The sequence below is a fragment of the Paenibacillus paridis genome, assembly GCF_006345825.1.
GTDB lineage: Bacteria > Bacillota > Bacilli > Paenibacillales > Paenibacillaceae > Pristimantibacillus > Pristimantibacillus paridis.
Genome location: NZ_VCIX01000083.1, coordinates 57,672 through 115,342 on the forward strand (window position 1 = coordinate 57,672; position 57,671 = coordinate 115,342).

Below are 57,671 nucleotides of genomic sequence, written 5' to 3' on the forward strand. Positions count from 1 at the left end.
CGGTACCCTGACATAATCTCATAGCCGCCATCCGAGCCGGGAAAGGAAACAATTGGAATGCCTGCTTGATTAATCGATTCCATATCCCGGTATATTGTACGCAAAGAGACCTCGAAGCGCTCGGCAAGCGATGTCGCGCTGACCCGGGTTTGATTAAGCAAAGTCATCGTTATTGCGAGCAGTCGGTCCAGCTTCATTCGAGGTTTCTCCTTCGTCAATCCGATTTATGGCTTTTTCAGCTAATCATTCATTCTGCATCTGGCTGCCGATCCCCTTCTTCATTCTTTTATTTCAAATAAGACAATACATGCTCTTTCATCTGTTTCTTTTCTTCCTCTGACAATGAAATCGAATGAGCGCCTTCATCATGCCCATCGGGAATCAGTATGGTCGAAGGAGATTTGAGCTCTTTTTTGCGGCTACCACCATCATCGTGCATCGTGACACTGGACTTGCTACCGCTAGAATGCTTAAATTCGGACTTTATAAAATTCCCTTGCAAATCATAGGAATCTTCAATCGTTTTCACATCGGACTTGATATAGCCTTTTCCTTGTACGATATTAGAAATAGCATTTACCTTCATATAGCCTGTTATCACAAATATGCCCTCTTCATTTTCCTCATCCGTCACAGTCGTAAAAGCTTCAATGTGTTCCACTTTCTTAGACGCGCTGCACCCACTTATCAATATAAAAGCAAGTCCTAGCACAATGAATGGCAATATTGCCGCTAATCGAAACAGACTTCTTTTCATATTTATAGCTTCGCTCCTTTACAGAGGTTTGGTTGCAAAAGGCAGATCAACTTGGCTTGTGCCCGCTTCTCCTCATAATTAGGGAATAAGCAAACTAAAGGTAGGGTTTTCGAGCTCACTGCCCACGCAACCGGTTAATCGATACTCTTTGCCTTTATTCGTTTTTTTCTTTGTTATTGCACTGCAAGCAGATGTCGGCTTGATTGGGCTGCCATACGCATCATGCGTATTATCAAACGTATATTCAATTTGGTTTCCGTCAAACAGCAAGTCATAAAATATGGGCCCTCCTTCAAAAGTATAGGAAGTAATATGAAGGGTATCCGCTATTCCTTCTTTTACGTTGTCGACGAAAGAATGCCACTTGTTCAGATTGCTCCATTTCCCCATCAATTGCACAACATTCCCGTTTTGATTGGCCAATTCCTCGTCGTAATAAAGGCCCCAAATCATTTTTTTGAGCGTTTCTGTCGCGGCAGCAGTTAGCCGGTATCCGGTACCCGTATCGTCTACCTCGGTATACATGCCTGTCTCCATTCTCGGTTGAAGCCACAAATGAACAGAACGCTCCACTCCATTGCGATTTACGACAATGTCATAATCTGGTCTTCTGACATCAAGAATGCCCATGATTCGGCTTGCGTTGCGAAACGCATCTTCAAAAACGCGGACATCTTCCGCCTGCTCAAAAATGCCATAAACATCGGTATTCACATGGCCAAATTGCATCGACCTGCTTACCGTCACCTGCGCCGCCGCAGCCTTCTCCCCAGCCTCAATAGCATGCACCAGCTTCTCACTGCTATTAGTTGGAACAATCGTCTGCTCAGAAATGGACATACAGCCCGTAATAGCTGCCGTGCTTGCGAGCATGACGATAGCAAACTTCATTTTCGCCCAAAACATGCTATCACCCCAATTATACAAACGTTTACAAAATTGTAAAAGTTGCATCTTCGACTTAGGTGGTAATCTAGCTCGTGTGCAGCTTTTAGCTTGGAGTGTTAGATCCGTGAGCAGCTTTTAGCCTGGAGTGCTAGATCCGTGAGCAGCTTTTAGCCTGGAGTGCTAGATCCGTGAGCAGCTTTTAGCTAGGCAACGCTCTCGCTTCTTAAGATAACTCTTTGCGATATTAGAGCCACTCGACTTGGCATCCTTGCTTTACTTACATCGTGCAATAAAAAAAAGCTATTTCAACTTCACCTCGCTTGGTGAGTTAGAAATAGCTTTTTGGAAAGTTAGAATCGCCTTCGCTGGCTCTTCACTTGCTTGGACTTATTTCCTTTGCGCGAGTGAGGCACATCTACCCACATGCAATGGTCGATCCTCGTTTCGCATCAGAAGCTTGAATACATTTCTCTAATCCAAAGCCACTTGCCGCTCATTTGGAGCAACTCAGCCAGAATAGGTCTATTTTTTAGACCTATTCCTTCCATTTCAGCTGTTTCCGCTAATATAGATCTATAAATTAGATCTATTTCTCAAAACCGCCGCCATACACTGCCCATTTGGGGCAACTCAGCCAAAATAGGTCTATTTTTTAGACCTATTCCTTCCATTTCGGCTGTTTCCGCTAAAATAGATCTATAAATTAGATCTATTTCTCAAAAACGCAGCCATACACTGCCCATTTGGGGCAACTCAGCCGGATTAGATCAACAATTCGTTCAAGTTCCCCCGCTTTACTGCCAACGCCCCGCCACTAATAAATCACCCTACCGCCTTCATCGGGTATGCCGGATTTTCGGTAGAAATACGTATTGATGATATCGCGCCACTGCTTCGCATGCTGCGACTGCTCGGCCAAGCGGGACGCAACGTCCGCAAACCTGCCAGCGTCGATTCTACCTTCCAAGCCCGCCCACTCCCGCTCCAGCCACTCCGCATCTTCAGCACCGCTAAAGTGGGTATCGTAAATATGCTGAATGACGGTTTTTCCACTGTGAAGCTTATGGGTATAAGGCACATGATGGAAAAAAAGCAGCAGTTCGTCAGGACAGGTGTCTACCTTCTCGTAAAGCGAAGCATTCGGCTCGGCGTATTGCGCCGTATATCCCGTTCCGGTCGCCAAAGTCCGATCAACGCCAATGCCGTCCCGATCTGCAAAATGATAGGTCCCCCACCTCGAATATTCGTAACCATCGACATCCGGCCCGTAATGATGATTGGGGGCCACCATCCAGCCGACGCCAAGCGGCGCGGTGTAACTCTCGTAAATCGACCAAGATTGCATCAGCATTCCACTAATCGCTGTCGTCACCATCTGATCGCACCCAAAGGTTGCCCTCACCCAATCGCGGGTAATTTCATCAGCAGTTATAGCTGGATTCCATGCCAGCCTACCATAACCAAACAAATTAGCCTGAGCAAGAATATGTCCCGTCCAGCTGTCGTCATCTCCGATATTGGATACAGCAGCCACCCCGCTATGTCTCATGCCAAATAAGGAGCCGTTCACGATTTTTTCCACCTCGGACCCTGCACCATTCACATGCGTATCGAAATCCAGAGCCTGCTTCCATTGCGGCACCAGATAACACAAATGCCGTTGCTGTCCGGTATACTCCTGCGTGATCTGGAATTCCATCACCTGATTCGTCTGCTTCATTGCGCCAAGCAAAGGCGAAACGGGCTCCCGAACCTGAAAGTCCATCGGGCCATTCTTGATTTGCAGCAAAACATTATCGCGAAAGCGGCCGTCCAGCGGCGTAAAATGATCAAAAGCCGCGCGAGCTCGATCCGTCTTCCGATCACGCCAATCCTGCATGCAGTCATAAACGAAGCAGCGCCAAATCGCCAGCCCGCCATGAGCTGCTAGCGCATCAGCCAGCATATTCGCTCCGTCCGCATGGTCGCGTCCGTAGGCGAAAGGCCCTGGCCGATGCTCCGAGTCCGCTTTGACGATAAACCCTCCAAAATCAGGAATATACGAGTATACCTTATCCACGGCCTGCTTCCACCAGCCTTGAACAGCGGCATCCAGCGGATCGGCCGTCTTCAGCTCACCCAGTTGCAATGGGGCAGCAAAATTCACGCTCAGAAACAGCGTCACCCCATAGCCGCGGAAAATATCAGCAACACCCGCAACGGATGGCAGCAGTTCTTCGGTAATAAACTTCGTTTCCAGCTCATGGACATTCACATTATTAATGGAAATCGCATTAAGGCCGACCGAAGCTAGCAGCCGGGCATAATCCTTTATTCTTTGCGTGTCTTCGCCAATCTTCCCGTTTCTGTAAAAAATCGAACGACCGGCATAGCCTCGTTCTATTGATCCATCTGCATTATCCCAATGGTTTATCATCCGCAGCTCATTCGTAGGGGATTCCTTCACAGCTAGCTCTTCCACCGGATTCCCTTGTCCAATGATTCGCAACAGGTGGAACACACCATACAAAACACCGATTTCCGATCCCGCAGCTAGGTTAATAAACGATTGCTCCTGCTGCTCGATGTACTGAATCGTATACCCTTCCTTGCCCAGGTTCCATTCTTCTGAGCCTTCCATCTCCGTTTGGAACCCGATGCGCAGATAACCACCCGTTTCCGGTTTTGTAACGAGGCTTGGGGTCATGTCCAGCATTGCTAAAATGCCTTTGCGAAGCTCCTCGACCGCTGTCGCTAATATCCCGGAGGGTGTCCCCGCAAAACTGATCTGGCCTAGTATACGTCTATATTTTTCACGCAACTGCTCATCCGGGACTTGGCTGTAATTCAGCCAAGCCTTGTAAGCTGTACTGCCCGTCATTCGTTCTGCCTCCTTGCTAACTCTGGCTGCATCTGATTAAACCTGCGATGCTTGCTTGATTACGCGCCAGAATGAATCCTTCGGCTCGTGTCGCTCATTAAACAGCATCGGCCAGTTTTTTCTGCCTCGTACGGGAAAATCGTTCAGCCAGGTATAATCATCGGCGGCGCCCCAGAAGGTTACGGCGTCGATATGGCTGCGATACTCCAGCAGCAGTTGAAACAAAGCTTCATAACGAGCTGCCTGAAGCTCCAGCATTTCCTCGCTTGGAGCAGTCAAATCGGTACGCTTATCCTCATGCCGGAACATCGACACATCAAGCTCTGTCAGCTGCAACCGCAGCCCGAGCGAAGCATATTTCTCAATGGCTGCACGGATTTCATCTAACGCAGGAGCATAGAGGCTCCAATGCGCCTGAAGGCCAATGCCGTGGATCGGTACGCCCTGCTCAAGCAGCGATTTAACCAAGGCATAGATCTTGTCGCGCTTAAGCGGATCGGATTCATTATAATCGTTGTAAAAAAGCTGGGCATTCGGATCGGCCTCATGGGCGAATTGGAATGCCTTAGCGATAAACTCCGGCCCTCCGATGTCCAGCCACTTCGATGGCCGCAGCAGTTCGGAGCCTTCATCCGCAATGACTTCATTGACAACGTCCCATGCGTAAATATCATCTTTGTACCGCGAAACAACCGTATCAATATGGGACTTCAAGCGGTCAAACAGCTTCTCGCGGCTAACCGTGCTGCCGTCGGCCTCCTGAAACAGCCAATCCGAGGTCTGGTTATGCCAGACCAGCGTATGGCCTCTCATTTTCTTGCCATGCTCTCTAGCGAACGCAACGATGCGGTCTGCCGCCTCGAACGTATACCGCTCCTCTGCCGGATGAAGGCTGACAAACTTCATTTCATTTTCGGCAGTCAGACTATTGTAATGGTGAGCGATCAGCCCGCCAGCCCGTTCAATGGTGCGCGGATTAACCGCAGCGCCGATATCGAATGCTGCTCCGAAAGCATCGGATAGCTTTGGAATACGCTTATTCTCCAAGTGATTCATCTCCTATCCTCCTCATTCACTAGCCCTTAACGCCGCCAACAGTCATCCCTTTGACGAAGTATTTCTGCAAGAACGGATAGACCATAATGATCGGCAAGGATGCCACAATCGTCATCGTTGCGCGAACTGCAAATGGCGTAACCGTATTCGCACCCGAATTTCCGGCATTCGCAAAGGCGTCACCCGCTGACTTCGTCGTCAGCGATGCATTTGAATTCTGAAGAATCTTTTGCAGCTCATATTGAAGCGTGCTGAGATCGATATTCGATGAATTGTACAGAAAGACGTCAAACCATTGATTCCATTGGTATACCGCTGAGAACAGCGCGACCGTCGCCAGCACCGGAACACAAAGCGGCAGGACGATACTGTAAAACATTTTAAAATCGCCTGCGCCATCAATTCTTGCTGACTCCAAAATGCTCTCCGGCAGCCCTTCGATAAAAGAGCGAATGATAATCAGATTGAACACACCTATCAAGCCCGGAAAAATATAAACCCAGAAGTTATTGATCAGTCCCAAGTCGCGGATAAGCAAGAAGTTTGGAATTAATCCACCGTTAAAATACATGGTCAAAATAAAGGCAATCGTCACAAATTTCCGCAGCACATATTCCTGCCTCGTAATCGTATAAGCAACCATCGCCGAGCAAAATACCGTGGCAATCGTTCCTATAACGGTTCTAAGGATCGATATGAGCGTAGCATGGAAGATTGTTGACTCCTTCAGTACATAAGCGTAGTTGTCCAGCGTCCATATCCTTGGCAGCAAATAAATACCGCCCTTGATGGAATCTGTCGCGTTGTTGAGCGAGACCGCGGCCGTATTCAGGAAAGGATACAAGGTTACAACCATTAGTAAGGTAAGAAAAATATAATTGCAAATATCAAAAATTCGGTCGCCGTTCGACGAGCGTATGCGGCTTTTTTTCGACGACACAGCTTTTGCTGCTGATTGACTCATGCTGTACCCCTCCTTCTAGAACAGTCTGGACTCACCCATCCGTTTCGCTAGATTGTTCGCTGCAAATAGTAAAATGAAGCTAATGATCGTTTTGAACATGCCCGCCGCAATCGAAAGCGAGTAGTTGCCTTGCGCAATTCCGTATTTTAGAACAAATATGTCAAGGTTTTCGGAAAAGTCGACGTTCATGCCGTTGCCCAGCAAATATTGCGGCTCGAAGCCCGATTCCAGCAAATACCCGATATTCATAATCAGCAGTACGATAATGACCGGTTTAATACCCGGAAGCGTGACGTACCACATCCGTTTGATGCGTCCTGCCCCGTCCATCTCTGCCGCTTCATATTGAGCAGGATCAATCATCGTCATGGCAGCTAAATAAACGATCGTATTCCAGCCTACATCCTTCCACACGGAGCTTGCTCCGAAGATGCCCCAGAAATATTCAGGAATGCCTAGAAATAAAATTTCCTCGCCCTTCTCAACAAAACCAGTCCAAAGCAAAATCTGATTAATAATGCCATCCGGCGATAACGTCGTTTGGACAATGCTTGCCGCAACGACCCATGAAATAAAATGCGGCAAATAACTAACCGTTTGCACGATCCGTTTAAAAGCAACCTTGCGAACCTCATTAAGCAGCAATGCCAGCGTAATCGCCGTTACAAAGCCGAGAACCAGATTGATTCCGCTCATCGCCAGTGTATTGCGCAAGACACGGATAAAGCGTTCATCCTGAAACAAAAATTGAAAATGATCGAACCCGATCCATTTCTGCTCACCGAAGCTTTTGGCCGGCTTATAGTCTTGAAATGCGATGGTCCACCCCCACAGAGGCATGTACTTGAAAATAAACAACCATACTAGGAATGGAACAGACATCAGAACGAGCACGCGCTGCTCGATCAGCTTGATACCAAAATATTTCAGTCCTTTTGGCTTCTTAGGCAACACCAGGCTTGACGTTGACATTGTTGGTTTACTATCCATCATATCTCTCTCCTTCCGGACTGAATCAGGCGAATAAGAAGAAGGACCGGCTTACACTTGCATAAGTCCGGTCCTCCACCGTTACTTAACCCTTTTATTTAACTGCTTCAATCAGCTTTTTCACTTCTTCCGTCGTCCATTTCTCATAGGCTGCCGTGTCCAGCTTGCCGAAAGCGTTAGTGTACTCTGTCCACACCGTCTCAAAGTCAGCCGGTTTAGCCAAGACGAGTTTCGGGAAATACTTTTTCGTAACTTCGTCTTTCTTCGTTTCCCAAATTTGCTGCGAGGAGCCTTGCTCCTTCGGAATGCCCCATGCTGGATACCATGGACGGTCATCTGGCGCTGCGAACATTTCCGAATAGGTTTTCACACCATATTTTTCGAGAATAGTTTTGTCTTCATTGGTCAAGCTCATTTGAAATACTTCTGCTTGCATTCCCGGCGCTACGGAGTTGCCATCTGGCAAGGATGATCCGTTGTTGTACAGCGGCCAGTTCCAAGAATAATACTTAAAGCCAAACTTTTCGTTGAAAGGCTCATCAATCTTGGCGATTTGCTCTTCTGTACGGTACATCCGACCTTGATCGTTGACTTCGTACGTTTCCCCTTTAATGCCCCATTTTTGAAGAATTTGGTTCTCGTCTGTCAACAGATTATCCAAGTACTGAACGATGCGTTCAGGGTCCTTGGCACTTACGGTAATGCCCATGCCGCGGTTTTTAACAAAGCCAGGAGGGTCAAGATATTGGTCCTTTTGGCCGTCAAATGTAATCGGAAGCGGGTAGTATACAAAATCATCCTGCGTCGGGTCTACTTTAGCTGCGTCTTTAAGCGCATTTTGCGCATTGGCAAACTGCCAGCCGTAATCGAAGAATCCAACCACTTTATGAGAAGTCAATTTCGCCAAATATTGATCGTAGTTGTCTACAAAGGAAGCTTTATCGAACAAACCATCTGCATTGATTTGATTCAGCTTCTGCAACCAGCGCTTCGTATTCTCATCTGCTGCATATGTCTTCGCATCAAACGTGTTCATATCGACAATGACATTTCCGTCATTCGGATAACCTGCCAAATGCATTGGCGGGTTTGCTGTTGCGAAAAACCTCCAGTCATGTGTCAGGGCTACGTAACCAGTTAAGTCCTCATCTTTGTGCTTCTCCACAAAGTTCTTGATGAGTTCCATGTATTCGTCAAGCGTTTTGATTTTTGGGTAGCCAGCTTCTTTTAACACGCGGCGTTGAACCCAGAAAGCACCTTGGTTGATATTTGGATCTGGAATATATTCTCCAACTGTATTAGAGAAAGGCAGGAAGTAAATTTTCCCATCCGCAGCTTTCATTTGATTAAAATATGGACCATATACCCGTTTAATGTTCGGACCATATTTCTCAATAAGGTCATCCAGGGCGATAAAAGCACCAGCGTCTAAAATTTTGTCGATTGCAGCATCCGGAATCATGACATCCGGATAAGCATTGGAAGCAATCATCGTTCCAACCTTCGTATTCAGGTCACCGACCAAATGCTCAATTTTAAAATTGACACCTGTCTGGTCCTCCAAAATTTTTCCGATTGTTGTCTCGTTTGTGTTCGTATCCTTAGCTGCGGCTACGCCGTTAAAATAACTAAAGGTTACTTTTTCAACTGGCTTTGTGTCTGAATTTGTCGTTTCACTAGGGTTGTTCGTGCTGTCTGTTGGCTTTGTATTTCCGCCATTGCTATTCGAGCATGCAGCAGTAAATACCATGAAAGCAGCCAAACAAATCATTACCATTCTCTTTTTCACTTTTTCTAACCCCTCTCGTGTTCGATTTGTTTTTGTAAGCATTTTCATTATAAAAAATGCCATGCACTTTGATTACCCATTAAACTATAGTTCCTGCTTAGGAAAGCATATATCTTCAATCGCTGGCCAGCAGCAGCATCACTATTCCAACGGAACCCTAACCCGAATATACGTGCCTGCTCCGGGGCTGCTCTCGATCAATAAGTGAAAACGATCGCCATAGATCAGCTTCATGCGGTAAATGACATTTTGCACACCAATCCGCTCACCGATCTCTTCCTCGCTGTCTAAATAACCGTAAAACTGCCTAACCTTGTCCTCATTCATGCCGATGCCGTTATCTCTAATGGTAAAGATCAGCTCATTCGCTTCACGCTCGACCTTTACCTCAATTTTGCCTCCATGCCTCAGCGGCTCGATGCCGTGAATGCTCGCATTCTCGACAAAAGGCAAAAACATCATTTTCGGCACCGGACAGCCTTTGGCCGAAGGAGCAACATCAATGTGGTAATCCATCCGGTCCTCAAAGCGGTACTTCTGAATTTCCAGAAAACAAACAATAAATTCAATTTCCTCGCTTACCATCACGCGGTCCTTGCCCCATGTGAGCGAGGTTCTAAATATTTTAGCCATATTATGAATAATTTTCGCTGTCTCCGTCTCATCCTTAATCAGGCTGCGCATCCGGATCGTTTCCAGCGCGTTGAATAGAAAATGCGGATTAATCTGGCTTTGCAGTGCGTTCAACTGAGCCTTCCGTCTTTCCAGCTCAAGAGACTTTGTTTGGATGTCCGCAACATACACATCATCAATCAAGCTTTTCACCTGGATGGTCATTCGGTTGAATTCACTTGTTAGCTGTCCGATTTCATCCAAGTATTCGCCTTGCTTGATCGTATCAAAATTTTGGTTTTTCACTTTTTTCATATGCCGCAAAATTCGAACCAGCCGCTCGTTCAAGGAACGCGTAATCCATAAAATAATTAATGTCGGAATAAAGATATTCAGGCAGGCCAGTACAAAAATAAACTCTCTCGACTGCCGCACATCCTTCAGCACCTCTTCCTCCGAAATCGTCGCAATAATGCGCCAGTCCTCCAAATAACTCACATACGAGTATTCGGCCTGAAATTCAATCGCATCCTTCGGAAACTCCAGCGCCTTATAGGCAACGGAATCCATGCGCCAATCTACCGCAGGGTCCGTCGTGAATTCGATGTCCCCTTTATCGTTAACTAAATAGATATTGCCCTGTAAATTCTGGTTCTGGAAGATTTGCTCGATCGTGCTTGCCTTCAGATCAATCTTCAAATACTTTTGCCAATGGTTTTTGGATTCAAAATAGTTCATGGCACGAATGATGCTAAACGTATTTTTTGCAGTGCTTGTATCCGTTTTCAAATAAAGGTCCTCTTGCTGCGTCCGGACAAAGATCGGGTAGGCGTCGTCCTGCTTATTCAGCATTTGGTACCAGTCGGTTTGCTTCATTTCACTCGACAAATAGCCAATGCCGCCCGAATGCAGCATCGTTGGATTTTCCACGTAAAATTTAATGTTTTGAATAGAGGTATACACCGGGGGATAAGTATTCAAGATTCTGCGAAAATAGGTATCATAGGCCTCGATATAGGCAGCTGGCTCGTCATAGTCGGTTTCCAAGATTTGATTCAAATTGTAATCCGTATAAAAGACCGATGAAATCGTAACGGCATCCTCAACCTCAGACCGAAAGTCAATGTTGATCTGCTCGACCGCGCGCGAGATGTCCTTCATGCGTTGATTTTTAACATTATTGGTGGTCACATTGTAGAACAGCACGTTCGTGAATACGATTGGAATAAAGACGCAAAAAAGATACAGAATGAGCATCTTGTTGCGCAAACGGACATTATTGAGACTCAGGCGCAGCTTCACGCGAATATTCCCCTTTTTTCCCGAAAACGGGATGATGGTAGAGAGCAAGCTTACATCAGCTTGTTGCGGTACTCCGTTGGTGTCATATGCTCAATCTTCTCGAACTGGGTCACAAAATAATCCGCATTGCTGAAGCCAACCTTTTCCGCTATTTCATAGACCCGCATCGAGCAGGATTGCCGAAGGAGCCGCTTCGCTTCGTTCACTCTCAATTGAAGCAAAAATTCATTGAAATAGACGCCGTAGGTTTTCTTAAACAACTGCCCCAAATAAACGGGATTGATATAAAACTGGGCAGCTATGCTTTTGAGGCTTATATTTCGGGAAAAATTACCTTCAATATAGGATTTGATCTTATGGATGCCGCCTTTCTGCTGTTCCTTTCTGAGCTCCGTAACTAACTGCCCGCTCTCTTCGATGAAAGCAACAAACAGCCTCTTTAGCTCGCCAAGCGTCAGGTTCAAATCATGCCAGTTAAGCAGCGGCTCCAGCGTGGATAACCTATGCTCTTCACCCTCCATATCGCGAATCGTCTTCATCACTCTCATGAGGCATTGCTGAACATTCATTTTCACAGCTTCTGGGGCGTAATGCTTCTGCTCAAAATCATCGAACCACTGATCAACGGTCGCTCTGATCTCTGCCAGCTTCTGCTCCTCGAACTGCTCCATAAATCGGTCAAGCCGCAGCTGGTCAAAGCCAATATAATTCAGCTGCTCCGACTGAATCTGATCATAGATCACGATTCTTTTTTTCTCATGGCTGTACTTATAAAGCAAGGCTTCCTTAGCTGCCATATAGGACTCGCGGATACTCGGCAGACCAGAGACTAACGAACCCGCATACAAAAATGCACGCGGGCCGAAATGAGCATCGAGCCCCATTCGCAGCTTAAGCAAAAAGCACTCAAGCTCCCCATTAAACGGAGCTATCCGCACACGAGGCAGCAATATGCCTAGCCGATTCCGATGTTCATGCATGCAGATCAACCGGTCAGAAGCCGTTAACCGGAGAAGCTCCTCGCGGACGGCATCCCTAAACCTTGCATCGGATATTTTCAGATCGGACGGCTGCCATTTATGGTTGTCATTCAATTCGGCAAACAGATACACGAGGGGCTCCCCATGCTTCAATTGAAGATGCTGCTCCCATTCTGCAAGAGCGACCTCATCCGCTTCCCCTAGAATAAGCGATTTGATCATTTCGCTGCCGCGCTGCCGTTCCCTGCTGGCTTGCTCCTCATTCTCTCGCTGAAGCTCCACATTTAATTTTCCAAGAATATGCGACAGCTCAATATCATCAATCGGCTTCACGACAAAATCATGCACCCCATAGCGCATCGCCTGCTGTGCATATTTGAAGTCATTGTAGCCGCTCATAATAATGAACGTGGGCTGTGTTCCCTTATCTGTCGTTACAAGTCTAATCAATTCCAATCCATCGATTACGGGCATCCGAATATCGGTAATCACAAGCGCGGGCTTAAGCGTCTTAATTAATTCAAGCGCATCCTCGCCGTTGTCGGCTTCGCCCACAATATGAAATCCGCAGCCTTCCCAGTCGATCAGCTTTCGGAGGCCCTTTCGGGTATAGACTTCGTCGTCTACAATAATCGCGCTGTACAATGCCATCTTTATTTCCTCCTTTTAGACCTCGATGATGATTGATGATATCCTCTGTCTGGCTTGTTATGCAGCTATGAAGCCGTTTTACACTACTTGAAAAAGTGGTTCCACCGGAATAAAATGAACCGGGAGCATCGGAAACCGTTCACTCAGCCTGCGAGCCGCTAGTTCCATCCCCGGCTGCTCGCTCTCCGCATGCCCTAGTACGATAAGCGATTGACGTTTCCCCATAGCTTGAGCATCGCGCGTGTACTCTGGCGTCTCCCACTCTGGACCTTCTCCATAAATAACTAATTCTGCATGATATTCCTCAAATACCGGTATTGCGGTATCTCTGCCGCCGCGATAGCCTGCTAACAGCGCAATTCGGCTGCAATTCATTGACAGCTCTCCCACGGCGCGGACGTACTGGAGAGACAGTTTTCTTTTGATATGGAAAATGACCTGATCGACGCTCGTTTCCGGCATCGTCAGCAGCGCTGCCTCAGGCCGATGCTCCGTCACATAAGCTTCCCAGTCCAAAGCCCGGATTAATCCCTCCATAATGCCGTCGGGCTGACTGCGATGGAGGCCATCATGAAACCGATAGACCGCAAGGCCGTTCTCCTCCAAAAAGCGCCTCTTGGCAGCGGCAACCAAATTTTGCTCTTGGTTTGTGACATCATGATGGCTATAAAATAAGCCTTCATGTGAAATGATCAAATTGGCGCCTATACGCACCGCTTGCTCCAGCACAGCCTGCGTCGCCATAAAGGTTACCGCAATGCCCATTACCTCAGCTTGCAGGTCGCCAAAACACAAGCCATCCACACTATGATTTTGGGGGTCGGCTGGTCCCTCCAATGCATCCATCACATCCTGAACGTTTACCATCGCCAATCTCCCCTTCCTTTAAAATGGTCAGACTCCTCAATTTAACTAAATTGTAAGTTCAAAAACAATGGAGCACAATGTAAAAAGTATAGGTGGAGCCCTGGTAATGTATAGGAATCTTGCGGGAGCGGAAGTGTTTCATAGCAAAAAGAAAGCCACATTCGAGGTGTGAGCTCGAATGTGGCCATATAATATTTTTTATATATAATATAAATAATCAATAATTTTTCCTAAACCAATCTTTCTGGCCCCTGTCTGTATTGTTAAAGTGTTTCCGGTAACGATAAATGGAGATATATTTTGATATGCTTCGTTTTCTACATTGGGCATTTCGATATTCACCTCATACCAATTACCTCTTATAAACTTTTCAATATTATCAATTGGAGTTATCGTGCCTGAAAAAATTAAATTATTGCCTAAATTAATACCCGGCCTATTTATAATTTTTGTACTTATATCATGTGATAAACCAGACTCCAGAAAAATAATTTCTGCTTTCAGCAATAACACATATGTCCCCCTCCCCATGGATCTATGAGTATTTCTTATTGCAATGAAATTAGCATTTTTAGAAATACTAGTTTGCATTACTGCTGCAAATTAACAACTTCATCCACAATATTCGTAAGTATATACTCGCTATCAGAAGGTACAATCGTAATGCATTGGTGATTTTTCAGTAGAGAACTACAAGTTTCTAGTCTAACTATCAGACTTTCCTTCCAATCCTTATTCAAGAATGGAAAACAAAATATAGACTTGCCCTGCGCAAGCCCAATAGCTACTGTCGCATTCCATCGCTCATTGCTGATCAAGTGCAAAGGTCGATTCATTCGAGTTGGCGAAAGTTCCAATTGTTCTACTAGGTTGTTAATCGACGGCTTAGGTAACACTACATTTTCTTCAAGTAATTGCTCAACCGTAGGATAATACTTCAATCCCCATTTATTTCTTTTATAAAGAATATCGCCAACATAACAGCTATGCTGCCTTAACCTTCTCATATCCCACTTTTCATTATCTCCTGAAACGATATCTCCAGAATTAAGCTTCGCTTCTCCCGCCAACGTATAGGACAGAGCCCATGCACCCGCACCCGAGTTGCTTACAACACCATAAACAGTAGAATTACAGAAATTATGACTAAAATTAATCAACTTATCCACTTTAGAATCTATACCTAAAATACTTGGCTTGCAGCGAACGGACACGTTTTTCAGTTGAAGACCTTCTATAACTATGTAACTTACCTCCCTGCACATTGTAAGATTGATCTAAAAGTATCCTCTAGTTATTAAATCAATAAACTAAAATCCCTAGTACAGCAGCAAATTATAGCATATCCATTATAAATAATCTCAACCCACCTGTCAGAATTTTGCTTCAATATGCTTACTCCTATCTAGGTGCAGAATAACGGGAATTGCTCCCGGTAATTTATCGAATTTGAATATTCCGCTGCGTTTAGATGGAATTTTTCCCTATAATTCCACATTATACGCTTATATGAACGAAAAACAGTTGAATTAGCGGGAGCAATTCCAACTATTTCTTCTCTGCCCAGCGTCTAGAACTATTTTAGTGGGAGCAATTCCATCTAATGCATAACGATTCATTAATCAGCCCATACAAAACATGAAAACAGCTCATTTCGGTATCTGCTTAAATTCGTGTTATATAAAAACTACAACAATAAAACACCCCGAAATTGTGCTCAGAAACCATCAAGGTTATCCGAGGTCCATTTTCGGGGTGTGCGTCATGCATCATATCAATTAACCTTCTGCTTATCCCTCAAGCAGAACGGGATGATCACTTTGTTGACCGTTCTTACTGCCGTTCCTATAAACGTTCCTACAAACGTTCCTAAAACCGTTCCTTCACCCAAACCGCCATCTCGCCTTGGCCGCGATTGGCCCAAGCGTAGTACGGAATAAAGGTTACTTTGGCTGACTCCAAAGCCGCTTCCGTGTTGGTGCGGTACAGCTGGCTTCCCCACTGCTCGAACTGAAGCCTTAGCGCATCCGCTTTAATGACCTGTATCCCGCCAATCAGCTCGTCGTTGAAGGACAAATCAAGCTCGGCATCCTGCGGCAGCAGAAGCTCCTGAAGCTGCGCGCCGTTATCCGCTTCCTCTATGCAGTACACGAGCGGACCACGCTGCAATGCAACCTTGCCCGCATTCTGCTTCACGAGCGGATGGCTTCTCACCCGCAGAATCGGCATATCGAGTGTAAGCTCGACGATATCGCCAGCAGTCCAAATTCGTTCGATATGCGCGTACCCATCCACGATGTTCCCCTCAATGGCAAAAGCTTCTCCGTTCACGAGCACGGCTGCTTTTGAGGACCAATCCGGAATACGAAGCGCCAAGGTGAATGAAGCAGGCTTCTCTACGGATACCTCAAAGCGCGCTGTCCCTTCCCAAGGCATGCTCGATTGCTGCTTAAGCTGCACTTTCGTAGCGCCTAGGGAGAGCTCCGCCTCGCCGCCAATATAAAGATGCGAATAAATGGTGTTTTCTTTCGTCGAATACAAATATTCGCCCAGTGATGCCAGCAAGCGGGCAATATTCGGCGGGCAGCATGCGCAGCCAAACCATTCCTGGCGGACCGGTTTCACATGGTTGAAGTTTTTGTTTTTCCCCTCGCAAACCTCCGGCGTAACTTCCAGTGGATTCACGTAAAAGAAATGCTTGCCATCGCGCGACATGCCCGCAATAACGGTGTTGAATAATGCCCGCTCCATCACATCCGCATAACGGCTGTTAGGCTCAAGCTGCAGCATACGGTGAGCGAAGAAGATCAAGCCGATCGAAGCGCAAGTCTCAGAATAAACCGTGTCATTTGGCAAATCATAATCGAAGGAAAAAGCTTCTCCCTGAGCCATCGAGCCGATTCCGCCCGTAATATACATTTGCTTCGAAGCAATATTGTCCCATAATCTGCGGCATGCCTCAAGGAGCGACTCGTCCCCGGTCTCCCGAGCTACATCAGCCATGCCTGCAAGCATGTACACAACGCGTACCGCATGGCCAACTGCCGCTTCCTGCTCCCTTACGGGCACATGCGCTTGGAAATATTCAGGTTTAATATGAATTTTGTTATTGCTCCAATGCGTTGTTCTTCCGCGGCGGTCTGCCTCTTCTTCGAAGAAGTTTGGCAGCTGTCCGCGTTTATCGATAAAGTAGCTGCTTAGCTCCAAATACTTGCGGTTGCTTGTCGTTTCATAAAGCTTCACCAGCGCAAGCTCAACTTCCTGATGGCCGTCATACCCGGCAATTTGGCCGGGGCCATCCCCGAATACTACCGCAATGTCATCTGCAATCCGGCAGACGATATCGAGCAGCTGCCGCTTGCCTGTAGCCCTATAGTAAGCGACGCCAGCTTCAATCATATGCCCAGCGGAATACAGCTCGTGGCATTCGGTCAAGTTGGTCCACTTCTTGTCTGGCTCCTTAATCGTGAAGTACGTATTCAAGTAACCATCCGGCTGCTGCGCCTTGCCTATAATGTCGATCATCTCGTCTGCTACCTGCTCAAGCGCCTCATCCCGCTTCGTCTCCAGCAAATAAGCAACCGCTTCTAACCACTTGGCTACGTCGGTATCTTGAAACACAAAGCCGTAAAAGTCACCTTTCTCCAAACCAGCTGCAATCTTAAAATTGCTGACCGCCCCGCTTCGTTCCGCGCCCTCGACCCGGTCATTTATCGCATCCCATTGATAAGGCACCACAACGTCCCTAACCAGATTAATATAATAATTCCAAAAATCATCCTTTATCTTCACTTGCTTCAAGGATACCGGCTTTGCGTGATCTTGGCTAATCGCTTGTCCCATTTGCACTGCTCCTCTTCCAACATTGTTTAAATTTCATGCTGCTGATTTCTATTTTATGCGTTAGAATGGAACATAACTACAAACACAAATAACCTATTTCTTATAAAATATCACACAAGAAAGGAGCTGATCATCGATGTCAGAAACGTCGGAGCATGTCTATTTTTCGGCGCCACCGCTTCCCTATTACCTAGAAAGTGGCGTAACCCTTCATCGGCCTGGCGACCAGCACCCAAGCCGAAAGCAGCTTGGCGTATTTGATTTGCTCATCGTGGAAAGCGGCTGCTTGTTTATCGGGGAGGAGGAGCATAGATGGTCATTGACGGAAGGACAGACCCTTCTGCTCCTTCCCGATCTATATCATTATTCCGTCAAACCCTCAGAAGAGAATACCGTGTTCTATTGGGTCCACTTTCAGGCTATCGGGCAATGGCAGCAATCCGGTCTGGACCATGCCATTTTGAACCACGAAGAGCACTATAACCGTTTTCTAACTCCCCTCTATTCGCTTCACCTTCAGAAAGCATGGACACTGCCTTATCCCGAGCAAGCTTATCGTTTAATGCGGGCGCTGAACAAGGCCGGAAGCGAACGCCAATCTAGTGCTTTTTGGACGCAGCAGCAAACCTTCGAGGAACTGCTGCGCATGATGGATTTGCGTCAAAACGAAAGCTATACCAGCCCTGTGGTCACGCTCGCCGAGAAGACGGAAGTTTACATCAAGAACAATTACCGTACGGAGATCACGAGCAAAACCATGTCCGAATCGCTCAATTTCCACTACAACTATATCACCCGATGCATGAAGCAGGTGTACGGCATGACGCCGATCGATTACTTAGCCAAATACCGATTAGAGCAAGCGAAGCTGCTGCTGCTGAAGACGGAGTGGCCGGTTGCTGAAATCGCGCTGCATGTAGGCTTCGAGAACGTTCCTTATTTCTCCAATTGCTTCACCCGACAGATCGGGCTGCCCCCAACCAAGTTTCGCAAGCGTTATATGAGTTGATTTTGTTTCAAATGACTACCAAATAGCCCTAAATGATATAGGGAAAGTAAATTGTAAGGAAACGATTTACGCCTGCATTTGAAGGCAACCGCTTTAAAGCTAATACACAAGCAAAAGTACAGGACTAGCTACACTGTATTTCTGCAGGCAAATGCCTGATTACTTCAATCGCTAAGCTCGTATGTTGTAGAACGTACAATATAAGCAGCTATTTTAGAGCTAAAAGTAACACACAGGGCTGATTCTAATGCATCCATACAACATAGAAGTATCATTTAGACCAAACAGCATAAAGTTCCTGCAGCCGTGCAGGATAGGCAGCTAGATGAGAATCCGCATCTCCGAAATGACCATCAGAACCGATTGGTAAGCTCACCTTGCAACTGCTGTGAACAAAAAAAGCAGGATCCTTTTGGCCAAACTAATGCCAAAAAGACCCTGTTTCATAAGCGTATCCGAAGGGCAGACGCACTCCCCCTCTATTCGGTGCCGTTCTATTTCATTAAGCGGCTTTCCTCCAGCCATAAAATCGCCGTCACGCTGCGCGGATAATTGGAGCAGCATGGGGATTCTTCTTGGCTAATTAATCGATATTCAAGCTAAACACGACTGGAGCCGCGCTTTGCACCTGTTTTGTCTTTATGATTAGAGCTTCTTCCGTTCTCTCCCATACCGGTTGCTCATCAAAGCCCAAAATGCTGATGTCCTTGATAATTCCTTGAAAATCATGAGATTTCTCCCGCAGCGCTTTTATTTTCACCACTCCGTTCTCCGGATAGACAAGCACGATTGCATACAATCGGCTTCCCTTCACCGTAAAGCGGATATCCTCGCTCGTGAACGCTTTTGTCTTCCCGTCCGTGAATTGGCCCTCCTCAACCAAGGTTGGTCCTTCTCCAAACGTTCGCCAAAAGGTCGTATCGTAGATGGCGTCGCCGTTCAACTTTAGCCAATCGCCGATTTCAAGCAAAATCTCCTTATCCTCTTCCGGAATCGTGCCATCTGCGTGAGGCCCCACGTTGAGCAAAAGGCTGCCGTTTTTGCTGACGATATCGACCAAATCGCGAATAATTTCAACGGATGTTTTATAATCATTGCCCGCCGTATAGCTCCATGAGTTTTTGGCTACCGCCGTATCAGTTTGCCAGAAATAGGGCTTCAGCGCAGCGAATTGCCCCCGCTCCACATCAGGCACCGCGGTTCCGAAATGAAAGGCCTCGTGCTTGTAATTAATCGCTACCTCTATTCCCCATTCGACGGCTTTGTTATAGTAATAGGCTGCGAACTTTTTGAGATAAGGCTTGAAGGCCGCCGTTTGAATCCACCAGTCGAAATAAAAAACTCTCGGTTGGTACTCATCCACAAGCTCACAGCATCTGACCAGCCAATCCTCCAAATACTCCTGGCTCGGAGGTGAGCCATACAGATCATGATGGTCAGGCTCCGGCATCGACGGCCAATAGAAATCTCCCCGCGTGAGCGGCTCCTTGATATCCGATTCAAACTCCTTGCCATGCGAGAGAAAGAACCAGTGCTCGGCCCGGTGAGAGGACACGCAAAACGTCATGCCCCGCTCCTCAAACGCGGCTTTCATTTCAGCTAATACGTCTCTCTTTGGTCCCATCTCATAGGCATTAAAATGAGACAATTCGCTTCTATACATTTGGAAGCCATCATGATGCTCCGCGACAGGCATCACATATTTTGCGCCCGCTTGACGGAACAGCTCCGCCCACTCATCGGCATTAAAGTTCTCCGCTTTAAACATCGGAATAAAATCCTTGTATCCAAAATCCTTATGGTCGCCATACGTTTCAATGTGGTGCTTATATTCGTCCGAGCCTTGGATATACATGTTCCTTGGGTACCACTCATTCTTAAATGCAGGTACGGCGTAAACGCCCCAATGGATGAAAATGCCGAATTTCGCTTTTTTGTACCATGCGGGAACCTCATATTCACTTAATGAATGCCAATGATCCTTGTATTTTCCATTAGCAATCGTATCCTCAATCGTTTGTAAATAGCTCGTTACGTCCATCCTCATCATCACTCCCTCAGTAGTCGTTTCTATATATATTCTAGCGATGAGAGGAGCCTAAACAAAGGTTTAAAACTATCATTCTATTGGATGAGAATAACTTTTGTGCCTTCCCAGTCCGATCATTCGCGAATATAAAAGGGATGCTTTCCTCTTCGGCACACGGAGTCACTCCGCAGCCGATCAGAGAAAGCATCCCTAAGAGTCACGCTAGGTTGGTTAAAGCATTTTTCAGCCAATCGTAAGCCAATCGCCCGCTTATTTCGTGAGCACCGGGAAATATATCCGTTTCAAGCTTATGCCCGGCTCCTTCCGACTCGTAAATGGCTTTGATTTCTGCAGCAGCCTTGCGAAAGCCGTTCACTGGAAAGATCGGATCCTGCTCGCCGGACTCCAGAAATAGCGGGCGCGGTGCAAGCAGTCCAATCAGCTCAGGCAGCTCCGCGTGTACGAGCAAGCCAGGCGTATAATTATCGATGCAATGATGAACGGCAAATATGCTGTCTTTGACCGTATTCGTAAAGCCCATCAGCACCGTTGCTTGAAGCCGGGCTTCCAATACGGCAGCCATATAGCCGATCAGCGCCCCGCCGGAGAAGCCCATCACGCCAATGCGGCCCGCGTTCACCTCTGGCCGTGAAGCTAAGTAACCGTAAGCCTTTAACGCTTCGGTTACGCGCAAGCCCGTCAGCGTCTTGCCTAGCATCATCAGCTGCGTAGACAAATTGTAGCAGGAGCTTGACGTGTCGGGATCCTTCACCAAGTCAGACAGCAATCGGCGTTCACCGAAGCCGATCACATCTGGCGCGATGACGACCATGCCCCGCTTGACCAATTGAACCGCAAAATGCTGATGAATGCCCGGTTTCTCTTCATCGGCCGTACCATCCTTCCGAAGACCGACGATCTCGCGACTGCCATAACCATGGCCATGTAGGGCGAGCACGCCGGGCAGAGGCCCTTCTGCATGGTCTGGAATTAGTAGATAAGCCGCAAAGGTCAATTCCGGCGTAGCCGACAGTTCTACCCGCTCGCGGACAAATCCATCGCATTGAACACGCTCCAGCCGTTTGGGAGCATGCCCCAGATTAGACTCGAATTGCCCGATGACCTCGCGCAGGGCAGCTTTAAGTTTGGGTCTTCTTTCATTGCGAAGCTCGCGCTTCGCATTAGCTTGGTGCTGGCTAACTGCCTCATTATATAGCTTGTTTAACAAAGAATCGCCATTCCACATCAGACCATTCACCGCCTTGTCTAGCTTTTATGATCTTGATACGTCCATTCATGGAGCACGTTTCATAAAGAAGCCCGGGCTATGGCAGAGTACCTGCATTGGAAGCCAGTACAACTAATCACGATTACACACCTGCCAGCAAAATTTTGGGAATCTAACGTTTGTTGACTACGGTATCAAGTTTGTTGTCTAGAACGACCCAATCCTCCTACTATACAATGTACCTAACAAGTGCAGCACACCGCGAAGACACCGAAAGGAGTGAAAGGCATGAAATCGACAGTTCAGCTCCAAGATAAAAGAAAGCGCTTACGAATTCGTTGGCACAAGCAGGATACGGAACTCACCCTCTTGGCATTGCCGACAACGATCTGGTACATCCTGTTTTGTTTCATCCCGATGTTCGGGATCATAATTGCCTTCAAAAACTTCAGAATTAGCGGCGGATTTTTGAGCAATGTCTTCAATAGCCCTTGGGTAGGCTTCAAAAACTTTGAATTCTTATTCAAGTCGAATGACGCTTGGATCATTATTCGAAACACCATTGGATACAACATTATCTTTATCGTCTTAGGCATTGTGTTGCCCGTCCTGCTCGCTATTATGATCGGACTGCTCCACAGCCGCAAGGCGAGCAAAGTCTATCAGACGATGATGTTCCTCCCCTATTTCCTATCTTGGGTTGTCGTCTCGGCGGTAGGCTGGGCGTTCCTAAGCTTTGACAAAGGAATTGTCAATCAGATGCTAGTCAATATGGGCGGCGATCCTGTGAACTGGTATATGGAGCCGGCATACTGGCCCTACTTTCTTATTCTCTTAAATGTCTGGAAAGGCTTAGGCTACGGCATGGTCATCTATCTGGCAACCATCACAAGCCTGGATAGCACCTATTATGAAGCAGCTGTAATTGATGGCGCTTCCATTTGGCAGCAGACGAGATACATTACCTTGCCCATGCTCAAACTTGTTATCGTCATGCTGTTCATCTTGGCAGTTGGACGGATATTCTACACCGACTTTGGCTTGTTCTATCAGGTCACCCGAGATTCCAATTCTTTGTTCAACGTGTCTACCACCATCGATGTCATGGTGTACAAACAACTGAAATCCGCTACTTTAGGGATGGCGGCTGCCGCCGCATTCGTGCAGTCGGTTCTGGGCTGTGCAACGATTCTAATCGCTAACTGGATTGTTCGCAAAATTGATCCGGATAGCGCGATGATGTAAGGAGGTCACGCCATGTCAACGAAAACGACTTATGAATCAGGCCTTGAGAAATTCAACCGAACAAGCAGCGTCGTAAACCTCTCTTTCCATCTGATATTTATCGTCTTGGCGCTGCTTTGCGTCATCCCTGTCATCGTTGTTCTATCCATCTCCTTGTCCAGCGAGGACTCCATACGGGAGACAGGTTACCATCTGCTGCCGGTTGCACTCTCAGGTGAGGCCTACGCCTATGTAATCAAGCAGGGAACGATGATTTTGCGGGCGCTCGGCGTATCTGCTCTTGTTACGGCGGTGGGTACTGTGCTTGGCGTACTGCTTACCACCTCCATGGGTTATGTGCTTTCTCGCCCAACCTACAAGCTGAACGGCTTCCTGACCTGGATCGTATTCATCCCCATGATCTTTAATGGCGGTTTGGTATCGAGCTACTTCATTAATACAAATCTATTGGGACTTAAAGATAGCGTATGGGCGCTTATTCTACCGCTTGCCGTCTCATCGTTCAACGTTATTATATGCAAAACTTTTTTTAAAAGCACGATTCCCGATGGCCTGATTGAATCTGCCGAAATAGATGGAGCAAGCCAGCTGCGGATCTTTTTCTCCATCATCCTGCCGATCTCCCTGCCAGTTATTGCAACGATTGGACTGTTCCTCTGCTTCTCTTATTGGAATGACTGGTTCCAATCAATGCTGTATATCGACAACCAGAACCTCTATTCACTGCAAGCGCTGCTAAATAGCTTGATGAGCAATGTGGATGCCCTTGCCAAAAATGCCGCAAGCATGGGCGTTAGCTATGCCGTGCTTGTTGCAACAATGCCGAAGGAATCGGCCCGCATGGCTGTAGCCATTATCATCGTTCTGCCTGTAGCCTTTGCCTATCCGTTCTTCCAGAAATATTTTATCTCCGGATTAACGATCGGCGCTGTCAAAGGATAAGACACGAAATAAGCCAGGCTTGCTTGGTTTATGATAGATCGCTGTACTACGCGTACGGTGAACCAACTTCAATAAGGGGGAAATGAAATGAAGAAATCTTGGAAGCTCGTCTCTATGCTTTGTACGCTCACCCTACTGGTGGCTGCCCTAGCCGCCTGCTCCGGCTCGAACTCTCCAGCTGCAACAAATGCGCCAAAGTCATCTAATGCAGCCACAGATGCACCAAAGGATACCGAGACACCTAGTAAAGATATTCCGACGCTCGTCTGGTGGACAATCGGCGGCCAAGTCCCGAATAATTTCGGGAAAGCTATCGATGCTATGAATGCCTATACAGCTGAGAAGATTGGTGTAAAAATTGATATCAAGGTAGCCAGCTGGGGCGAATGGGATACCAAAATCAACACCATTGTGAATACGGGCGAACCTTTCGACATTATGTTCACAAATAGCGGTAAATACAGCAAGCAGGTAGCGATGGGAGCTTTTGCCGATCTCACCGATCTGGTTCAAAGTGAAACTCCTGAATTATACAAATTGATTCCGGAAAAGGTATGGGATGGGACGAAAATTGGCGGTAAATATTATTCCGTTCCTACCTATAAGGACTCTGCGCTAACGCAATATTGGGTATACGATGATAAATACGTGCAGAAATACAATATCGATATCAACAGCATCAAAACACTTCAGGACTTGGATGCTCCTTTGCACAGCATAAAATCTGGCGAAGGCAAGAGCTTCTACCCATTGCCAATGACACAAGGCGAAGGCTTGAACGGTTTCTTTAACAACTATGACGATCTAACGCTCGGCTTCTCTCCGATTGGCGTCAAAGCTGACGATGCATCACGTACCGTTGTCTCTGTTCTTGAACAGCCTGACATTATGGCCGATCTGAAGCTCCTGCACCAATGGTATCAAGATGGCATCATCAACCCTGATGCTCCAACGAAAACAGAGAACGACAAAGGCAGACCATTCTTTGCAGCACAGGCGTTCCCAGGCGCGGAAGTAAGCTGGCAAATCAATGATGCCGTTCAAAAGTATGACATGGTTCAGCATTTCGGGCCTATTTATACAACAAGTACGATCCAAGGCTCCTTGAATGCCATTTCCGCGAATTCGAAATACAAGAAGGAAGCTTTGAAGTACCTCGAATTAGTGAACACAGATCCAAAACTGCGCAATATGCTTGCATTCGGTGAGTTAGACGTGGACTACAAAAATGTCGATGGCGAGAAGGTCATCGAGCGTACTTCCGATACTTGGCCGCTGGCTGCATACTCGCAAGCTACGTTCTTTAACTTAGCCGTTACCAAAGGCGCTCCTGAGGATCAGTGGGATCAGGTTAAAAAGCTGAACGATGCAGCGACATCTTCCACTCTGCTTGGTTTTGCGCTGGACATCAGCAATCTTCAAACTGAAGTAGCGAATTGCCAATCGGTATGGGATAAATACAAGTATGAACTCATTACTGGCGCTTCCGATCCTGAGAAAGTAATTCCGAAGCTTACCGCTGAACTAAAGTCTGCTGGCATGGACACGATTATGAAAGCAGCCCAAGAGCAAATCAATAGCTACTTCAAGTAAAACAACAAAGCATCCCTTATAGAGACACTCTGTATGGGATGCTTTTCTTTTGCTGCCTATGAAGCTTTGCATAATCATGTTAAAGTGGTATGGTAAACGCTTACTTTATGGCTAGCTGCTGCAATTGAGGTGCCCTATGAGCTCTTTTTTACAAATCAAAATTTACCGATACAAGTTTATTGCCTATGTCATCTTCGTTGTAACCATTGGACTCGCGCTTGGCATTCTGACCTGTGCCATGCTGCTGAATCAATGGATTGGCGATGCCCGTTTAGAGGCTGCAAATGCTTTCGCTGGTGTGGAGAATGAACTGCAGTATGATGCCGACCGAATTGAGGCTTATATGCAGCGCATCTACTCTAATCACGGTCTGATGGATGATGCCCGCAGCTTTTTAAGCAGCAGCGCCGAAGGCTACTTAACCAATAGTTTGGAAAACAGCCAATTCTCACAGCCGCTAGTATCTTTTCCAGAGGATATAAAAACCTATTTATACAGCTGGGCGCAAGGCGGAATCACGCAGGTTAGTTTGCATACCAGCCAGTATGGCAATGTCGTACACTTTAACGATAACGGAATCGCAAGTTTCCTATTCGGTCTTCCGAATACAGATGAAGCTTTCCAAGATACCATTCTTAAGGGCTTCGTCTATCGCAAGAAACTATCGGATCCAGCACTCGGCTCTAAGGAATTAGGGGAGCTTCGCTTCTTGGTCAGCAGTGAGCGAATCTTTAAATCCATTCAAAATTATCGATTGGGAGAGGCCGCTGCAGTTAGCGCTTCCGGTGAAATCTATCTTATCGGCAGCGGACAAGGCCAAAGCTTCAAGGAATTATCCCTTCTTGCGGCAGCGAATGGACGCAGTCATGGTTATATCTCGAAGGGACTTTTTGAACACAGCTTTTTTATCACCTTTCCTTCAACCAAATTCAATTTCAAATTCGTTAGCATTGTTGATTTATCCATGTTGATTCGGCAGCATGCCAAGATGCTGTTCACCATCTTTCTGATCGTATTAACGACCATGATTAGCGTGCTGCTGCTCATTGTGTACAATTTGCGGGATGATTCCCGCTTCCTGCACCGCATTATTCAATCGATTGGACGGGTAAAAACAGCCAATTTCACGCCTAATCGCCCTGCCCGCTACCGCCGCAATGAATATGGCATGATCGCAAGGGAATTAGACGATATGATCCAGCAGTTGGATAAACATATCCGCAATGAATATTTATTTAAGCTAAAACAGCAAGAAACCGAGATGAAAGCTCTTCAAAATCAGATCAATCCCCATTTTCTATACAATACGTTAGAGGTGATCCGCTCCACGGCCCTGGTTAACCAGGATAGGGATACCGCAGATGCCATCGCTACCTTAGGAGCGCTTTATCGCGAAATCGTCAAAAAAGAAAATATTATTACGATTGCAAGTGAGCTGGAATTGCTGCATAAATACTTAGAGATTATGGAATTTAAGTATCCAGAACGTTTTTTCTATCAAGTCAATGTAGACCCTGCGCTGCTCTCGATCCCTACCGTGAAATTTTGGATGCAGCCTTTGGCCGAGAACTTTTTCATCCATGGATTTAACGCAAGCCATGAGTTTAACCTTTACATCGTTAACGGCTGGGAAGGCGAACATGAGTATGTATTGGAATTTGTCGATAACGGGCGCGGCATACAAGCCGAGCGTTTAAACGCCGTGCGAAGCACGCTGTCCAATCAGGATGATACTTCCTCCGGGAGCATCGGTTTGCGCAATGTATACACAAGGCTTCATTTCTTTTACGGGAAAAGCTTTTCTATTGAAATTGCAAATAACGAGGAAGCTGGCGTTAAAATTTCTGTACGGATTCCAAAAGAGGTGACCACGAATGTACAAACTGCTGATCATGGATGATGAGCCGCAAATTTTAGAGGGAATGAAGCGAATCCTGGACTGGAAACAATACGGCTTCAGCCGAATAGATACATGCGAATCTACGGAAGCGGCCATGTCCAAGGTTGTAGACCTGCTGCCGGATGTCGCGATTTTTGATGTCTGCGTTGGCAAGGACCTTGGTTATGAAACGATCCAAAGACTGAACGAGCTCCAAATCCCAACCAAATATGTCATTATGAGCGGCTATAGTGAATTCAAGTATGCCCAAGAAGCCATTCGCTGCGGCGTTAAAGACTATCTGCTCAAGCCTCTGGATCGTACCAAGCTGCAGAAAGTGATTGAGAAAATTATTATTGAAGATCTTCATGGGACCATAGGCAATGCAAGCAGCGAAAGCTTGAACAAGGACCCGGTGCTAGGTGTGAGCTATGACAGCCTCTCCAAGCTTGTCAACCGCATCCTGCTGATGATCAAAACCGAGTATACACAAAACATCACTTTAAAATCGGTGGCAGAGCTCTTCCAGATGAACAGCACCTACCTTGGACAATTATTTCTTAAAGAATCAGGAATGAAATTTTCAGAATATCTAATGGCTTATCGTATGCTGCTCGCCCAGGAGCGCATCCAATCAACAGATGAGAAAATTTCATCTATCGCCATTTCCGTAGGCTATAATAATCTCAATTATTTTTATACCCATTTTCAAAGCTTTTTCGGGAAATCACCCTCTGATCTGCGGGGAAAAGGATAACAACGATCAAGGCAGAATGGAGAATATGGATGCAAAAGTGCTCTAGATACAAACGTATCTTCATGACCATCAGTATCATACTGCTGCTCTCAGCGTACTCAACCGGCTGCTCCCGACCGCCGAGCAGAAATATCGATAATATCGATTATAGCGAAACCGTAAATCTGATCTACTACACAATTGGAGAGCCCGACAAGGATCTGAAGCTTGTAAATGATAAAATCAATGAAATCACAGCTCGCAAAATTGGCGTGACGATCACCTATATCAAGGTTGGCTGGCAAGAGTATGAAGATCGGCTGAATACCCTTATTTCCGCAGGAACTCCGTTCGACATTGCTTTTGCATCCAACTATGCAACTACGACAATGCGCGGCGCATGGCTGAAGCTTGATGATTATCTTACGAGTCTAGGCAAGGATCTGTACAACACCGTTGACCCTATCTTTTGGCAGGGGGTACAAATGAATGACGGAGGCATCTATGGCGTTCCGACCAATAAAGAGCTTGCCGTGCGTGATCATTGGATGTACCCTGCTTCCATCGTAAAAAAGTACAATATCGACATTTCCAAATACAATACGCTGGAATCGCTTGAACCGTTGCTTCAGATGATTCAGCAGAAAGAGCCTGCTTACATCCCTATGGAATTAGATCGGGATTCGCATAATTTTTTCGCTCTTTATGGCTACGAATATATAGTAAACAATAAAGTACCCTTAATGGTAAAATCTCTGGATGCTGACGCTAAAGTTGTGAATATCTTTGAGACCAAGGAAGCTCGGCAAATATTAGACACATTAAGACGTTACTATAAGGAAGGCTTTATAAACAAAGACGCCGCGCTGCGGGAGCCTGGCGGACTTAAGCGCGGGGATAAGGTATTCTGGAAGTCCTCCGGCGGCGGCCCCATCTCGGAGACGACATGGAGCAAGGATCGCGGCTACAAGGTCGTATCGAATCCCGTCACCCCCAATATCGTTACCACGGAGTCCGTTCGCGGGGGAATCATGGCTGTAAATGCCAATACCCAACATCCCATTGAGTCTATTAAGTTTCTGAACCTGCTCAATACCGATCCCGAACTACGAAACTTATTTAATTATGGCATTGAAGGGGTACATTACAGGCTGAGCGAAAATGGGCAGGCGATCCCCATTCCCGGCAAAGATAGCGAAGGCAATCCGATCGCGGATGCGCCAGCAAGCTATGCAGGCGTACAATATACGCAGGGCAACTGGTTTATCCTGAGAACTATGGGCGGCGATAACCCGGAACCCCTTGATAAATGGGAGCAATTCCGTAAAAACAATGCTGATGCAGTCAAGTCTACCGTACTCGGCTTTACTCCTGATTTATCCAATCTGGCGGCCCAAGTGGAAAACATCGAGATGATTTGGAAAAAATACTATCCAAGCCTCATGACTGGCACTGTCGATGTTGATGCGATCCTCCCCAAGTTTAACGAGGAGCTTAAGCAAGCAGGCATCGAAGAAGTACAGAGGGAAACACAGAAGCAGTTGGATGCGAGGCGCGGCAGCAAGAAGTAAGCTTTATAGCAGCTCTTATTGTTCTTGTTGCTCTTGCACCCCGTTAACGAACCGGGAACCTTCCCTCGTATCCATTCCATAGCAGCAATCAGTATCTCGCGTTGATTCTATTCAAGCCAGCGTACGGTTTGGCTATATTTTGAAGATTTCTCCATCTCGGGGGGCTCTGTCTCACTCACTTTAGTATGACTTCAATCCATTTTTAATTTAGCTGGAATTTTTCCCGCTATTTTAAGGGATTTCAGGATTTTGAGGCATTTAGTTGCAATTTCTCCCGTTAATCCCAGGTCTAAAGCAGAAAACACCTAAAAACGATTGAATTAACGGGAGAAATTCCCTTTATTTCATATACTCAGCAAAGAAAGCAATTTTAGCGGGAGGAATTCCCTCTAAATCATAACCATTCTTAACCATCTCCCCCTCAAACGGATGTAAGCAACGCATATCGATATTCTCTTCAGTTCGTTTATTTAAAGATATTGCAGTATGGCTTGAAACACACCATCCGCATCTGCATTAATGCTCCCAAGCGTAGTTACTGACTCAATTGTTATAGAAATCGGAGAATCGTTAGGTACATTTTTAGTTACATCTTCGGATGCGTTTTTAAGTAAATCTTTGGGCACATCATCGATCATATCCTTAGGCATAGCCTTGAGTGCATCCTTAGGCATAGCCTTGAGTACATCCTTAGGTACTTCTCTAATTACAGCTTCCAAGTGGAGTTGGCATGCACTTCTCTTAAAAAAACTCAAGTGGTCTCAAAGGCCGCCCATTGGCTATCCAAGCAAAATTAACGAGAAAAGACCCTCATCACTAGATGAGGGCATAAACGGATCGATTATAAGAGCTACCTATTTGAGACTAGCCGAAGCGACTCGGTGAAAAAGCTTGATGAAAGGCCGCATGCAGCTTGCTTGCAATATAATCAGCCGCCAGCAGCGCAGTCACCGGACTAAGCAAAATACCGTTACGGTAATGTCCCACGGCAAGCACTACCCTGCTCGTTTCCGGTACTGGTCCGATTAGGGGGTAGCCGTCCTGCGTCGCTGGTCGAAGGCCTGCCCAGCTGTGAAACGGCGTTTGGTCCTGCAGAAAAGGAAACAGCTGCTTGTTCCAGTTTTGGAGGCGGGTAATGCCCTTCTCGGTAACTGCTGTGTCGTAACCCGCTACGTCCTCTGAAGCGCCGCAGACCAGCGTGCCGTTTGCTTTGCCAACCAAGTAGCCTTGATTGCAGAAGACCATATGCGAAACCGGCTGAGCATCTACCTCGTAAGCACAAATCTGCCCGCGAATCGGATAAACGGGAATGTTCATCTGAAAGGTATCCGATAGCTGCTGAGCCCATGCACCGGAGCATACGAGCAACTGGTCTCCCTCGAAGAAGCGCCCATCCGCAGCACGAACAACCGCTTCGCTCTTCCATTCCACAATTTCAAGCTGTTCCAGCTCCTCATAAATGTGCACACCGAGTCTTCGGCATGCTGCCTCAAGCGCACGCACATAGTGGGGAGCATAGATATGGCTCTCTTCGGGCGTATACAACGCAGCTCTTGCATCGCCTGTCAGCATCGGCTCCATTCGGTGCAGTGCGGCACCTTCCACGATAGAACCGGAAGAACCGTATTCCCGCTGCCATAACAGCCTGCCTTCCAGCGCCAGCAGGTCGGCATCATGATATGCCACGTATAAGCTGCCCGACTCCGTATATTCAAACGACTGGCCGGAAATCTCCCGGACTGTCCTCTGCCACTCCGGGTAAAGCTGCAAGCTCTCCAAACAAAGCTGAAAGAAAGCATCGGGGCCCTCTACATTCTCCGAGTAGGGAGCCAGCATGCCCGCAGCCGCTCCTGAGGCTTGCCCGCCGCAGCTCTTTGTCTCCAGCAAGACGGCTTGGTAGCCCCGCCTTTGCAGCTCAAGCGCGCAGGACAATCCGATAATGCCTCCGCCCAAAACGATAATTTGTTCCTTCATTGACATCCCATCGCTCCCGTAAATCGGTTATTTCAATTTAAAAGCTTCAAGCCCGCTGCTTGCCGAGGCATACTTTTTCTTCCCAATCCGACCTGCCAAATAGGATAGACGCCCAGCTTCGATGGCAAGGCTCATCGCTTTCGCCATCCGCACCGGGTCCTTCGCCTTCGCTACAGGCGTGTTCATCAGGACTCCGCTCACCCCAAGCTCCATCGCCTGCGCGACATCGCTCGCCGAACCAAGTCCGGCATCCACGATAATAGGAACGTTAGCCTCCTCAACGATTAAACCGATGTTATAAGGATTCAGGATGCCTAGGCCCGTACCGATTGGCGACGCGCCGGGCATGACCGCCGCAGCGCCCGCTTCCTCCAGCCGCTTGCAGATGACTGGATCATCCGAAGTATAGGGAAGCACCGTAAAGCCTTCCTTCACTAATAGTTCAGTTGCCTTCAGCGTTTCAATTGGATCGGGCAGCAATGTGCGCTCGTTGACGCTAATCTCAACTTTAATCCAGTCACTGAGACCGGAAGCCCGCGCCAGCCGTGCAATCCGGACGGCTTCTTCCGCTGTTCGGGCGCCTGAAGTATTCGGAAGATAAACATAATTCTCTCCTTCCAAATGCTGAAGAATGGAATCATCCTCCGTCGCAGCTAAGTTGATTCGTCTAATTGCAAAAGTAAGCACCTCGGCACCAGACGCCTTGATTGCTTCCTTCTGCACATAGGGATTAGGAAATAGTCCGGTGCCAATAAAAAAACGGGAGGTCAGCGTGCGACCGCCAATGACCAAAGCATCTGTCTGCATCCGTTCAGCCTCCTCCTACGAAATGAACCAATTCAATCTTCATGCCCGAATATACGGGCGTATCCGCCCACTGCTCCGCGGTCAGCACGTTGCCATCCGCCTCCGCAACGACCGGCTTCCCAGACAGTCCCAGCTTCTCGATCACGTCATAAACCGTGCGAACCTGCTCCAATTGCTGATTTTCCCCATTAATTACAAGGTCCATATGCTCACTACCCTCTCTCCAGCTTCCGAATAAAGGCCTCGCAGGTGCCTTTCACATCCGCGCTGCCTACAATTTCGCTAACCGCGCAAATCCGGGTTGCTCCCGCTTGAATAACCTCATCCACGTTATGGAGCTTAATGCCGCCAATCGCCACGAACGGAATATTCACTTCCTGCACGACCTCGCGCACGTATGCAATCGTGACAGGATCAACGACATCAACCTTAGTCGCTGTCGGATAAATGGGACCCACCCCGATATAGTCGGCTCCCTGCTCCTGCGCAAGAAGCGCTTCCTCGATGGCATGGGTTGAGATGCCAATGATTTTAGTGCCGACGAGCTTTCTCGCTTCAAGGAGAGGCACATCGCCTTGACCCAAATGAATCCCGTCCGCATCCACTTCCATTGCGATATCGATATAGTCATTAACGATAAAGGTTACGCCATATTTCCGGGTCAGCTCTCTAAGCGCCCTTGCCTTCTCCAATATCGCTGCTTTGTCGCCTGACTTGTCGCGCAGCTGAATAATATCAACTCCGCCGAGAATCGCTTCCTCCATAACCTCTACCAAGCCGCGGCCGGGATGGAATTGCTCGCCGGTAATGGCGTACAATCTGAAATCCTTCATCGGTTCCTCACTCCTCCGTATTAAAGCCCGATATAGCGGGCGTATAAGGTTTTTGCGCGTACAAAATCATCCGTGCCTTGCACAAGCACCCGCCCATCGGCAAACAATACGAGCCGTTCGCCCTCCGGTAGCTCGGCCTTCAGCAGGAACGGATTCAGGCTTACTTTTACCGCTGCCTGCGCAAGCCGATCCCGCCACAAAACCAGATCCAGCGAACCGATGCCCGCCATTTGAATGGTCTCCCGTCCGCACAAGGACAAAACCGTGTTTTCCGCGTCCGGCTCCAGAGCTGGGTATTCCTTCAACTGGCAGCAGGGACAGTTCTTATCCGGCTCGCCCAGCTTCATCTCGAAATATTGATTTTGCCAGATATCAAACGTAACGAGGCTTTTTCTTCTTTTTTTCTCGTCTCCGACCAAATATTTCATGGCTTCAACGGCTTGATAGGAAGCGACCATATCAACGATAGGTGCAATCACTCCAATCATATCGCAGGTTTGGCCGCCGGAATCGCCTGTTTTGATAAAGCAGCGCAGGCAAGGCGTCTGCCCTGGGACGAAGATCGCGCTCATTCCCCGCGAACTGACCGCCCCTCCGTACGTAAACGGGATACCGAACTTAAAGCATGCGTCATTGAGCAGAAAACGGGTCTGGAAGTTGTCTGTCCCGTCCAGTACCAGGTCCATGCCCTCTAGCAAAGCCTCAATATTAAGGGCGGTTACATCGGCAACAATCGCTTCTACTCGAATGGAAGAATTGATTTTCTTCAGCTTCTTCTCCGCTGCCACCACCTTCGGGTACACTTGCTCCACGTCATCCTCGTCAAACAGCATTTGCCTTTGCAAATTACTTTTCTCCACGTAATCGCGATCCACAAGCCTCACATGCCCAACTCCTGCGCGAACCATATGGTTCGCCAGCACCGTTCCAAGTGCCCCCATGCCTACGATGCAGACCGCGCTATCCATCAGCTTTCGCTGCCCAGCCTCGCCAATCGGCGCAAAAAGCATTTGTCTTGAATACCGTTCCTCCACTTCACCAGCTCCTTCCCGCACAACCTTGATGCACAATACTTCTATTTGTATTCCATTATAGATTACGGAAAGCATCCTCTGCCTTAAGCTCTTTCTTTAATTGCCCATGCTTGTTCAGCCAGTCGATAACCGCGTTCCAGGACTCCTCCGTTTGCGAGCCAAACGGCTCTGAGCCCGCATCCATGAGCGGCAGCAAAATATCCAAGCTTTGCTTCTCGATCTCAGCATCCAGCGGAAAATTCTCATTTTGCGAGTCAAGCAGATTTTGCAAGGATTGCTCCGGATGGTCTACCGTGTATTGCTGGCCTTTGGCAGCCGCTTCGATAAATTTCTTGAACGCCGCGCTTTTGCTCTCTAGGCCTGCTTCGCTTGCTGTAAGCACAAGCTCGTAATAATCGGGAACGCCATACGCAGAAGGATCAAATGCGGCGAGCTTCATGCCCTCTTTCTCCAGCAGCGGCTTCTCATGGTTGACATAACCGCCAATAATCGCATCGACCTTACTCGTTGTCATCGCCGGAATAAGGTCCCAGCCGATATCGACATAATTCAGCTTAGCCGGATCGCCGCCATCCGATTCCACCATCGTGTTTACAATCAACTGATCGAGCGGAATCGACGGATATCCGATTTTTTTGCCAATGAGATCTTTCGGGCTTTGAATGGCTGCTGAATCCAGTGCAAACAATCGGTTAAGCGGATGCCGCACGATCGCCGCCACAGAAACAATTGGAATGTCCTCGGCACGGGAGATCGCAACCTGCATCTGGTAGCTGAGCGCCAGATCCGCTTTGCCTGTAGCCACTAATTTTAGCGCGTCATTCGTATCGGCCGGCGTTTGGAGCTTGACCTTAAGGCCCGCTTCTTTAAAATACCCCTGCTCCTCCGCCGCATAAAGGAAGGAATGCACCGCATTCGGATACCAGTCGAGCAGTACGGTAAGCTCCGTTTCGGCTTCCGCCGCCGCTTTCTCTTCATTATCGGAGCCGCATGCAGCAAGCGTAGTCAGGACAAGTGCAAAAACAATTGTAAATCCAAAATGTCTTTTCCATTTATTTAAGCTCATTGATTGGTTATTCCTCTCTTATTTGCAATTAAGATTGGCGCCGCGACAAGCTGGCCTTCTCCAGCCACTGGGCGGTCAGAAACAATAAAATCCCCATTGCCGATAGAAGCAGCACGCCTGAAAATACAGCGTCGCCCCGCAGCAAACTAGATGCCCGCTTCGTATACATCCCAAGGCCAGCCTCGCCGCCCAACCATTCTCCGAGCGTTGCGCCGCCTACGCTGATCGTTGCGGCCATCTTCAGTCCAGTGAAAAAGCCGGGCAGCGCCGACGGCAGCTTCCACTTGAAGAACAGGTCGCGCCGACGGGCTCCCATCGACCGCATGACCTCACCTATACCGGTATCGGCCGAGCGAAAGCCATCCGCCGTGTTGACCGCAATAGGAAAAAAAGTGAATAAAATAACGACAGCCACCTTGCTCCATATCTCATAGCCGAACCACATGACCATGATCGGTGATAAAGCGATGATCGGAATGGTTTGGGAGGCGACAATGAGCGGATACAGTGTTTTCTTAGCTAAGCTTGAGCTTTCGATGCAAATCGCCGCAAGCGTTCCAAAAACGATCGATATGGCTAGCCCGAGCAGCGACTCTCCCAATGTAACTGCAAAGTGTTTGCCAAGCAGCTCACGATTGTCCCAAATCGAAACCAGTACGTCCGACAGCTTCGGAATAATGTAATGCGGAATCGCCAGCATTCTCGTTGCGGCCTCCCATAGGAGCGCCAGCAGCAAAACAAAGATTAGGATGGGCAGGCTAGACCGTAACCGTCGTTTCATTGGCCTGTTTCCCCCATTCCGCCCGTTCCTCTGCCAAGAAGCTCAAGCGTCTGTCTTTTCAGCGCGGCAAAAGAATCTTCCAGCACCGTATGGTAGGTTCGCGGCCTTGGCAGCGAAATCACGAGCTCCTTAAGCGAAGAGACCGGCGATTCCGTCGCGATGAGCACCCGATCCGACAGCAGCAGCGCCTCATCGATATCATGGGTAATAAACAAGATCGTTTTACGGTGCTGCTCCCATAGCTGAAGCAACCATTCCTGCATGCTGATCCGCGTCATCGCATCTAATGCGCTGAACGGCTCATCCAGCAGCAGCAGGTTACCGCCTCCAAGCATCGAGCGCAGGAAGGATACGCGCTGGCGCATGCCGCCCGACAGCTCATGCGGACGCTTCCCCTCCATTCCTGCGAGCCCAAAGGCTGGCAGCAGCTCCAGCACGCGCTGCCTCGCTTCGCGTTTTCGAACCCCAGCCAGCTCAAGGCCAAGAGCTGCATTATCGAGCACGCTTCGCCACGGCATTAGGCTGTCCCGTTGCGGCATATAACCCATGCGCCCAGCGCTTGAGCTTGTGCCAAGCATTTCTCCCTCTGTCGAGCCTAGGCTCACGCTCCCTGCTTGCGGGCTAAGCAGCCCTGCCAGCAGCCGAAACAGCGTTGTTTTGCCCATGCCGCTTGGTGCAAGGAAAGATACGAATTCTCCTTCGCGTATATCGAAGCCTAACCCTTTGAACAGCGGAGCGCCTTCTTCAAAGGCGTAGGTAAGCCCCTCTACTGACAAGGCCAATGAACGATCGGTCGCTGCAAGCGGCAGCATGTCGCTCAAACCGGCCACTCCTCTTGCCGATTCGCCATGTCCCAAAACATATATTCGAATTTGGACGTAACGACGAACAGCTCTTCGAGACGGGCGAGCTCCCGTTCAGGCAAATCCTCGGCCAGCCTGTCCATCAGTCCGATCGTCCACTCCGTAAGCTCTCCAAATTCCTCCGAGCTGTACATCAGAATCCATTCGCGATAAAGCGGATGGTCCAGCGCACCCGGGTGCGTCGCAAACGTTGTCCCGATCTCGCGGTAGCTCCACATGCACGGAAGCAAGGCTGCGACCACCTCCGCAAGCGAGCCCTGCCCGGCATCCAGCATATACTTCGTGTAGGCTATCGTTGTCGGTGCAGGAACGGTAGCCTCCAGCTCATCTCTTGCGATGCCGAAGCGCTCGGCATACTGGCGATGAAGCTCCATCTCTACGTTGAGCGTCGAATGCAGCAGCTCGGCGAACTTTCCCATCGTCTCCAAATCGCGGGCCTTGATGCTCCCTAAAGCGAACATTTTGGCATAATCGATCAAATAAACATAATCCTGCTTCATATAATAAATGAACCGTTCCAGTTCTAGCGTCCCATCTCTTAAGCCTGTCAGGAACGGGTGGGCATGGCATTTCTGCCATACCGGCTGAACCGACTGGTAGAGCCTCTCACTAAAGCTTCCAACTGCCGTATCTACTCCCATTTGCTAGCACCTCTCGCTTTCCGATTTTGGTTGATTGCACCAATCCGCGATAAAGGCAATCATTACCTTGACGTAATGGATGAGCTCGCGAAGCTCGATGCTTTCATCCACCGCATGTGCATGGCGAAGCTCTCCTGGACCGTAAATAACAGTCGGTATGCCAGCTCTTCCCAGCCATCCCGCATCCGTGACGCTCGGGCTCATCCCTACTATAGGCGCTGTACCAAGCTGCTTGGCATGGGCAGCAGCAAGCGTCTTCAGCCCTTCCCCTTCTTCATCCAGCGTGAGCGACGGGAATATCTCGCCCCGTTCCTCCAGCATGGACCTTCCGCCCCAGCGAAAAGTTGGGGGATGGTCACGCAGCCATGGATCGGCTTCGGCTACCTTGAGCAGATGGCTCTCGATTTCAGCAGCCACCGATTCATAATCCTCGTCAGGGTAAAAATGAACCGTGATCCATAACGCGCATTGATCGGCAATAAATGCCGCATGCCGGCCGCCTTCAATGACCGCCGGATTGATCGTGTTCGAGCCTGCCGGAAAGCCTGGATAGGACTTCGTAACCGCCCAGTGCCGCTCAAGCTCCTGCAGCCCATCGATCAGCTTAACCATTTTTTCAATGGCGCTTGCTCCCCGGATGCCGCCACCGGCATGAATCATCCGCGAACGCAAGCCGTCATGGTACGTAACCGGACTCTTCACGGTAACCCACCCGGTGATCACGCCGCCTTGCCCTTGAATGGCAAGATGGCTTGTGTCAGCAACAATGGCAAAGTCGGCGCTGCAGCCCCTTTCCGTACAGGCTCTCGTTCCCGCCTCGCCGGCTTCCTCGCCAATGACCGATTGGAACAGCAGGTCGCCCTTCAGCTCGGCGCCGCCCTCGTTCAGCAGCCTGATTGCAAACAGCAAGGCCGCCAATCCGCCTTTCATGTCTGCGGTTCCCCGCCCGTACACTCTCCCTGCCTCAAGGGTCAACTGGAACGGATCATACAGCCACTCGGCATCACTGCCAACCTCCGCTACATCCATGTGGCCGTTAAGCAGCAGGCTCCGGTAAGCTTCCCGCTGCGTTCCCCGTTTAATCCCTGTAACATTCGGGTCGCCGGGATATACCTCCCATAGCTCTGTCTCAAATCCGCAAGCGTCTAGCTGCTCTCGAGCGAATCGCTGCGCCTCTTGCGTGTTGCGCGCCGGAGGGCTTACGGTCGGATAAGCGACCAGCTGCGACAGCAGGGCAAACAGCTCCTCCTGCCGGTCTTCAACCTGCTGCTGAAGCCTTTCAATTAACGCTTCCTGCATCATTTCTGTTTCCTCCCATTCACGGAAAACAGGTGCGGGCAATAGAAAAAAACCATTCGAGAATACACGAATGGTTACGATTCGATACGTTCTCTACGCCAGCATTACCTGGTTCAGATTAACGGTCAGGGACAAAAGGGCCCCTATCTCAGCCGGACTAGATCCAGCACCCGTACTCCATATGAAGTTAAAACAACTATAGCCTATGCTTTTGCAATTGGCAATACGAATCTGATCAGGTTTCTCAACCTTCTGCGCAGCTAGACAACCGCTTTTTCATTTGAATCCTCATAGAGTAAACCTAAAAAAGCATCAAAAAGGACCCCGCTTTCTCATTTTTCCTGTTTGCCTTTGCCTACGCTTATCGCCCAATCATTTTGAGCGAATTTATCCGATCTCCTTATGATTTAAAAGGAAATTCTCCTTCTCATTTCATGATATTTGATTTTCATTGGCATATAACTGGATTCCCTCCTGTTAATTCCAAGCGAATAGTTGAAAATCCAGAGAAACAACTAGATTAACAGGATAAATTCCAGCTATTTTAATTGCCGAGCGAATAGCACTATTTTAACGGGAGAAATTCCAGCTATTTCAAAAATCACTTCGAACAACTGAGCAGGTTCCAAAAAAAATCGAGTGGAACGCAGCGGATACCGTTATCATCATAAGTTAGCTCTATATCGTTGGCTTCTCGCTTGCCTTCCAAGCTTTCGGTTTTGAATTTGTTGATAGAGAAGCTGCCTCATAACCTACCGCTTCGAAAATTCGCTCGCAACAGGGAGGCTATCTATTTATTTTGCACGCATAACTGCGTAACACGCACCTCATCCAACATTCGCTCATGATGCAGCGCAGAATATTCGCCGGCCGGGAATTCAAACCAAGAAAAGCCCGGCAAATAGGATACCATGCGGTGCTTGACGGCGCGCAAGCTCTGCCAATATCCGGACGCAAGCAAGCCTCTCCACGTCGCCTCGGACGCTGCATCCTCATTGACGCTCAGCATTATGTGATCCGCATGGAAATCCTCCAGTTGATGGGGCAGTACCGCTTGCAGCCATGGATCTATCATGCCAAGGCGATAAGGAGTCTTTAGCTGCAAATCATCATAGAGCACCGTCGCTGCACGACGTCCGACTACAGAGATGCGTGTTCCTGCTATTTTCAAAATGAGCACAACCGACTTCTTGACCGCAGCCTGCAGCTCGCGCCGCACCAGCTCCGCTTTCCAATCATAGTTGACCAGCCAGTTTTCTGCCTCTTTGGACTTGTCTGTAAAATCCGCGACAAGGCGCAAATGCTGGCGCCAATCTGCCACGGACCACGGAATAAGCAGAAGCGGCGCGATCTGCTCAAGCTTCTCTCTCACCTCTGCCGGAATAAGATAATCCAGGCCGATTATGCACTCCGGACGTGCTTCTTTTAACGCAGCCAGATTAAAATCATGATCATGGCTAAGCGGCACAACGACGTCCGTTTGGTACCTTTTGCGATAATAATCGTTCCAATATTGATCGATTGGCGCCGCGTAAGGCATGATTTGGAGCGGCAAAAGCTGTCCGATATTCGCCCAGCTGTAAGCTGCTACCTTACGAGAGCGGTTGCGCCAGTACAAGTTAGGAGTAATTCCGACCTGCTTCTTAAAAATACGACTGAAATAAGCAGCATTATGATAGCCTGCTTGCTCCGCAATATCGTGCAAAGAAAGTTCCGGCTGATCAACCATTAGCCGCTTCGCTTTGCCAAGCCGGAGCTCCGTTACATATTCCAGTACGCTTTTTCCGTACTTTTCCTTGAATATCCGCATAAAGTGGAAACGACTGAGTCCGACAAGTGCCGCTAAATCATCGATTTTAATATCTTCCGCATACCGTTTCTCCAGCTCCGCTCTTGCCAGTTCGAGCATGCTTGTTGGCGAATGCGCAGAACCAGCCAGCGATAATCCGAGCAGCTCATAAAGCCCAGCATTTCCGTATAAACGGTCGATGGCATTGCCGCTTCTCCAGTAGCGGTCAATCTTTTGGCTTTTTTCCATTGCGCCCGCGGCAGGCGAGAGCTTGTATACACCGAGAATAGCCTGCAGCTCCTCGTAGGCTTGTTCACCGTCCATCAATTCCTCAGCCTGCTTGGAGGAACGCATTCCGCCCGCCTCAAAGGAGAGGATAACAATTCCAGTACCCGTCGCATTACACGATGTCACTTCAATCTTCTGCGCTGTCGAGCACACGCAAACGATTCCCAGATGCAGCGGATAATGGCTGCCGTCGATCATCACTTGCCCGTAATTGCCCTCCGCTATAATCAAGAGAAAATGATTCTCGTGCCCGCTATAACGAGGGAATGACCGATCTTGGCCATGGACTCTTTCTATATGTTTCAGCTTCAGCCACAGGTTTTCAAACCGCTGGTCTGCCATTGTTTCCTTCAGACGTTCCAATCCATCCATTCCTGCTTCACCATCCCTATTGCATGTTTACGGCTCATCGTTACGTTGGCCTTGCGTGCAATCTTACATTTACTGCTGTTTATATTCTAATTGATAATCGTTATCATTGCTAATTCATTTTTTAAATATTGAATAATTAATCGTTTTGTTGTATATTTATGCAATGAGATGAATATTCGGGAGGCTAGTCATGATTCAGACTGAAAAATCAATTACGTCGTCTTTATTGGAACAAGCGGAGAAATCCGTATTATTTACGGCACAACGCCCAAACCTCGTTATGGAACGCGGGCAGGGCATGTACTTATGGGATACGGATGGGAACCGTTATTTAGATTTTGTTGGCGGGTGGGCCGTTGCAAGTCTGGGGCATTCCCCTGCTGTGCTGCAGGAGGCGTTGTCTCGTCAATCCGGAACGCTCGTCCATGCTAGCCCCGGCTACTTCAATCGTCCAATGATCGAGTTTGCCGAGCTATTGACCAGCGTTAGCGGAATGGATAAGGCTTTTTTCGCCAGCAGCGGGGCTGAGGCGAACGAGAGTGCCATCAAGCTCGCAAGAAAACACGGATCCGTTAATCTTGGAGGAGCCTACGAAATCATTACGCTCACGAACAGCTTTCACGGACGCTCGCTCGCGATGATGTCGGCGACTGGCAAAGAACAATGGAAAGAGCTCTTTGCACCTAAAGTTGACGGCTTCAAGCATGTCCCGATCAATGATCTGGATGCCTGCTTTGCTGCCGTAAACAATCAAACATGCGCGATCATGGTCGAGCTTGTGCAAGGGGAAGGCGGCGTTCATGCCGTCGATGAGGCCTATTTGTACGGACTTCGCAAAATATGCGATATGTATGGGATGCTGCTTATTTTCGATGAGATTCAAACGGGGCTAGGCAGAACCGGCAAGCTCTTCGCTTATGAGCATTACGGCATTCAGCCTGATGTCATGACGCTTGGCAAAGGCATTGGCGCTGGATTTCCGTTGTCGGCTATGCTGACCAAGAGCAAATATGATTTGTTCAAGCCAGGGGATCAAGGGGGCACTTATACCGGAGCTCCGCTTGCCATGGCTGTAGGCCACGCCGTGCTTACCGAGCTTCTGGAGCGGAATCTTGCGGGCAACGCGGACATTCAGGGAAAATATTTGGTTCGGGGCTTGCAGGAGCTCGGAAGCGATTATCCAATAACCAACATCCGCGGAAAAGGGCTGCTCCTGGCGTTTGATACACCGGCAGGAACAGCTGCCGAGCTTGCCGCTATCTGTCTTCGCATGGGGCTGCTGATTAATACGCCTAATTCTTCTACGGTACGTCTTGTCCCGCCGTTAATTGTCTCGCAGCAGGACATCGATCAGATGCTGAGCATTTTGCGTCGCGCTTTCGGCGAGCTTTCTGCTCGTTAGCGCCTATAGAAAGGGCCTGCGATCCAGCACGAGCTGCAGAGGCTTATCCGTATGAATAAGCTCGGGAAGCAGCAGTTGTATTGCAGCCAAGCCGCACACCGCTCCGCATAATGAATGTAAATCGTCTAGCGGTTCCTCCGAATCCTCTCCAAGCTGTGCGAGCACAGCGATGAAGGATTGGGAGGTGCCTTTGACAGCCGCTTCGCATTCTTCCCTTCGATACGTGGCATTTTGTCTCATACAGCAGAGGATGACATAAACCCAATCGATATGAAAATAAGAAAATGGCTCGACGGGCACTTCCAATTCACCGCTCTGGTAGAGCGATAGGCACGTATCCAAGATGCGCTCTGGATACAGAATCGGCTCCTTCCGGTGCGCCAGATTAAACAGATAATGGAAGCTTCCCGCAATGTGATGAAAGATGGGGGCGCTCACCAGGCTTCCGTCCTCATTCTTTACGCAGCTGCGGCGCCACAGGCCCGTAATCGGGTCGACATTTTGGCGCAGCCAGTCAAAATAAGCCCGCTCCCACTCTTCATCCACCGATGCGGACAGCACGAGGCTCGCATAAATGCCCGCGCCTTTCAGAGATTCTCCCCATGGCTGATCACGCCAGTCCAGCCCCTCCAGAAAGCTGACGAGGGCCTCTTTATCCATCCGTTCACTAAATCGGCTTAACGGATATAGCGCTTTCGCCTCAAACAACTCCAAAGCAGACAATGCAAACGCCGTGCTATGGATGTCATCATGGCCTTTGCCTGCGAAAACACCCGTTTCCTTGACCTGATGCCGTTGAAGCGCATGAATCCACTTTTTCTGTTCCGCGGAATCCGTTGGCATGGCATTGAGTGCATATAAAATGATTGCGGCATCCGCTGTTCCATACACATCATCATCGTTAGGTTCACTCTCGAGCTGCGCTAAATACCGCGTATAACGTCCGCTATCATCCTTCAAACGATGAGCCTCCAGCGTGTTCATCACTCGAGCAACAAAAGATCGTAAATCCGTCATTGGCTATACACCTGCTTTCATAAGTTAAAGTATGCTGGGCCCCATCATGCAAAGCCCCATAAAACTTTTAACTATGCAAAACCGTCTGATCCCTCGCATCGGCGTTTGCTTACAAAAACTATAGTACATGGATCAGTAATTCAGGATGCAGACCCTACATCAGCTACCAGTTCAGCGCGTTGTCAGCATAATCGACATATTCACAGTCCGCTTCCGCGGCACTCCGGCCTAACCTTGCTTCCACCAGCTTGAGGATGCCTTCGGCCGATTGCTCCGGCGTAAGCGCTGCCGCTGCATCCAGCTTGCCCTGCATAAAGGTTTGCACCCAGCCGGGATGGACGACCAGCACGCGGCCTCCTTGCGGCTTGATACCGTTATGGATTAGCTTGGACTGCATGTTAAGCGCTGCCTTCGACATGCAGTACGCGTACCAGCTCTCCCGGAAACAGTCGCCAATGCTGCCTGCTTCCGATGAAATGTTGACAAGAAATTTCGAATCGCTCTTGAGCAGCAGCGGCATAAAGGTCTGGCTCATGCGCAAGCTGCCGAGCGTGTTCACGTTGAATACCTCGAGCATCTCGGCATAATTAAACGTATCCAGAACGGTAGCGCTAATTTCTCCTAAAATAGCTCCGTTGTTGATTAACAAATCCAGCTTATCCGTTCGCTCCACACAAGCTTCGAACGCCCTGACCACGCTTTCATCGCTAGCGATATCCAGCCGCACTATCTGCAATTGCTTGGCATATTCATCCATCAGCGCCTGAACAGCAGGCACTTCCTCCGCGTACTGTCCTGCAAATACATCATACCCTTGCGCTAGCAAGCCCTTCACAAGCGCCAGGCCTACGCCTCGGTCCGCTCCTGTTACGAAGGCTGTTTTTGTCACGATACCCACTCCCCTCATTATTGTTGCTAACCTTTTCAATTGACGAATGATGGATAAGCCGCCGCGCATAATCTAGTTACGGTTGTAATGTGCCTAATCAGCAGGAGGCTACCATTTTGCGAATACGTTCCGTTTCTAATAAAGAATTCAAAATTTATGTTGTGCCCGCATGGAAATGGAAGGAATTTATCGCCTTTGAGCTCATTGGCGGTACCGCATTCTATTTGCTTTGCAGAAAAACGGCCCATTCCGAGCTTTTCGGCATGGCCGCTAATATTGCTGTCCCCCAGATGCTTCGATATTTGATGGCTGCCTACCGGATCGACGCAAAAAACGTTCCACAACCTCCGCCAAGCAAAAAGCTGACGGAGCTGCAGAACGTATAATGGCTATAGAATTAAAAACCGAAATAGGCTTTTGCGTTGCGGTAGGATATGTTTTGCACCATGTCGCCAAGCAATTCCATGTCCTGTGGCGCCTCGCCGTTTTCCACCCATTCGCCAAGCAGATTGCAAAGCAAACGCCTGAAATACTCATGTCTGGTATACGAGAGGAAGCTGCGCGAATCCGTCAGCATGCCGACAAAGCGGCTCAGCAAGCCGAGATTGGCAAGCGCATTCATCTGGTCAAGCATGCCGTTCTTCGTATCGTTGAACCACCATGCCGAGCCCAGCTGGATTTTCCCTGGCACGCCACCGCCTTGGAAGCTGCCGATAATCGAACCTAGCACATCATTGTCATTGGCATTGAGTGAATAAACGATCGTCTTCGGAAGCGCATCGTCCGTATCCAGCGCATCAAGCAGCTTCGCCAGCGGATAAGCCACCGGGCTGTCATTGATCGAGTCGAACCCGGTATCCGGACCAAGCTTGCCGAACATGCGGGAGCTGTTATTCCGTGCGGCATTGATATGGAACTGCATCGCCCAGCCGCGCTCCGCGTACAAACGTCCAAGAAAGAGCAGCGTATACGTTTTATATTGCTTCTCTTCCTCCAGACTGACCATTTCGCCCTTTAGTGCTTTGGCAAAAATAGCGGCTGCCTCGTCCTTCGACGCCTCGGCGTAGGCAACATAATCAAGCGCATGGTCGGAAACCTTGCAGCCTACTTCATCAAAAAACTGTACTCTTGCCGCAAGCGCGTCAAGCAGCGCGTCATAGCTGTCGATCGTTGCGGACGCCGCAGAGCCGAGCTTGCCTACCCAATCCAGAAACGTAGCGCGGTTAATTTCAAGCGCCTTGTCCGGACGGAAGGATGGCAGCACCTGTACGTCGAAATCCTCCAAGCCCTTGATTGCGATATGGTACTCCAGCGAATCCACAGGATCATCCGTCGTGCAGATCACCTCTACGTTGGACATTTTGACCAAATCACGCGCCTTGAACTGGCCCGTTGCCAGCTTCGCGTTTACCTGCTCCCAAATCGCCGGCGCATTCTTCTCATTAATAAGCTCGTATACGCCGAAATAGCGGCGAAGCTCCAAATGCGACCATTGGTACAATGGATTGCCGATCGTTTGCGGTACCGTCCGGGCCCAAGCCTCAAAACGGTCGTAATCGCTTACGCCTTCGCCGCCGGTCACATACTTCTCCTCTACTCCGTTAGCGCGCAATGCACGCCATTTGTAGTGGTCACCGTACAGCCAAGCTTCGGTCAAGTTCGCAAAGCTCGTATTTTCAAAAATTTGCTGCGGACTTAAATGGCAATGATAATCGATAATGGGCATGTCCTTCGCAAAATCGTGGTAGAGCCGTACAGCGGTTTCGTTCGATAGCAAAAAATTGTCGTCCATAAATGGCTTCATTCCAGCTTCCCCCCGAACACTATTTGTGAAATTTCACAAGGTCATCGATCTGTATCGCAAGCCCCGTCTGTATCGAGCGGTTCGCTGCAATACCCGTTAAGATCGATCTTGCTCCGTCAATATGGTTAGCCGCACGATTGAACGGGTCCTCCACAGGCGTTCCGAACAAATCGTTCAACAGGACGGGATCTCCCCCGCCGTGGCCGCCCACGCCTTCCTCAACCTCAACCTCGTAAGGAGCACCAAACATCGGGAACACTTTAATCGTCTGTTCCTTCAGCGCGCCTTCATCCGCTTTCTCGCCTCCGGAATTCACGTACGATTGCTCGACGATGTTCATCTCAATACGGCCCTTCGTTCCATTAAAGGCGATGCGGTAACCCTCCCAAGGCAAATAAGCATTCAACGAATACGTTAAAATCGCGTTGTTCTTGTAGCGGACAAGCACGCCCATCGTGTCTTCGATATTAATGCCGTCACCGAATACGCTCTGGTCGCGGCGATAGCCATCCTCATGCTCCGCGTCCAAATACATCGCTTTCAAATGCTCATTTTTATCCAAGTGTAGCGCAAAAGGATCGTTCTCGGCAATCGGATTTCCCGTCGCGCGCTCATAAAATTGCGTTTCGCCCCGCTCCTCCGCGTTTTCGCGGCCATAGAACAAGAGATCGCCATAAGCGAATACCGACTCCGGCTGCGAGCCGATCCAAAAGTTGACGAGATCGAAGTGATGCGTCGATTTATGCACGAGCAAGCCGCCGCTGTTTTGCTTGTTGCGGTGCCATCTGCGGAAATAATCCGCGCCATGCTGCGTATTCAGCAGCCACTCGAAATGTACGGAGGTGACTTTGCCTATCGTGCCGTTCGCGATTAGCTCTCTCGCCTTGGTATGATGCGGCGCATAGCGGTAGTTGAACGTGACGCGTACATTGCGGCCCGTGCGCTCAACCGCATCCAAAATTTCCTGGCATTTTTTCTCATCCACGGTCATTGGTTTCTCCGTCACGACATCACAACCCAATTCCAGCGCGCGGATGATGTACGTATGATGCGTACGGTCCATGCTTGTCACGATGACCGCATCCGGCTTCTCCGTCTCAATCATGCGGTCAAATTCATTCGATTTGTACGTATTTACAGCTTCATATTTATATTTATCGACTAATACGCGGTTGGCATAGTCCATACGGGTTTGGTTAATATCGCAAACAGCGGTCAGTTCCGACGTTTCTCTGAAATCGGTTGCAAGCGCACCGTAAAAAAATTCAGCCCTTCCGCCGCTTCCTACCAATACATAACGTTTTTTTGACATAATCTTAATTCCTCCCTTTATTCGCTTGCCTTCATTTTACGGCATGAGAATGATATAATTCTCTGCATATGATGCTTATTTTCGGTGAAACACCGCTTTTCTTGCGATAATTAGCCATCACATCTATTTTTCGCGTAACCATTTCATTTATATCTCGCCTGATGGATTAGCTGCTGTAAACGAATACTGCAAATAATTTTTCAAAAAAGGGGTACCTCTGCGATGAACACGCCGCTCGAACTGTACAGCTTCGGCTCAACGCCGGAGTTGTACGTGGAATATTTGAAACGCTCCGCCCCGTTTACGATGGCAGATGATCATTACCATGATTATTATGAGCTGTATTACATGCTATCGGGACAACGTATCTATTTCATACGGGACCGTTCCTATTCGATTGAACAAGGAGATCTCGTCTTCATCCATAAGCATGAGCTTCACAAGACGATGCAGACCGGCGATGCCGCGCATGAGCGGTTCGTCATTCATTTCGACGACGCGATGATTGGGCGTTTGGCGGGCATCCACGCTGACCTGCTGCTGTCGCCGTTCCGGCAAGCTTCTCCAATCCTTCGCCTGCCGCGTCAAGAGCAGCTTGCCGTCGATCAATTGATGAGACGAATGCTTGCCGAAATTAGGGATCGGCCTGCCGGCTGCGAGCTCTATCCTCCGCATGCGATCACGGAGCTGCTGCTTCTCGCCGCCAGATACATGGAGAAGCATGAACCTGCGCCGCCGCACCATGCGACGCCTATGCACGCCAAAATTTCTGAAATTATCCGCTATATTAATGCCCATTTTGGCGAGCCGCTGAGGTTAAACGGCCTTGCTGGCCAGTTTTTTATCAGTCCCTACTATTTAAGCCGCATGTTCAAGAAAATCACGGGTTTTGCTTTCTCCGACTACGTCATCCTTACCCGCATCAAGGAAGCGCAGCGCCTACTCCGTGAAACCAGCAGCAGCATTACGGATATCGCCGCTTCCGTCGGCTTCGACAACTTTTCCCATTTTGGCAAAACGTTCAAAAAGATTACTCGGCTATCGCCGCGCGAATATCGAAAGCCCTATTTGTAAAGACTAGAATCAATGTCGTAATTCCATATATAAATCGTCATTAAATTGCACTAAAAATAAGAATACAAATATGTTAGATTATATTTGTTGTCATAAATTTATATACGAATCACGAAATCACTAATAGACGCCCAGGGAGAGATGAACCGATGATCCGAATTGGTAAAATCAGTTATTGGCATGTGCACGCATGGGACTATACAAAGCAAGCTCAGGAACATCCAGGTACGGAAATCGTAGCGGTATGGGATGAAATCGCGGAACGCGGACAAGCCGCAGCGGAGAAGCTGGGCGTTGATTTTCACGCTAGTTTAGATGAAATGCTAAGCCGCGAGGATATCGATGCTGTGATCGTTGACGCGCCAACGTTTAGGCACCAAGAAGTGATGGTTGCTGCCGCTAATGCAGGCAAACATATTTTTACGGAGAAAGTTATTGCCCCAACTTTGAAGGAAGTAAACATTATACTGGATGCAGTAGCCAAAAATAATGTAAAATTAACGGTATCGCTGCCTCGTTTGAACGACGGCTATACCTTAGCGATTCGTGATATTTTGTCACAAGGCGTACTTGGAAAAATCACCCTCGTGCGTGCACGCTTGTCTCACAACGGGGCAACGGCGAACTGGCTGCCTGAACATTTCTACAGCTTGCAGGAATGCGGCGGCGGCGCTTTAATCGATTTGGGATGTCATCCAATGTATTTGACCAGACTGTTTATGAACGAGATGCCTAAGGAGGTGTCGGCTCATTTTGGTTACGTAACCGGCAAGGAAGTCGAAGACAACGCGGTAGCGACACTGTCTGCTGCTTCGGGAGCCATCGGCATCGTAGAAGCTGGATTCGTGAACAACCATTCGCCATTTACGCTTGAGGTACATGGTACGGAAGGAACGCTGCTATACGGTACGCCTGAGAGCAAGCTTCTTCTTCGCACATCCGCTGCCGGTGCCGCTTCATCAGAAAACTGGACGGAACAAGAGATTCCTGCGAACAGAGAAAGCGCATTTGACCAATGGGTACAGCATATTGAAAACAACACGTCAGCAGATGAAAATGTAAGCCTTGCCATCGATTTGACAAAGCTTATGGAGGCTTCGAACCGATCTGCTCGCGAGCACCGTGCAGTTAGCATCGACGAGCTAAGCGAGTAGCGGCAAACGCAAACGGAGACCTCCGAGGAGGAACCGGCATGCCCAACTTCCCTTACGAGGTCATGCATGAACGCCAGGATGCGCTTGAGCGTCTGGAGCTGTGCATCAGATGGGGATCTTACGACATCCATGTGCTGCGCTTCCATCTGACGCAATTTCCTCCAGGCAGAATCGTAGGATTTCACAAGCATGCGGAGTATGAATTCCATTTCATCCCGCAAGGCAAAGGAAAAGTCATTATTGTCGATCAAGAATACGCACTTAAACCCGGCATGCTTTATTTGACGGGACCCGAAATCATGCATTATCAAGAGGCCGATGCCCTAGAAGCGATGGATGAGCTTTGCTTGCACGTCGATATCGTCGACAGGTCGGAATCGGAAGAAGGCCTTCATGGCGATTCTCGCTCCTATGACGACTGGGAAGCCGCTGAGGCGCGCGATTGCATTGAGAAGCTGAAGTCGCTTCCGCATTCACCAGCAGCGGACCTACATCAGGCGATGCCTCGCTTCCTGGAAGCCTATCAGGCCTGCAACGACAATTTTGTCGGCAGCTACACAACCATCAAGCAGGCGGTCATTCAAATTTTGCTGCGCGCCGTTCGCGCTTATGACAGCGCGAACGAGCAGAAGCATTTTCCGACGCGGGATATGAAAGCTTATCGCTATCGCCTCGCGCTCGAGTATATTTACGCCAACTATGACGGCTTCATTACGCTGGAAGACGTTGCGGACAAGCTTAACCTGAGCACGCGGCATATTCAGCGGCTGTTCAAGGAGCTTCATCACGGTCACACGTTCAGCCGGATACTGGAAGATATTCGTCTAAATGTCGTCTGCCGCGAGCTGCAGGAAAGCGACCAATCCGTGGAGAAAATTGCCAAGCTTGCGGGCTTTGCAGGCGGCAATTATCTTCATGCCGTGTTTCGCAAGAAGTTCGGGGTTACGCCTTCGGAATACCGGAGAAGTACCCGCAGTAAAGCTATGCCCTAACCGAAACCCTACATTTTTGAGGAGGCTATTACTCATGTCCAAAGTATTCAAATTAGCTATTATCGGCTGCGGCGGGATCGCCAACGGCAAGCATTTGCCAAGCTTGAAGAAATTGAACAACGTTGAAATCGTCGCATTTTGCGATATCGTCGAGCATCGCGCTTATGAAGCTGCTGGCTTGTATGGTGCCGAAGGCGCTAAAGTTTATACGGATTATACAGAATTGCTTCAAGATGAGTCCATCGAAATCGTACATGTTTGTACGCCAAATGATTCCCACGCCGACATCGCTATCGCAGCGCTTGAAGCTGGCAAGCATGTGATGAGCGAGAAGCCGATGGCCAAAACTGCGCACGATGCACAGCGCATGGTTGATGCAGCTCGTCGTACAGGCAAGAAACTTACGGTTGGCTACAACAACCGCTTCCGTCCGGACAGCCAGCACTTGAAAAAGCTTTGTGAAGCTGGTGAGCTTGGCGACATCTATTACGCAAAAGCACATGCGATTCGCCGCCGCGCGGTTCCGACATGGGGCGTGTTCCTTGATGAAGAGAAACAAGGCGGCGGGCCGCTTATCGATATCGGTACTCACGCGCTTGATTTGACGTTATGGATGCTTGACAACTACAAGCCAAAAGTGGTTCTTGGAACCTCTTACCATAAGCTTTCACAGCGCGAAAACGCGGCAAATGCTTGGGGACCTTGGGACCCTGCAAAGTTCACAGTCGAGGATTCCGCATTCGGCATGATCGTTATGGAAAACGGCGCTACCATCGTGCTGGAATCCAGCTGGGCGCTTAACACGCTTGAAGTTGACGAAGCTAAATGTACTTTGTCAGGCACAGAAGGCGGAGCTGACATGAAGGACGGCCTACGGATCAATGGCGAGAAGCACAGCCGTTTGTTCACGACGCAGGTAGACTTGAAAGCTGGCGGCGTTGCATTCTTTGACGGCAAAACCGAGAACGAAGCTGACCTTGAAATGAGAATGTGGCTGAAAGCGATCGAGGATGACACCGAGCCGGTCGTTACGCCGGAGCAAGCTTTCGTGGTCTCGCAAATTCTTGAAGCAATTTATGAATCTTCCAAAACTGGCCAAGCCGTATATTTGTAAGCAATCGCGCTAAAGATACGCACCATGGTTTTGTATATGGAGTGAGTTGTATACATTGCGACGCAAATGTCTACTGTAAAAACTCATTTATCAATGCTAATTCTATAATATGTGTTCTCAAACAAGGAGCTGCCGCGCAGAGTCAACCATGACCTCGTCGGCAGCTCCTTGTTATTGCATAAGCTCAACTTGGAAAATTCAAAAATGAATCGCTGTTACGGCCTAATCGCTAAATTTGCTTATACTGCCCGAGGTAAGCATCTGACTGCACAAGAAGTCGCTTCAACTTTCCAGTACGTTCTTCTCATTACGCTTACTTCATTTCTTTCGTTCAACTAAACTAGATGGATATAATCCTGCTATTTTCAAGGATTTTATTCATTTTAATAGTTTAGCAGGAATTTATCCTGTTAATCCCAACAGAATGACCGAAAATCGAGTAAAGCCGCTAAATTAACGGGACAAATTCCATCTAATCCCTATTCCAACGCAATAGTTCTATTTTAGCGGTAGAAATTCCATCTAATTCATAAGCCTTTTCTAAAATTCTCTGACTTCTCCAGAAAATGAATGAAAAGTAGATGATTCCGTATTCAGAATAAGTGTTCCTTCTAAATACTTTCTCAGCCTAGTTACTTTATCTGTCGAGTTGCTATATCAGTCTATAGTAAGTTGAACTAAAGTTGCTCGTTGTGTGTGCTGTGCAAGTAGTTCATGCTTCAGGATCGCAATTGTAATTTTTTGATTGACCTAGACACTTAAAAGGAAGAATTCGGCTAAAAATGTGGACATTTCGCTTCTTTGGAACGTTCTTCTCGTTACGCTTCAACTTCATTTCTTTCGTTCAACTAAATTAAATGGAAATAATCCTGCTATTTTCAGGGATTTTATTCATTTTAATAGTGTAGCAGGAATTTATCCTGTTAATCCCAACAGAATGACCGAAAATCGAGTAAAGCAGTTAAATTAACGGGACAAATTCCATCTAATCCCTATTCCAACGGAATAGCTCTATTTTAGCGGTAGAAATTCCATCTAATTCATAAGCTTTTCTTAAAAATCTCTGACATCCCCAGAAAATGAATAAAAAGTAGCTGATTCCGTATTCAGAATAAGTGTTCCTTCTAAATACTTTCTCAGCCCAGTTACTTTATCTGTCGAGCTACTCTCTCCGTCTAGTCACTTTCCCTATCCAGCTACTCTCTCTATCTAGTCACTCTCTCTCTACAGCTACTCTCTCTAGCTAGTCACTCTCTCTATACAGCTACTTTCTCTAACTAGTTACTCTCTCAGTCCAGCTACTTTCTCTAACTAGTCACTCTCTCAGTCCAGCTACTCTCTCTAGCTAGTTACTCTCTCTATCCAGCTACTCTCTCTATCTAGTCACTCTCTCAATCCTGCTACTTTCTCTATCTAGTCACTTTCCCTATCCAGCTACTCTCTCTAGCTAGTCACCTTCTCTGTCCAGTTACATCCATTATCTCCTTACTGCTGTCCATTTCTGCGCACAATTGCTTCCGCTCACCTATTTGTGTTTTAAAAGCCTGAATTGCGCTCAGCGCAATGTTCTCCGGTTAGCTTCCGAATGAATGAGCCTCAGTAATGAGGCAAGGTCATCCAATCGTTGCGTTTGTGACGTATAATTCCGATCAGGCTTTAGAAGCTTGATCATCATGGCTTCTTGAATCAGTCCGTGCCATTTTTCTGGCAAGCTCTCCACTCCATAAATACCAGCTCCGATTTTGCTCGTGATATCATATTCGTTTAATGTATATAATTGTCGCAGCATGCCGAGTGTGCACCACTCAACCGCTTCATCCAGCTGCTTTTCGTTAATTTCTTGTTCCAATCCTTTGACTTCGGTTAATTGTTTCTCTAACCGTTCGATCCATTGAACCCAATAAGAATTCAAATTAAGAATGACGTATTCCTGCAGAGCGTCAATATCTAAATCGTAATGAAAGATGAGGTCGGAGCCATAGACTTTAATGCCATGTTTTTTTAAAATCCACCACGTCACCGGATTAATATCTGCTCCCGCCCCAGTCGTATTCAGGTGCTTGTTATAATAAGTCAGTAAGGGGCTGCTTTCCGTGCCTTTATTCATTAGATCATCGAGGAGTAGATACGCCCCCATAATATCCGTGCTCGGCAGCACCCGCTCAACCTCTTCGTGCGCCTCTGCAATGGCTTGAATATCCGCTTGACTAAGTGGCTCTCTAACGATAGCCAAAAAGTCGATATCGCTGGAGCCTTCAATATAACCATTTAACGCAATTGATCCATATAAATACACGGATTCAATATTAGTCGTGCGAGCACTGAGCGATTGACACAACAAATCCAGCGTTTTTTTAACTACATCAGGCAGCATCGTGGTCCCTCCAATTCCATCCTCTTATCAAACCTAAGTATAGAAGCTGCGCTCTTTACCTAAAAGAGAAAAAAACAACTTCAATTCTTCTTGTTTTATGAGTAAATCTTAGTTCCTTATCACTGCCAAGCGACTTGGTACATACCATTAAAACTTAGTTAATTTTAATATGTTTTTATTGAAAATATTTATAATGTTATAGAGAAAATGGACGGTTCTTTAATATTAAAAGATAAATTGTGACAAAAAATATATGTAGTCGACATAATTCATTAGTTCTTTAGTCATATTTAACTAAAAGCATATTGATCTTGGAAAAGTGAAATAGTAGAATGTTCCTAGTGCCTGCCAATGTTTACTAATTAAACTGCAAATTTATCCAAATTTAATAGTGGCAAACCCGTCGAAAGATGGTGGCGCAAAGCTATAGGGACTACTTCTTCCAAAGAAATGTCAGCCAGTTGCAATGTTACAAGCAATGGTATACCTATGAGAATTTATAGGTATACCTTTTTTAATTCAGAGAGAAAATATGGATGATGGAGAGAGGTAGCATGAGTATGAATAATGAAACTAATATTCGCAGCTTATTCCCAAGCGATGACGGCAACGTAGAGCAGCGTACCAGAATTTTAGAACTAATTGGCCAGATCGTTAGCGGTGTCGATGAATTAAAAGATCCTGAATCGGCGTTCCTCAAAGGACAAAAAGATAGAGGACCGCTCTTTTATAAAGAACTGGCAGATTCTAGTCGTATACCCGTAAATGGAAGCCCTTTAGAAGAGGTTAACAAAGAACTATTAAACTTACTTCATGCCCATCCTTATCATACAAAATATTTTCTTACAAACATTCTTCCGATGGCAAGCATTCCCGGCGTACTTGGGATGATTGCTGCGTTTATGGTTAACGGCAATAATCTATGGGATGTCTATGGTCCTGCCGGCGCCGAAGCCGAAGTAAAGGTCGTTGCCATGATGTCCGAGCTTGTAGACTACGATCCCTCTGAGAGCGGAGGCTATACCACGTGGGGTGGACAAGGAGCCATATTCACCGGTTTGCGTCTAGCTATCAATAAAGCCAGCTCAACCGCGGCCACAAACGGGGTTCCCCGAAATTTATATGCCTTCTGCTCGGAAAGTGCTCACTATTCGCTTTATAAATCAATGGAGGCCACCGGCATTGGCAGCAACAACTTAATTAAGATCAGAACCTTGGAAGATAGCTCATTAGATATCGCCGACTTGAAAGAGAAAATGGAACATGTCATCTTAAATGGGGGCACCCCTATCTATGTCGTTGCTACTACGGGAACAACGGACGCCATGGGAATTGATAGCCTTGATGAAATCTTTAATATGACTGAGGCTCTCTCGCAAAAACACGGCATACAGAAACCTCATATCCATGCAGATTCTGCTTTGGGTGGGTTTTTCGCTTTTTTCAATAAATATGACTTTGAAACAAATCCATTAGGCATCGAGAAGGATACGCTTTATGCTTTACAAATAATCCAACAAAAAATGAAGTACCTCTATAAAGCTGACTCCTTATGCTTTGACTTCCAAAAGCTTGGGCAAACTCCGTATTCAACAAGTCTTTTTTTAGTCAAGAAAGCAACAGATTTAAAGCTTCTGGATTTAGACCCAGACGAGACGCCTTATGTAGGTCACCGCGGTTACGGGCAATATCATACGAGTTACACCTTGGAATGCTCAAGAATGGGAAGCTCCATCAGCATTTATAGCGCCTTATTAGCTTTTGGAATCGAAGGTTACCAGAAACTGCTTGCACAGTTTGTAGAGGTTAATGTTGCCTTCCGAAAAAGATTAATAAAAGAAGTGCCAGAAGCCATTATTGTGAATCCGCTAAACCCGGGAATTATTACCCTCTTCCGCCTTTATCATGATCGATTAAATGGATACGAAGCAGAATATGCCGGATCAAAGAGCTACGAAGAAATTGATAAGGTCAATCAATTAAACGAGCTATTATTCGAAATTTTGGGAAGGGATCGCGGAGAAATGTTCTTTGGCGATACCAAAAAGCATCTGATCGTCCCTACTTTGGATAATCAGAGAATAGCGCTGTATGCAAGCAAGCTATTTGTGATTTCGCCGCATACCCAAGTGAGTGATGTTGATAAAATCGTAGACTATTTAAAGCTTAAAATTGATGAAGCATACGCGGAACATAATCGATTGACTACAAGGGAGAACACTCATGAGGAAATCTATACTTAGTTTTAACTGGTACAAAGAACATCTTGCTGTGAAAATAGCAATAAGTATACTTCTATTGCAAGTTATCACCTGCGTAGCTTTTGCAGTATCCGGTTATTTGACCCAACAGAATCTATCGGAGAAGTTGCTCGAGCAATTTGATAAACGGCTTACTACCGATATCCAAATTGCAAGCAATACCTTATCTACCATACCTGGATCTGAGAAAAAATTAGAAACGACAGATGATCCGAATTACGCGTTAATCAAAACAGAGCTTGAAAAATTGCAAGTGATTCACAGTTTGGAAAATATCTATATTTTAGCAAATGACCAAAATAACGAACGCATTCTGATCTTGTCTGGCGTACCTGATGATTTTGGCACAGCTTATCCTTTTACGGATGAGATGAGAGAAGCCATTGCGTCAAACAGTCCTGTCATTAGTTCGATCTATAAAGATGAGTATGGCACACATAAATCGATCTTCTACCCGCTATCCGATGGATCAGGTACTTCCTATGGCATTCTTGGTATTGATTTAGACGCTTCGGTAGTGCCAGAAACGGCAGCAAGCTCAAATCTAACAACCGTCATTATTTCCATTGTCGTGTTTTTAGTGGGAAGCATCATCGCAGTTGTTATCGGTAGGGTCATTACGAATCCGCTGCGCAACTTAATGGTTGCTGCTGATAAAATTGCTGCTGGCGATATGAAAACGGCTATTGCCGTTCAAAGCAAGGATGAAATCGGAAAATTAGCCGTATCGTTTGGGTTAA

General features: G+C 47.8%; 48 protein-coding genes and 1 riboswitch (2 of these 49 cut by a window edge). Of the genes, 15 read left to right on the top strand and 33 right to left on the bottom strand.

The window, feature by feature from the left end:
• From FJQ58_RS12100 to FJQ58_RS12165, 14 genes are all read right to left on the bottom strand, one after another.
• On the bottom strand, positions 1 to 197 hold the beginning of the coding sequence (locus FJQ58_RS12100; protein WP_139993688.1) for a helix-turn-helix transcriptional regulator. Its footprint begins 721 nt before the window's first position; the window shows 197 of its 918 coding nt (coding positions 1-197); its start codon is at positions 195 to 197; its stop codon lies off the left edge, out of view.
• A gap of 89 nt (positions 198 to 286) precedes the next feature.
• Entirely contained in the window at positions 287 to 757 is a 471-nt protein-coding gene (locus FJQ58_RS12105; RefSeq protein ID WP_139993690.1) for a hypothetical protein, read from the bottom strand.
• A gap of 78 nt (positions 758 to 835) precedes the next feature.
• Positions 836 to 1,663, bottom strand: coding sequence for a DUF4362 domain-containing protein (locus FJQ58_RS12110; protein ID WP_161601310.1), 828 nt, complete (start codon positions 1,661 to 1,663; stop codon positions 836 to 838).
• A 796-nt stretch (positions 1,664 to 2,459) separates the two neighbouring features.
• Entirely contained in the window at positions 2,460 to 4,505 is a 2,046-nt protein-coding gene (locus FJQ58_RS12115) for an alpha-glucuronidase family glycosyl hydrolase (protein ID WP_139993693.1), read from the bottom strand.
• Between the two features lie 36 nt (positions 4,506 to 4,541).
• Positions 4,542 to 5,561 (bottom strand): endo-1,4-beta-xylanase, encoded by a 1,020-nt coding sequence (locus tag FJQ58_RS12120; protein WP_139993695.1) that lies wholly within the window; start codon positions 5,559 to 5,561, stop codon positions 4,542 to 4,544.
• A 19-nt stretch (positions 5,562 to 5,580) separates the two neighbouring features.
• Complete coding sequence (locus FJQ58_RS12125) at positions 5,581 to 6,525, bottom strand: carbohydrate ABC transporter permease (protein ID WP_139993697.1); 945 nt, start codon at positions 6,523 to 6,525, stop codon at positions 5,581 to 5,583.
• A 15-nt stretch (positions 6,526 to 6,540) separates the two neighbouring features.
• Complete coding sequence (locus tag FJQ58_RS12130; RefSeq protein WP_420799832.1) at positions 6,541 to 7,518, bottom strand: ABC transporter permease; 978 nt, start codon at positions 7,516 to 7,518, stop codon at positions 6,541 to 6,543.
• Positions 7,519 to 7,609: 91 nt separating this feature from the next.
• Complete coding sequence (locus tag FJQ58_RS12135; RefSeq protein ID WP_202915260.1) at positions 7,610 to 9,346, bottom strand: type 2 periplasmic-binding domain-containing protein; 1,737 nt, start codon at positions 9,344 to 9,346, stop codon at positions 7,610 to 7,612.
• A 99-nt stretch (positions 9,347 to 9,445) separates the two neighbouring features.
• Complete coding sequence (locus FJQ58_RS12140) at positions 9,446 to 11,173, bottom strand: sensor histidine kinase (protein WP_139993936.1); 1,728 nt, start codon at positions 11,171 to 11,173, stop codon at positions 9,446 to 9,448.
• Between the two features lie 95 nt (positions 11,174 to 11,268).
• Positions 11,269 to 12,849, bottom strand: coding sequence for a response regulator (locus tag FJQ58_RS12145; RefSeq protein ID WP_139993703.1), 1,581 nt, complete (start codon positions 12,847 to 12,849; stop codon positions 11,269 to 11,271).
• Between the two features lie 78 nt (positions 12,850 to 12,927).
• Positions 12,928 to 13,716: a Nif3-like dinuclear metal center hexameric protein gene (locus FJQ58_RS12150; RefSeq protein WP_139993705.1), complete on the bottom strand. Its 789-nt coding sequence runs from the start codon at positions 13,714 to 13,716 to the stop codon at positions 12,928 to 12,930.
• Between the two features lie 198 nt (positions 13,717 to 13,914).
• Positions 13,915 to 14,229: a hypothetical protein gene (locus FJQ58_RS12155; RefSeq protein ID WP_139993707.1), complete on the bottom strand. Its 315-nt coding sequence runs from the start codon at positions 14,227 to 14,229 to the stop codon at positions 13,915 to 13,917.
• Between the two features lie 77 nt (positions 14,230 to 14,306).
• On the bottom strand, positions 14,307 to 14,885 hold the full coding sequence (locus FJQ58_RS12160) for a hypothetical protein (protein WP_139993709.1): 579 nt from the start codon (positions 14,883 to 14,885) through the stop codon (positions 14,307 to 14,309).
• A gap of 700 nt (positions 14,886 to 15,585) precedes the next feature.
• Positions 15,586 to 17,559: a glycoside hydrolase family 127 protein gene (locus FJQ58_RS12165; RefSeq protein ID WP_139993711.1), complete on the bottom strand. Its 1,974-nt coding sequence runs from the start codon at positions 17,557 to 17,559 to the stop codon at positions 15,586 to 15,588.
• Positions 17,560 to 17,695: 136 nt separating this feature from the next.
• Here FJQ58_RS12165 and FJQ58_RS12170 point away from each other — a divergent pair, with 136 nt between their 5' ends.
• Positions 17,696 to 18,568, top strand: coding sequence for a helix-turn-helix domain-containing protein (locus FJQ58_RS12170; protein WP_139993713.1), 873 nt, complete (start codon positions 17,696 to 17,698; stop codon positions 18,566 to 18,568).
• Between the two features lie 583 nt (positions 18,569 to 19,151).
• Here the strand turns inward: FJQ58_RS12170 and FJQ58_RS12175 are convergent.
• Entirely contained in the window at positions 19,152 to 20,609 is a 1,458-nt protein-coding gene (locus tag FJQ58_RS12175; protein ID WP_139993715.1) for an alpha-L-fucosidase, read from the bottom strand.
• Positions 20,610 to 20,814: 205 nt separating this feature from the next.
• Positions 20,815 to 21,843, bottom strand: a complete 1,029-nt coding sequence (locus tag FJQ58_RS12180; RefSeq protein WP_139993717.1) for a dienelactone hydrolase family protein — start codon at positions 21,841 to 21,843, stop codon at positions 20,815 to 20,817.
• A 270-nt stretch (positions 21,844 to 22,113) separates the two neighbouring features.
• Here FJQ58_RS12180 and FJQ58_RS12185 point away from each other — a divergent pair, with 270 nt between their 5' ends.
• From FJQ58_RS12185 to FJQ58_RS12210, 6 genes are all read left to right on the top strand, one after another.
• Entirely contained in the window at positions 22,114 to 23,070 is a 957-nt protein-coding gene (locus FJQ58_RS12185; protein ID WP_139993719.1) for an ABC transporter permease, read from the top strand.
• Between the two features lie 12 nt (positions 23,071 to 23,082).
• Entirely contained in the window at positions 23,083 to 24,012 is a 930-nt protein-coding gene (locus FJQ58_RS12190) for a carbohydrate ABC transporter permease (RefSeq protein WP_139993721.1), read from the top strand.
• A gap of 87 nt (positions 24,013 to 24,099) precedes the next feature.
• Positions 24,100 to 25,605: an ABC transporter substrate-binding protein gene (locus FJQ58_RS12195; RefSeq protein WP_139993723.1), complete on the top strand. Its 1,506-nt coding sequence runs from the start codon at positions 24,100 to 24,102 to the stop codon at positions 25,603 to 25,605.
• A 136-nt stretch (positions 25,606 to 25,741) separates the two neighbouring features.
• Positions 25,742 to 27,505 carry a sensor histidine kinase gene (locus FJQ58_RS12200; RefSeq protein WP_139993725.1) on the top strand — a complete coding sequence of 588 codons (1,764 nt, stop codon included), beginning with the start codon at positions 25,742 to 25,744 and terminating at the stop codon, positions 27,503 to 27,505.
• A complete protein-coding gene (locus tag FJQ58_RS12205; RefSeq protein ID WP_139993727.1) occupies positions 27,480 to 28,241 on the top strand; it encodes a response regulator transcription factor in 762 nt (253 codons plus the stop codon). The genes FJQ58_RS12200 and FJQ58_RS12205 overlap by 26 nt, the downstream gene beginning before the upstream one ends.
• 29 nt (positions 28,242 to 28,270) lie before the next feature.
• On the top strand, positions 28,271 to 29,791 hold the full coding sequence (locus FJQ58_RS12210; RefSeq protein WP_139993729.1) for an ABC transporter substrate-binding protein: 1,521 nt from the start codon (positions 28,271 to 28,273) through the stop codon (positions 29,789 to 29,791).
• A gap of 470 nt (positions 29,792 to 30,261) precedes the next feature.
• Here FJQ58_RS12210 and FJQ58_RS12215 read toward each other — a convergent pair whose 3' ends face one another.
• The 12 genes from FJQ58_RS12215 to FJQ58_RS12270 all read right to left on the bottom strand — a co-directional run bounded on the left by FJQ58_RS12215 (position 30,262) and on the right by FJQ58_RS12270 (position 41,538).
• Positions 30,262 to 30,465: a hypothetical protein gene (locus tag FJQ58_RS12215; protein WP_139993731.1), complete on the bottom strand. Its 204-nt coding sequence runs from the start codon at positions 30,463 to 30,465 to the stop codon at positions 30,262 to 30,264.
• Between the two features lie 190 nt (positions 30,466 to 30,655).
• Positions 30,656 to 31,765 carry a glycine oxidase ThiO gene (gene thiO, locus FJQ58_RS12220; protein WP_139993938.1) on the bottom strand — a complete coding sequence of 370 codons (1,110 nt, stop codon included), beginning with the start codon at positions 31,763 to 31,765 and terminating at the stop codon, positions 30,656 to 30,658.
• A 27-nt stretch (positions 31,766 to 31,792) separates the two neighbouring features.
• The gene (locus FJQ58_RS12225; protein WP_139993733.1) at positions 31,793 to 32,572 is read right to left on the bottom strand and encodes a thiazole synthase; all 780 of its coding nucleotides are present in this window, start codon (positions 32,570 to 32,572) and stop codon (positions 31,793 to 31,795) included.
• 4 nt (positions 32,573 to 32,576) lie between these two features.
• Positions 32,577 to 32,777 carry a sulfur carrier protein ThiS gene (thiS, locus tag FJQ58_RS12230; RefSeq protein WP_139993735.1) on the bottom strand — a complete coding sequence of 67 codons (201 nt, stop codon included), beginning with the start codon at positions 32,775 to 32,777 and terminating at the stop codon, positions 32,577 to 32,579.
• Positions 32,778 to 32,784: 7 nt separating this feature from the next.
• Positions 32,785 to 33,405 carry a thiamine phosphate synthase gene (gene thiE / locus FJQ58_RS12235; protein WP_139993737.1) on the bottom strand — a complete coding sequence of 207 codons (621 nt, stop codon included), beginning with the start codon at positions 33,403 to 33,405 and terminating at the stop codon, positions 32,785 to 32,787.
• A gap of 20 nt (positions 33,406 to 33,425) precedes the next feature.
• Positions 33,426 to 34,439, bottom strand: coding sequence for a ThiF family adenylyltransferase (locus tag FJQ58_RS12240; protein ID WP_238404015.1), 1,014 nt, complete (start codon positions 34,437 to 34,439; stop codon positions 33,426 to 33,428).
• A 55-nt stretch (positions 34,440 to 34,494) separates the two neighbouring features.
• Positions 34,495 to 35,505 (bottom strand): ABC transporter substrate-binding protein, encoded by a 1,011-nt coding sequence (locus FJQ58_RS12245; protein WP_139993741.1) that lies wholly within the window; start codon positions 35,503 to 35,505, stop codon positions 34,495 to 34,497.
• Between the two features lie 28 nt (positions 35,506 to 35,533).
• Positions 35,534 to 36,286, bottom strand: coding sequence for an ABC transporter permease (locus tag FJQ58_RS12250; protein WP_139993743.1), 753 nt, complete (start codon positions 36,284 to 36,286; stop codon positions 35,534 to 35,536).
• Positions 36,283 to 37,098 carry an ABC transporter ATP-binding protein gene (locus FJQ58_RS12255; RefSeq protein ID WP_139993939.1) on the bottom strand — a complete coding sequence of 272 codons (816 nt, stop codon included), beginning with the start codon at positions 37,096 to 37,098 and terminating at the stop codon, positions 36,283 to 36,285. The genes FJQ58_RS12250 and FJQ58_RS12255 overlap by 4 nt, the downstream gene beginning before the upstream one ends.
• 5 nt (positions 37,099 to 37,103) lie before the next feature.
• Positions 37,104 to 37,790, bottom strand: coding sequence for a thiaminase II (tenA, locus tag FJQ58_RS12260; protein WP_139993745.1), 687 nt, complete (start codon positions 37,788 to 37,790; stop codon positions 37,104 to 37,106).
• Between the two features lie 3 nt (positions 37,791 to 37,793).
• On the bottom strand, positions 37,794 to 39,089 hold the full coding sequence (locus FJQ58_RS12265) for an acetylornithine deacetylase (protein ID WP_139993941.1): 1,296 nt from the start codon (positions 39,087 to 39,089) through the stop codon (positions 37,794 to 37,796).
• A gap of 790 nt (positions 39,090 to 39,879) precedes the next feature.
• A complete protein-coding gene (locus FJQ58_RS12270; RefSeq protein WP_139993747.1) occupies positions 39,880 to 41,538 on the bottom strand; it encodes an AraC family transcriptional regulator in 1,659 nt (552 codons plus the stop codon).
• Between the two features lie 190 nt (positions 41,539 to 41,728).
• Here FJQ58_RS12270 and FJQ58_RS12275 point away from each other — a divergent pair, with 190 nt between their 5' ends.
• Positions 41,729 to 42,940, top strand: coding sequence for an aspartate aminotransferase family protein (locus FJQ58_RS12275; RefSeq protein ID WP_139993749.1), 1,212 nt, complete (start codon positions 41,729 to 41,731; stop codon positions 42,938 to 42,940).
• A 3-nt stretch (positions 42,941 to 42,943) separates the two neighbouring features.
• Here the strand turns inward: FJQ58_RS12275 and FJQ58_RS12280 are convergent, their stop codons facing one another.
• Positions 42,944 to 43,957 carry a prenyltransferase/squalene oxidase repeat-containing protein gene (locus FJQ58_RS12280; RefSeq protein ID WP_139993751.1) on the bottom strand — a complete coding sequence of 338 codons (1,014 nt, stop codon included), beginning with the start codon at positions 43,955 to 43,957 and terminating at the stop codon, positions 42,944 to 42,946.
• Positions 43,958 to 44,120: 163 nt separating this feature from the next.
• Positions 44,121 to 44,846 (bottom strand): SDR family oxidoreductase, encoded by a 726-nt coding sequence (locus FJQ58_RS12285; protein ID WP_238404017.1) that lies wholly within the window; start codon positions 44,844 to 44,846, stop codon positions 44,121 to 44,123.
• Positions 44,847 to 44,962: 116 nt separating this feature from the next.
• Here FJQ58_RS12285 and FJQ58_RS12290 point away from each other — a divergent pair, with 116 nt between their 5' ends.
• Positions 44,963 to 45,232 carry a hypothetical protein gene (locus tag FJQ58_RS12290; RefSeq protein WP_139993755.1) on the top strand — a complete coding sequence of 90 codons (270 nt, stop codon included), beginning with the start codon at positions 44,963 to 44,965 and terminating at the stop codon, positions 45,230 to 45,232.
• 11 nt (positions 45,233 to 45,243) lie between these two features.
• Here FJQ58_RS12290 and uxaC read toward each other — a convergent pair whose 3' ends face one another.
• A complete protein-coding gene (uxaC, locus tag FJQ58_RS12295) occupies positions 45,244 to 46,650 on the bottom strand; it encodes a glucuronate isomerase (RefSeq protein ID WP_139993757.1) in 1,407 nt (468 codons plus the stop codon).
• Between the two features lie 19 nt (positions 46,651 to 46,669).
• Positions 46,670 to 47,962, bottom strand: coding sequence for a Gfo/Idh/MocA family protein (locus tag FJQ58_RS12300; RefSeq protein WP_202915256.1), 1,293 nt, complete (start codon positions 47,960 to 47,962; stop codon positions 46,670 to 46,672).
• Between the two features lie 222 nt (positions 47,963 to 48,184).
• Here FJQ58_RS12300 and FJQ58_RS12305 point away from each other — a divergent pair, with 222 nt between their 5' ends.
• The 4 genes from FJQ58_RS12305 to FJQ58_RS12320 all read left to right on the top strand — a co-directional run bounded on the left by FJQ58_RS12305 (position 48,185) and on the right by FJQ58_RS12320 (position 52,296).
• Positions 48,185 to 49,036: a helix-turn-helix transcriptional regulator gene (locus FJQ58_RS12305; RefSeq protein ID WP_139993761.1), complete on the top strand. Its 852-nt coding sequence runs from the start codon at positions 48,185 to 48,187 to the stop codon at positions 49,034 to 49,036.
• Positions 49,037 to 49,185: 149 nt separating this feature from the next.
• Positions 49,186 to 50,190 carry a Gfo/Idh/MocA family protein gene (locus FJQ58_RS12310; protein WP_139993763.1) on the top strand — a complete coding sequence of 335 codons (1,005 nt, stop codon included), beginning with the start codon at positions 49,186 to 49,188 and terminating at the stop codon, positions 50,188 to 50,190.
• 38 nt (positions 50,191 to 50,228) lie between these two features.
• A complete protein-coding gene (locus FJQ58_RS12315) occupies positions 50,229 to 51,182 on the top strand; it encodes an AraC family transcriptional regulator (RefSeq protein WP_139993765.1) in 954 nt (317 codons plus the stop codon).
• A 34-nt stretch (positions 51,183 to 51,216) separates the two neighbouring features.
• Complete coding sequence (locus FJQ58_RS12320) at positions 51,217 to 52,296, top strand: Gfo/Idh/MocA family protein (protein ID WP_139993767.1); 1,080 nt, start codon at positions 51,217 to 51,219, stop codon at positions 52,294 to 52,296.
• Between the two features lie 1,555 nt (positions 52,297 to 53,851).
• Here the strand turns inward: FJQ58_RS12320 and FJQ58_RS12325 are convergent.
• On the bottom strand, positions 53,852 to 54,670 hold the full coding sequence (locus tag FJQ58_RS12325; RefSeq protein ID WP_139993769.1) for a nucleotidyltransferase domain-containing protein: 819 nt from the start codon (positions 54,668 to 54,670) through the stop codon (positions 53,852 to 53,854).
• A 383-nt stretch (positions 54,671 to 55,053) separates the two neighbouring features.
• Positions 55,054 to 55,139: riboswitch (cyclic di-GMP riboswitch) on the top strand.
• Between the two features lie 85 nt (positions 55,140 to 55,224).
• Here FJQ58_RS12325 and FJQ58_RS12330 point away from each other — a divergent pair.
• On the top strand, positions 55,225 to 56,913 hold the full coding sequence (locus tag FJQ58_RS12330) for a pyridoxal phosphate-dependent decarboxylase family protein (protein ID WP_139993771.1): 1,689 nt from the start codon (positions 55,225 to 55,227) through the stop codon (positions 56,911 to 56,913).
• Positions 56,894 to 57,671: the 5' portion of a methyl-accepting chemotaxis protein gene (locus FJQ58_RS12335; protein WP_139993774.1), read on the top strand. The gene runs 953 nt beyond the window's last position; 778 of the gene's 1,731 nt are visible here — the first part of the coding sequence; it begins with the start codon at positions 56,894 to 56,896; its stop codon lies beyond the right edge, outside the window. Before FJQ58_RS12330 ends, FJQ58_RS12335 begins: the two co-directional genes overlap by 20 nt.

Coding starts and splice junctions, on each gene's coding strand:
- FJQ58_RS12215 (WP_139993731.1), bottom strand. CDS start 30,465: ATGCCTAAGGATGCACTCAAGGCTATGCCTAAGGATATGATCGATGAT.
- FJQ58_RS12325 (WP_139993769.1), bottom strand. CDS start 54,670: ATGCTGCCTGATGTAGTTAAAAAAACGCTGGATTTGTTGTGTCAATCG.
- FJQ58_RS12270 (WP_139993747.1), bottom strand. CDS start 41,538: ATGGATGGATTGGAACGTCTGAAGGAAACAATGGCAGACCAGCGGTTT.
- FJQ58_RS12245 (WP_139993741.1), bottom strand. CDS start 35,505: ATGAGCTTAAATAAATGGAAAAGACATTTTGGATTTACAATTGTTTTT.
- FJQ58_RS12330 (WP_139993771.1), top strand. CDS start 55,225: ATGAGTATGAATAATGAAACTAATATTCGCAGCTTATTCCCAAGCGAT.
- FJQ58_RS12165 (WP_139993711.1), bottom strand. CDS start 17,559: ATGGGACAAGCGATTAGCCAAGATCACGCAAAGCCGGTATCCTTGAAG.
- FJQ58_RS12200 (WP_139993725.1), top strand. CDS start 25,742: ATGAGCTCTTTTTTACAAATCAAAATTTACCGATACAAGTTTATTGCC.
- FJQ58_RS12185 (WP_139993719.1), top strand. CDS start 22,114: ATGAAATCGACAGTTCAGCTCCAAGATAAAAGAAAGCGCTTACGAATT.
- FJQ58_RS12250 (WP_139993743.1), bottom strand. CDS start 36,286: ATGAAACGACGGTTACGGTCTAGCCTGCCCATCCTAATCTTTGTTTTG.
- FJQ58_RS12180 (WP_139993717.1), bottom strand. CDS start 21,843: ATGTGGAATGGCGATTCTTTGTTAAACAAGCTATATAATGAGGCAGTT.
- tenA (WP_139993745.1), bottom strand. CDS start 37,790: ATGGGAGTAGATACGGCAGTTGGAAGCTTTAGTGAGAGGCTCTACCAG.
- FJQ58_RS12310 (WP_139993763.1), top strand. CDS start 49,186: ATGATCCGAATTGGTAAAATCAGTTATTGGCATGTGCACGCATGGGAC.
- FJQ58_RS12255 (WP_139993939.1), bottom strand. CDS start 37,098: ATGCTGCCGCTTGCAGCGACCGATCGTTCATTGGCCTTGTCAGTAGAG.
- FJQ58_RS12190 (WP_139993721.1), top strand. CDS start 23,083: ATGTCAACGAAAACGACTTATGAATCAGGCCTTGAGAAATTCAACCGA.
- FJQ58_RS12265 (WP_139993941.1), bottom strand. CDS start 39,089: ATGCAGGAAGCGTTAATTGAAAGGCTTCAGCAGCAGGTTGAAGACCGG.
- FJQ58_RS12280 (WP_139993751.1), bottom strand. CDS start 43,957: ATGACGGATTTACGATCTTTTGTTGCTCGAGTGATGAACACGCTGGAG.
- FJQ58_RS12145 (WP_139993703.1), bottom strand. CDS start 12,849: ATGGCATTGTACAGCGCGATTATTGTAGACGACGAAGTCTATACCCGA.
- FJQ58_RS12120 (WP_139993695.1), bottom strand. CDS start 5,561: ATGAATCACTTGGAGAATAAGCGTATTCCAAAGCTATCCGATGCTTTC.
- FJQ58_RS12225 (WP_139993733.1), bottom strand. CDS start 32,572: ATGCAGACAGATGCTTTGGTCATTGGCGGTCGCACGCTGACCTCCCGT.
- FJQ58_RS12205 (WP_139993727.1), top strand. CDS start 27,480: ATGTACAAACTGCTGATCATGGATGATGAGCCGCAAATTTTAGAGGGA.
- FJQ58_RS12210 (WP_139993729.1), top strand. CDS start 28,271: ATGCAAAAGTGCTCTAGATACAAACGTATCTTCATGACCATCAGTATC.
- uxaC (WP_139993757.1), bottom strand. CDS start 46,650: ATGAAGCCATTTATGGACGACAATTTTTTGCTATCGAACGAAACCGCT.
- thiE (WP_139993737.1), bottom strand. CDS start 33,405: ATGAAGGATTTCAGATTGTACGCCATTACCGGCGAGCAATTCCATCCC.
- FJQ58_RS12300 (WP_202915256.1), bottom strand. CDS start 47,962: ATGTCAAAAAAACGTTATGTATTGGTAGGAAGCGGCGGAAGGGCTGAA.
- FJQ58_RS12170 (WP_139993713.1), top strand. CDS start 17,696: ATGTCAGAAACGTCGGAGCATGTCTATTTTTCGGCGCCACCGCTTCCC.
- thiO (WP_139993938.1), bottom strand. CDS start 31,765: ATGAAGGAACAAATTATCGTTTTGGGCGGAGGCATTATCGGATTGTCC.
- FJQ58_RS12315 (WP_139993765.1), top strand. CDS start 50,229: ATGCCCAACTTCCCTTACGAGGTCATGCATGAACGCCAGGATGCGCTT.
- FJQ58_RS12305 (WP_139993761.1), top strand. CDS start 48,185: ATGAACACGCCGCTCGAACTGTACAGCTTCGGCTCAACGCCGGAGTTG.
- FJQ58_RS12115 (WP_139993693.1), bottom strand. CDS start 4,505: ATGACGGGCAGTACAGCTTACAAGGCTTGGCTGAATTACAGCCAAGTC.
- FJQ58_RS12125 (WP_139993697.1), bottom strand. CDS start 6,525: ATGAGTCAATCAGCAGCAAAAGCTGTGTCGTCGAAAAAAAGCCGCATA.
- FJQ58_RS12320 (WP_139993767.1), top strand. CDS start 51,217: ATGTCCAAAGTATTCAAATTAGCTATTATCGGCTGCGGCGGGATCGCC.
- FJQ58_RS12275 (WP_139993749.1), top strand. CDS start 41,729: ATGATTCAGACTGAAAAATCAATTACGTCGTCTTTATTGGAACAAGCG.
- FJQ58_RS12135 (WP_202915260.1), bottom strand. CDS start 9,346: ATGCTTACAAAAACAAATCGAACACGAGAGGGGTTAGAAAAAGTGAAA.
- thiS (WP_139993735.1), bottom strand. CDS start 32,777: ATGGACCTTGTAATTAATGGGGAAAATCAGCAATTGGAGCAGGTTCGC.
- FJQ58_RS12105 (WP_139993690.1), bottom strand. CDS start 757: ATGAAAAGAAGTCTGTTTCGATTAGCGGCAATATTGCCATTCATTGTG.
- FJQ58_RS12175 (WP_139993715.1), bottom strand. CDS start 20,609: ATGGACGTAACGAGCTATTTACAAACGATTGAGGATACGATTGCTAAT.
- FJQ58_RS12110 (WP_161601310.1), bottom strand. CDS start 1,663: ATGTTTTGGGCGAAAATGAAGTTTGCTATCGTCATGCTCGCAAGCACG.
- FJQ58_RS12140 (WP_139993936.1), bottom strand. CDS start 11,173: ATGCTCATTCTGTATCTTTTTTGCGTCTTTATTCCAATCGTATTCACG.
- FJQ58_RS12130 (WP_420799832.1), bottom strand. CDS start 7,518: ATGATGGATAGTAAACCAACAATGTCAACGTCAAGCCTGGTGTTGCCT.
- FJQ58_RS12150 (WP_139993705.1), bottom strand. CDS start 13,716: ATGGTAAACGTTCAGGATGTGATGGATGCATTGGAGGGACCAGCCGAC.
- FJQ58_RS12195 (WP_139993723.1), top strand. CDS start 24,100: ATGAAGAAATCTTGGAAGCTCGTCTCTATGCTTTGTACGCTCACCCTA.